The sequence below is a fragment of the Sporosarcina sp. USHLN248 genome (assembly GCF_037144575.1).
In the GTDB taxonomy this organism is placed as follows: Bacteria; Bacillota; Bacilli; order Bacillales_A; family Planococcaceae; genus Sporosarcina; species Sporosarcina contaminans.
On sequence record NZ_JBBCZC010000003.1, the window covers coordinates 1 to 57,671 of the forward strand.

Genomic DNA, 57,671 nt, shown 5'->3' on the forward strand with positions numbered 1-57,671 from the left:
ATCCGCGAGCTACTTTCAGTATTGAATGAGAAAAATACAAGAACAGGTGGCGAAAAACGATTCGTTTTTCGCCACCTGTTCTATTTTAGGGACTTATTGGACAGCCCCTTTTTTCTGTAAAGCACGGAATGAGTTATGGAATATGGGCAGTTACATGCGCAATTGATGTGGAAGTTCACCATGTAAAGAATACACAATAACACAAGCCTATCCCGTCATAACGTAGAAGCAACATGCTAAAAGCCTCTCTTTACCAAATTAAAAACAGATTCCACAATGGGAATCTGTTTCGGTTGGTTGATTTATTTAAACGCTTATGAATGTACGCCACTAATTCGCTTGGCGCCGATATAGCGTTGGCCCCAGTAGTATGGATCGTTTAGTTTATCGACACGGACACCTTTTGACGTGGATGCATGGGCGAATTCGCCATTTCCAATATAGATGCCGACGTGTGACACGCCTTTTCCTGTTGTGTTGAAGAATACAAGATCTCCAACTGCAAGGTCTTCTTTATTTACAGCTGTGCCTGACGCGTACATTCCTGAAGATGTGCGCGCTAATTGGATACCATGTTCGTTAAAGACGTAGTTCACGTATCCAGAGCAGTCGAAACCTGCTTTTGTCGTTCCGCCATAGACATATTTAATGCCTGTTAAGCTTGTGGCAGTTTCCGAGATTGCAGCTGATTTTGATGATGCTTCAGCTTGTCCTACAAAAGGAATAAAGAGTAATATTAGTGTCATTGCAAAAAATGCAAAAGACTTTTGCATGCGTCCTATGATTCTCATGTTTTCCCCCAAAAAGTATTATTTATCTGAAAAACCATCTGCAACTACCTTACCATGCAATATGACAAACTTATATTACAGTTGTGTAACATTCGGGTTACATTTTGTCTCATTTCAGCGTAAATGCTCTCTTTATCCCCTTTTCACACAAAAAAAGCCGATTGGAAGTCGACTATGACTTTCCAATCAGCCAAAATACTGCAATTTGTGAAATTAGTGTCTGCTGATTTATAAATTTTGAAGAATGTACCATTAAGCTTTAAGGTCCGTAAGATCTGTAATGACTGTCACATCAGGGTGATTCAGTATATATGTGATTGTCCATTCAGAATCAACTTTTCCTTCAAGCAATTTTTCAATGGCAGGGCGTTTCTTTTCCCCGAATGCGAGCAAAATTAATTTTTTGGCGCTCATAATCGATGCGATGCCCATCGTCAATGCCGTTTCAGGAATTTTTTCGTCATTTTCAAAGTATTGGCTGTTAACGCCTAATGTTGAATCTGTCAATGAAGCGACATGCGTAACAGAATCAGCAGGAGTGCCCGGTTCATTGAATGCGATATGGCCGTTTTCTCCTACGCCTAAAAGCTGGATATCTAATTTGCTTGCTTGCAAAGCATCTTCATATCGTGCACATTCTGCCTCTAAATCTTCCGCCGTACCGTTAGGTATATTTGTTTCCTTGAACGGTTTTTTGCTGAATAGATGCTCTTTCATAAAATATGCATAGCTATTCGGATTTGAAGCAGACAAACCGACATATTCGTCTAAATTGAACGTCGTAACGCCAGAAAAATCAAGATCTGATTCGGTTAGCTCTTTATAGACAGGAATCATTGTACTTCCTGTAGCTAAGCCAATTACATGAAGTCTATTTTGTTCAAGCTCCTCTTTAATCATATTATAAACATATTTTGCGCCCTCTTCGGGTGTATTTACAGTAATCAATTTATAATTTTCCATTCTTTTCAACCGACTTTCTTTAAAAGATTTGTTAATACCAATTTAATTTTCCATAAACAGTATGTCAATAAATTTGTTGGCTTCATCTTAATGGTATTTTTTTGAAATATAGTTCCAAATTGAAGGACTGAGACTAGTACTGTTCAGCTGCTATGACACAGCCCTTTCTCCTTTCCCTTCCCTTTCCGGTTTTAAACGTACTCATCACTCCTACCAAATAACTATGTCGATATTTTGAAAACCTCTTGAACAAACTGTGAAATTACTAGTGAACTGCTAATCTATAGGGATTTCCCTAATTCTCTTATTTCACTGTGTGATTAAGATAAAAGTATCAAAACAATTTCTTAATTACTTATGGAGGTGTGAAAAGATGGCAAAAAAGAACTCGACACAGAAACCCTCACATGATCCGGATATTAATCTAAAAGGTACTTTTATCTCAGTCATGCTGTTAGGCGTTTTTATCTTGTTGTTATGGTTCGGATCGTACGCCCTGTTTTTATCAAGATGAACATGACATTCGTTAGGAGGAAAACCGATGCATTTGCATAAGTATGAAAAAATTTGGCTCATATTCGGAATGGGATCTCTTGCACTTTTCTTACTCATTATTGGATTTGCTGCATTTTGGAAAGGAACGCATCCTCAAAGCCATATTGAAACAATCGATCCACAGAACGTTGAAGCACATGAATCCTTTAAGCCTGAAAACTTAGGCCTTCGTGAAGTCGCGGATGGAAAATATACGGTCAATATCGTCGCGTCCGCTTTTAACTATGACTTCGGCGTCGACGAAGACGGCAAGTCCGTTAAGAAGATCCGCGTACCAAAAGGTTCTACTGTTTTATTCCAAATCACAACTAAGGACGTCATTCATGGCTTCCAAGTTGCAGGCACAAACGTAAATATGATGGTTGAGCCTGGGCATGTCAGCCGTCTGGAAACAGTCATGAAAAATGCAGGCGAATTTACTGTTGTCTGCAATGAATATTGCGGAATCGGCCATCATCAGATGTTCGCTACTGTGGAGGTGTATGAAGATTGAAGAATGCATTTAGCTTTACTAAAAAAGAATCACGTCTTTATATGTCATTCATGTATGTAACATTCGCTTCCCTTTTAGTTGGGGGGTTAATGGGTCTATTGCAAGTTCTCTCCCGTTCTGGCAAGTTCCAATTGCCTTTCGGAATTAACTATTATACCATTCTAACAGTCCATGGCGTTATTTTAGGGCTCGTATTGACAACTTTCTTCATTATTGGGTTTCAATTTGCTTTAATGGGAAAAACGGTAGGCATTACAGATAAGCAGCGCAAAGCAGGCTGGCTTTCTTTCTGGACGATGCTCATCGGTACAATTATAGCTGCGGTCACAATTTTAGTCGGTCAGGCGAACGTTTTGTATACATTTTATGCACCTTTACGAGCACATCCTGCTTTTTACATCGGGCTTGCTCTCGTTATTATCGGAAGCTGGATTGCAGTATTTACGAATTTCCGTCAGCTCTATTTATGGAAAAAGGCGCATAAGGGCGAAAAATCTCCTTTGCTTGCATTCATGGTCGTCATCAATATGGCGATGTGGTTCATTGCCTCTTTAGGAGTCGCAACATCTGTGTTGATTCAATTCATCCCGTGGTCACTGGGCTATGCGGCTACGATCAACGTCTTGTTAAGCCGTACATTGTTTTGGTATTTCGGTCACCCATTAGTTTATTTCTGGCTATTGCCTGCTTATATGGCATGGTATGCAATCATTCCGAAAATTATCGGCGGCAAACTGTTCAGTGACTCACTGGCAAGATTATCTTTCATCCTACTGCTGATGTTTTCGATTCCGGTTGGCTTTCATCACCAATTGACGGAGCCAGGGATTGATCCGACGTGGAAATTCATTCAAGTTGTATTAACATTCATGGTTGTCATTCCAACATTAATGACCGCATTCTCGATCTTTGCAACATTTGAAACGACAGGTCGCAGAAAAGGTCATAAAGGGCTTTTCGGATGGTTTAAGCATTTACCTTGGAAAGATGTCCGTTTCCTTGCGCCTTTCATCGGCATGATCGCATTTATCCCAGGAGGAGCAGGCGGTATTGTTAACGCCTCTCACCAAATGAATACGCTTATCCATAATACCATATGGGTTACGGGCCACTTTCATTTGACAGTCGCAACAACCGTACTACTAACGTATTTTGGGATCGCTTATTGGCTCGTGCCTCATTTAACCGGCAGACGTCTAACCCCGAAAATTAATAAGTTAGGAATCATTCAGACGATCATTTGGACGGTCGGTATGACAATTATGTCTACAGCAATGCATATCCAGGGATTATTGGGCGGGCCACGCCGTTCGAATTTTTCGAATTACGCAGGCGGCGAACAAGTTCAAACTTGGATCAGCTATCAAGTTGCACAAGCAGTTGGTGGAACAATTTTATTCATCGGTATCTTGCTTATGATTTACATCTTCATCCAACTTGCATTCTTCGCGCCTCGCGGTGTACAAGAATTCCCAATCGCCGAAGAAGAAGTCGATGCAGACCCGACTCCAAAAATCTTGGAAAACTGGTATTTATGGATCGGCATTACAATAGCGCTCATTTTGTTTGCCTATACGATTCCAGTGTTTGATATTATTAAGCACTCACCGCCTGGCTCATTGCCATTCGATTGGCCAATCGGTAGATAAAAAGATCATAAAAAGCGCTGTCCAGAAAGTCAGTAGATACGAATTTTCTGGACAGCCTTTTCCTTTTTTTTTTAAGTGGTCTCTCATCATTCGCGCTTTTTCCCCTTGCCGGAGTCACCGCCTCCTAATAAAACAAAGGGGAATCGGTCGTCTCATATATTTTCGCAAAGGGCATACGGAGTTCGAGAGCGTCACACTTACCCAACCTGTTGAAAGTAGCGGGAATGGCAAGCACTACTATCAAAAATGAACGATAACAATGAAGAGCAGTCAGAGAAAACATTTCACACTTCTCTGACTGCTTCATTTTATACTTTTAGTGGATAATGCTTTTGATTTTCGCCATGTTACTTCATCACTTACCTGAAACGTTAAAAGTATAGGCATTTGAATACCTTCTTATAAAAAGCTGTAGACATAACGAACTTTGTCTACAGCTTTCCCATATAATGATTTATTTAATTGTAGTTGTTTCCATTTGTACTGGCAAAAACAACTTGCCTATTTGATGATGATTTAAGAACTGACGATTGATTTCCTCGATAGGAACAGGCTTACTAAAATAAAAACCTTGCAGTTCTGTACATCCTAACTGCTTTAAAATATCCCACTGCTCTTTCGTTTCGACCCCTTCTCCGATCGTTTGCAAACCTAATAGCTCTGCCAAATGGATAATTGTTTGCACGATGCCAATGCTCTTTGTGTCTTTTCCAAGCCCATTTATAAATTGGCGGTCAATTTTTATTTGCTGAATCGGGAAATGCTGCAAATATATGAAGGCAGAATACCCTTTTCCAAAATCATCGATCGAAACAGCGTAGCCCATTTCAGTCAATAAATTAATACGGCTTGTCACTGCTTTCTGATCTTCCAATGCAACATTTTCTGTTATTTCCAGCACAAGTCTCTCTGGACTAATGCCTGAATCAATCATGCACTGATGTAAATAAAACGGAAAATTATGGTGAAGAAAATGACGCGGTGTAACGTTAACTGAAATGGTAAGTTTATCATAAGGAGGTGTATCCCACTTTTTCAACTGGGCAACCGCTTCTTGAATAACCCATTCTCCCATTGGAGTAATGAGCCCTGTCGATTCTGCAAGGTCAATAAAATCTCCTGGTAAAATGAGGCCGCGCTCTGGATGCTGCCAACGGATAAGTGCTTCAAAACCTGTCACTTCCCCTGTTCTGCAGTTTACTTGCGGCTGGTAAAACAATTTGAACTCATTAAAATCAAGTCCTCTCCGCAAATTCATTTCAGAAAGCATCGTTTCTTTTAAATACGTATGCATATCCGGTTCGTAAATGCCTCGACTCTTTCTATTGGAGGTTTTTTGCGCCGATTGCAAAGCCATTTTAGCGGATTGAATTCCATATTTTACATTCAAAGCATGATCGGGATAAATTGAAATGCCGTAACTGAAAGTCATATATACTTCCTGGCCGCAAATATACATCGGATGACGAAGCTCATTTGCAATGAAATCCATCATCTTTTTATTTTCCCAAAATTCTCCATCCATTTCAAAAAAGATAATGAAATGATCAAATGCCAATCTTGCAGTATGCGCTGGCAACGGAAATATTTTTTTCAAACGTTCTGCGGTAATTTTCAACATTTGATCGGCGCCTTCATGTCCCAATACACCTTGTACTTCTGAATATTGGTCCAAAATGAGGTACATGAAAATCCCGCGCTTCCCCTCATTCATACGCTTTAGCTGTTCATTTACTTTTTCTGTAAAAGCGTATTGATTATCGAGCCCTGTTAACGGATCACGATAAGCCAATGTATGCATATGCGCCTCTACTTCAAGACGTTCGACCCTATCAAAAATGAATGAAAGCATATCCGCTATAGATGCTAATAGGACACCGTCAAATGCGCTCCATTCCCGCTTTTCAATCGTTTCACAGCAAATCACTCCTCCAATTCCCTTGCTTAAAATAATGGATGCATCTAATAAAGAGTTATATTTGCCGTTTTCATATAAAGGGTGTTCTAATAATTCTTTCGTAGAAAAGTCTTCATTTATAGCGCCGATTTCCAAAATTCTAGTTGATTGAACGGCAGCGAAATAGGATGGTGCTTCATTTACTGTTAGTACTTGGCCAGCAGTGTAGTCAGATGTATTCTTGCAATAAATATTTTGTGCCGTTAAGTTAGTACGATCTTCATTGAAAAGCCAAATCCCAACACGATCACATTTCATAACTTTGCTAATGCGGATGCATAATTCCTCAATTACAGATAGAATAGACTCTCTTGTAATATTCAACTGCTTTGCATGAGAAAATACGAATTCCTGCATTTGCTTCATTTCATTCATTAGCAATTTGTTTTCTTTGCTCTGCCTCACCGGACGACACCGCCTTCCCGAAAGAAAGTTTTCCTTCCTTAATTTATCATCGACAATTTTCTATGTAATTTGAAGTATTGTACTCATTTTATCATAATTCTTTTAGCACATGGCCATTTTCTTTCAAAATTTGCGAAATAATTAAATATGATTTTCCGCCTATATATGTTACTAAAAATTGTAAGTTTTAAAATGATTTATACTATAGAATTATCATTATCTATGATAAAATGAATGAGTAATCACTCATAGAGTAGGAGGTCTATTAATGAATTTAGATAATATGAGCATAGCGGAAATTTGGACATTGATCGATACCACTTTAAATGGGAACCCGGGACCAATTCAAGGAATGAACACAACTTATTCCTTGAATTTATCAGGTGATGACGGAGGTTCATTCGGATTAATATTCAAAGATGGCAAAGCCGAAACCTTATCCGGTGAAATAGCGGATGCTGATTGTGCATTGACGATGAGCGTCAAAGACTTTAAAAAATTGCTTGCAGGAAAATTGAATTCAACTGGTGCTTTTATGATGGGCAAATTAAAGGTAAAAGGAAATATTGGCCTAGCTTTAAAATTGGAAAGTTTGTTGAAACAATATCAATTTTAATGACGGTAAGTCAGGATGGAATTAGTTCCGCCTGACTTACATTTTTTAATAAAGACCTTCCACTTCTTCTCTTTTCCACTACTTCTATTAATTAATATGAAAATCGTTTATCTACTCATGTCGAATTTTTCTGAACATCAAAGCAAAAGCACGTAATTTGTCTTGTATTGAAGTTTAATAGACAGTAAAATAGATTCATAGAGAATTGTCAAAGAGAGGGGATTTGGCGTGAAAAAGAAGGTTTTTTCAGTCATGGCTACAGCGGCACTCGCCACATTCATTGCAACTGGAACCGCAAAAGCAGCTAGTGAGTACGTGGTGAAACAGAACGACACGCTTTGGAAAATCGCTTCCCAACATAAGTTGACTGTAGATGAGCTAAAAGAACTCAATGGCCTGAAAACGGATGACATCAAAATCGACCAGAAGTTAATTGTCGATAAGAATGCTTCAACTAAACCGCCACAGTCATCTAAACAAACAATAAATAATTCGGACAAGCAGAACATCCACCAGAGCGTTTCAGTGCAAAAACAGACTTCTTCAACTAACTCATTCAAACCTGTTACAAAACCGGACAATCCGGTCAGTTTGTCTACATCTGCAGAAAAAGTTCTACAATCTGCAGCGGAAATATCCCTTCCTCTCATCGATACCCCTTACTTGTGGGCTGGAGTGACACCCGAAGGATTTGATTGCAGTGGCTTTATTTATTATGTATTTATAAACGCCGGACTCGATCTACCAAGACTTGATACAATCGGCATGTATACAAACTCGTTTACAGTGGACGAGCCAGTTCCTGGAGATCTTGTCTTCTTCGAAAATACATACCGCAGTGGGATTTCCCATGCAGGCATTTATTTAGGCGAAGGACAATTCATCCACGCTGGAACAAAGAAGGTGGAAATAGCTGCATTAGATGCAGTATATTGGAAAGATAAATTTGTCGGGTACAAACGCTTCAACCAATTGCAAACTTATAAATAATTATGATGGGGCTATCCAGAAAGTTAGTGAAAACTTTCTGGATAGCCCCTCTTTTGTATGCAGAATGTTATAGAGCAATTCGCCGTATATATAGTACTACATATAATTTTAAAGAAAAGCTTCCTTATTTCACAAAAATAGATTAGTATAGTCATGTGTCTTTACACTTATCTTGATGGTCGTTAAGGGGGAACCCCTTTCGATAAATATGAGAAAAAGGAGCAATAAAATGAAAAAGAACAGTATGTGGTCATTGCGGTTCTCAACAGCTGCCTTAGTTTTGATACCGGCCGCCATCGGCATTAACTTTATCGGTAAGCTGTTTGCAGAGTTGCTGAAGTTGCCGCTTTGGATTGACTCAATTGGAACTGTCCTGTCCAGCATGCTTGCAGGTCCAATTATCGGAGCAATTGTCGGAGTTGTAAATAATGTCATATACGGCTTTACAACAAGCCCTATCTCTTTCGTCTATGCAATTACATCCGCGGTTATCGGCCTTGTTGCCGGAATCATGGCGTATAAAGGTTGGATTTCGAATATCGGCAAAGCACTCGTCTTAGGCTTTATCGTAGGATTGATTGCCGCCACGATTTCAACACCGCTTAATATGATGTTTTGGGAAGGTACGACGGGAAATATTTGGGGAGATGCTCTTTTCGCGACAATGTTATCCAAAGACATGCCTCTATGGTTCGCTTCTTTTGCTGACAGCATCGTCGTAGATGTCCCTGACAAAATGTTGACCGTTCTCATTAGCTTCTTAGTCTTTAAAGGACTTCCGAAAAACGTGAAAAACATGTATGACAATCATCAAGAAATCGAACGGCTGTAAATTGCTATCGAAAACTTTGCGAAGCAGGGAGGCTACGTGATGAATCAAATGACACTGTACGTAGAAAAGGAGTCATTCATCCATAGAATCGATCCTTTGACGAAGCTTTTATTTGCTTTCATTTCCATATTAATCACATATTTAACAGCTGACCGCCTCTTCGTATTTTGCATACTTTTATTTACTGTTGCATTGTTGCTTGCCGGCAAAGTGTTCAAATACATTTTGCCGGTAATCGGCGTCAGTTTCCTGCTTATTTTATCGATTATTCTTGTCCAAGGTTTTTTTCATCCCGATCGGGCAACGATTCTATTTGCTATCGGTCCGTTCCCTATTTACAAAGAAGGCTTCTCAATCGCCTTGCTTATTACATTGCGGGTCGTTAACATGATTTCTGCGTTTGGCGTAGTTATTTTGACGACAAAACCGGATGATTTAGTTGAATCGCTCGTTCAGAAAGGACTATCACACCGTTTTGGCTATGTTCTACTATCCGTTTTGCAAATCATTCCGCAAATGATTGCATTGACTGGAAAGATTACCGATGCGCAACGTGCGCGCGGCTTGGAAACAGAAGGAAGTCTATGGATTCGATTCAAATCCTTCATTCCACTAATCGGGCCCGTTGTACTCAACTCTTTGAATGAAACAAGAGAACGTTCGATTGCGCTTGAAATTCGCAGATTCAATTCAAAAGGGCAACGGACATCTTTATATGAAAGAGAGCCGTATAAATATAGATGGATCATTAGAGCGGGATTATTATCAGCATTGTTCGCTGTCATCGTTTGGAGGGTCGGTTCATGAGCTTATTGCGTGTTGAAAATCTTACATACAAATATCCGGGCGTTGAAAAAGCTGCATTGGATGGCATATCCTTCACAGTTAACAAAGGTGAATTTATTGGCATTGCCGGGCAAAACACAGCTGGCAAAACTACACTATGTTATGCCATTAGCGGCCTCGTCCCCCATTTTTTTAAAGGAGGCTACGGCGGTGATGTTTATGTCGATGGAATGGATGTGTTGTCGCATGACATTAGCGACATTACAGCAAAGGTCGGACTCGTATTCGAAAATCCATTTTCACAAATGACAGGAGCCAAGTTCACTGTCTATGATGAAATCGCGTTTGGACTCGAAAATAGCGGCGTTTCTCGCAAAGAAATGCATGAAAGAATACAAGAAAGTATGAAGCTCTTGGATATCGAATCGTTAAAAGAACAAAATCCCTTTGCGCTTTCCGGTGGACAATTGCAACGTGTCGCCATTGCCAGTGTCATTGCAATGAGGCCTGACATTCTATTATTGGATGAACCTACCTCCCAATTAGATCCGTATGGAGCGGAAGAAGTATTTAAAGTTGTGGAAAGTTTAACTGCACAAGGGATGACAATCCTAATGGCTGAACAGAAAATGGAAAAGTTGGCTGCCTATTCCGATCGGATTTTATTACTTCATGAAGGAAAATTAATTCAAGACGGTTCCCCAGCTCAAGTTTTCTCAAGGGACGATATTACAGCGTATGGCGTTGAACCTCCTGTATTTACAAAAGTGGCAAGAAAACTTGACAAGCACAATAAACGAACCAGACTCTACCCAATCTCCGCAACAGACATAAAAACGGTTGGTCTACAAAATGTGCAAATCATCGAACAGGAGACATCCAATCTATGTGCCGACTTCACCCCAGAAATTAGAATAAATGGGCTGAAATTTGGCTATGACAAGAAAAATCAGATCTTCACCGAATTGAATATGTCATTGAGCGGAAAGCCCATTGCAATCATCGGTCAAAACGGTGCAGGAAAAACAACTTTCGTCAAATTATTGAAAGCATTATTAAGACCAGACGCTGGCACCATTCATATTGACGGAGTTGACACGTCCACAACATCAGCAGCGAAGTTGGCAAGCAGCATCGGACTCATCTTCCAAAATCCAAACGACCAAATATTTAAAAATAAAGTAATTGACGAGGTCATGTTTGGCCCATTAAATATCGGAATGCCGAAGGAAAAGGCATATGAAAAAGCGAAAGAAATGCTTGAACTCGTCGGCCTATTTAATAAAGCAGAATCGAATCCATATGACCTCAGTCTTGCCGATCGAAAAATGATCGCCTTGGCATCCGTCCTTGCTATGGATACAAAAATCGTCCTTTTCGACGAACCTACAATGGGGCAAGACTATGCAGGCAAAATGAAAATAAAAGAAATCATCCATTCTTTATATCAACAGGGCAAACTCGTCATCTGCATATTGCATGATATGGATTTCGTCGCAAATGCATTTGAACAGACAATTATTATGAGCGATGGCGAAATATTGTATGAAGGACCGACACGTAAAGCATTCGCACAAAAAGAAGTCTTGCAAAAGGCAAAAGTTGAACAGCCGTATATAACCCGCCTCATGCAAGATTTAGGATACGAAGGCATTGTGCTTAGTGAGGAAGAGATCCACGTATTGCAACATCGAAACTTTTGAGCTGCAGGAACGCATAAGTTGCTGTGCAAAACGCGTACATGCTGACAGGAATGCATAATCGTTACGCAAATGCATATAAGCTGACAAGAACGCATTTGTCGCTGCGCAAACTCAGAAATGACGAAAGGAACACATAAAGCAATACGAAAACTCAGAAACGCCAAAAGAAACGCATAATGCGCTTCGCGAACGCATAAACGACGTAAGAAACGCATAAAACGCTTTGCAAACGCATAAACGACGAAAGGAACGCATAATGCGCTTCGCAAACGCATAAATGACGAAAGGAACACATAAAGCGATACAAAAGCTCAGAAACGCCAATAGAAACGCATAAAGCGCTACGCAAACTCAGAAACAACGAAAGAAACGCATAAAGCGATATGAAAACTCAGAAATGCCGTAAGGAACGCATTAGTCGCTTTGCAAACGCATAAACGATGATAGAACCGCATAAAGCAATACGAAAACTCATAAATGCCGTAAGAATCGCATAAAACGCTTCGCAAACGCATAAACGATGATAGAACCGCATAAAGCAATACGAAAACTCATAAATGCCGTAAGAAACGCATAAAGCGCTTCGCAAACGCATAAACGACGATAGAAACGCATAAAGCGATACAAAAACTCATAAATGCCGTAAGGAACGCATTAGTCGCTTTGCAAACGCATTAGTCCCAGCAAACACGCATATTAGCCGAGAAACTAAACATAAATCGAGACTAAAGCTCAATCAATCGACAAACAGTCTTATTTCCTTATACTCTCAACTAATTATTAAATCCTAAGTTCTCCAAATTGAAATAGTAACGAATTTCGATATAGTTTTTTTGCATGTTCTTTAATGATTTTCTGCTTTCAAGAGTCGTGTTCCATCTCTTAGATACGAATTCATTGGAATTTATATGTATTTCTGCGAGGTGTTTTGCGCGTTGGTCACGACTTTTATAGAGAAGGAAGAGCTTTTTGTGTATTATCTCACAATTATGCGCTCTTACCTGATTTTATGCGTTTCTACATAATCATTATGAGTACCTATACCGATTTATGCGTTTCTACATAATCATTATGAGTACCTACACCGATTTATGCGTTTCTACAAATCATTATGAGTACCTATACCGATTTATGCGTTTCTACATAATCATTATGAGTGCCTATACCGATTTATGCGTTTCTACATAATCATTATGAGTGCCTATACCGATTTATGCGTTTCTACATAATCGTTATGAGTACCAATACCGATTTATGCGTTTCTACAAATCATTATGAGTACCTATACCGATTTATACGTTTCTACGTAATCATTATGAGTGCCTATACCGATTTATGCGTTTCTACATAATCATTATGAGTACCTATACCGATTTATACGTTTCTACATAATCATTATGAGTGCCTATACCGATTTATGCGTTTCTACATAATCATTATGAGTACCTATACCGATTTATGCGTTTCAATCCGTCACTATGCGTTTTCATAGGAGTTTAAGCGGGCTTGCGATGTATTTATGCGTGTTAAAAACAATTTATGCGTTTATCAAACGAGTCTCATCTTTAATGTAAAAAAAGCCGCTCAGTAAAAACTGACCGGCATGCCAACTGATTTATCTTGCGGAATAGCCGCCATCGATGACAAGTTCTGCGCCTGTAATGTAGGAAGCTTCGTCCGATGCAAGGAACAGGACTGCATTTGCGATATCTTCAGGCTGGCCGAGGCGTTGCAATGGCGTCATGCGGATAAGCGCTTGTACAACTTCCTTCGAATCTTCAAGGGATTTAGTCATCGGCGTTTCAACAACCCCTGGGAATACAGTATTTACACGAACTCCATATTGGCCAAAATCGGCTGCAGCGGCTCTTGAAATTGCACGAACAGACCCTTTAGATGCGGAATATGGATTGACCCCCATGCCAATCATCGCTGTGTAAGAAGAAATGTTAACGATGGCACCTTTTTTCGCCTCTTTCATATACGAAACAGCGTGCTTCATTCCTAAGAAAGTACCGAACCCATTGATGTCGGACAGTTTGCGCCAATCCTCTATCGTAATTGCATCCATTGATTTTTCAGTAGAGATTCCTGCATTGTTCACTAACACATCTACTTTACCAAGCTTCTCGACCGCTGTTTTCATTGCAGCTGCCCATTCTTCATCTGAAGTTACATTCAATTTAACAGGGATGACATTTTCATATGAGCCCCATTTTTCATTCAACGCATCTTCATTTATGTCCGCTGCTACGACTTGAGCTCCTTCAGCTGTGAAAAGATGTACCATTTTCTCTCCCATGCCAGAAGCTCCACCTGTAATGAACACTACTTTATCTTTAAATCGATTCATGGAACTCGCTCCAATCTTATTTATTTTAACGTCTAAATAATACTTCTTTTGTCGCAAAAATTCAACGAAGTTGCCTTTGTACATAATGGGGTACCTTGCTGTAACCCCAATTGTTGCTTATACTATCGTATAGTATGTCGTTTTCAGAAAAATATAAGGAAGTGATCTACGTTGATAAAAGATCCTCGTTTCTTTCATTATAATGCCGCTACGTTTCGTCAGGATTTGCTTGCCGGGATTACGGTCGGTATTGTGGCCATTCCTCTTGGGATGGCTTTTGCAATTGCATCGGGCGTCAAACCCGAGTATGGCTTGTACACGACAATAATTGCGGGGTTTTTAGTGGCATTATTCGGAGGTTCACGATTTCAAATTGCTGGGCCGACAGGTGCTTTCATCCCGATCCTATTGGCAATTGTTTTGCAGTACGGCTATGAAGATTTATTGATAGCAGGGTTTTTAGCAGGGATTTTCCTAATCATTATGAGTTTCATAGGGATCAGCAATCTTATTCATTTCGTTCCTAAATCGGTTACGATTGGATTTACAGCAGGGATTGCCGTCATTATTTTCACAGGTCAGCTTGGTAACTTTTTTGGTCTTTCGGGACTGCAGAATAAACAATTCTTCCATGAAAACATGATAGATGTAGCCAAAAACTTCCACACAGTTAACTTATATAGCATTTTGACTGCTGGAATCGGGCTTATACTCATTTTTTTATTGCCAAAAATTGCGCCACGCATTCCATTGTTGTTAGTGACACTCTTAGTCCCTACTATTCTTTCAGTGTTATTGTACCCCGGGAAAGTGGAAACCATCGGCTCGACATTTGGCGGCATACCTCGTTCGCTGCCTGACTTTCAATTGCCGCAAATTACGATGTCAAAATTACTGACATTATGGCAGCCCGCACTTATTATCGCTGCTTTGGGTGCAATTGAATCTTTACTTTCCGCAGTTGTCGCCGACAGCATGAAAGATGGCCCGAAGCATAATTCAAAGCGAGAATTATTCGGTCAAGGAATAGCAAATATTGTTACCCCTCTATTCGGAGGCATTCCTGCTACTGGTGCAATTGCCAGGACGGCTACAAATATTCGCTCCGGAGCTGCAAGTCCAGTATCAGGAATGATTCAAAGCATTTTCGTATTGCTTTTCCTATTGCTATTATCGCCATTTGCTTCCTATATCCCACTAGCTGCAATGGCCCCTATTCTAATGTTTGTTGCATGGAATATGAGTGCGCGAAAAACATTTGTCCATATTTTGTCTCTTCGTTCAGGGGACTCTATTGTATTGCTTACAACTTTCTTATTAACGATTTTTGTAAACGTAACTGTTGCAGTTCAAGTTGGCATATTATTAGCCGCATTGTCCTTCTTGAAGAAAATGAGTGGAAAACTTACGATTACCTCTCAAAAAACATCTACGGTGGAAGCCCATAAATTCGGTGATTCCGTTTCTAAGTTTATCGTAGAAGGACCTCTGTTTTTCGGGACAGCAAAGATTTTCGAAGATCATATTCCTGAAATTTTATCAACAACTACCAAAAAAGTAATATTGGATTTTCAGCATGTATCGGTAATAGATGCAACGGGAGAAGCAGCACTTTCTTCATTGTTGGATGAAATTACAAAGCAAAAGAGGCTTCTCATTATAAAGAAGTTACCAAAAGAGAAAATTTCTATGTTTAAAAAAAGTGGGTTATACGATCGCATCGGAAAAGAAAACTTTTTTATGTAATAAAGAATGCTTTAATTGTATAACTATTTTACTCCATAGGAATTGTCCTTTAAAATAACTCAGCCTGAACCGTTTTTCCGAAATTAAAAACCGGCGAAGAAATACATACTGTTCTTCGCCAGTTTCTTTGTCAAACCTATAATCTATCCTGCTACGACTTCTTTCATCGATTGATTTTCTTCTGGTCTGCTTCTTTGGATAGCCCATATGATGACGATGAGCAATATGCCGATCGTGCTCGAAAGCAATTCTGGAACGATAAGCAATATTCCCGCACCAAATAAGACAATCCTCTCCCACAATCTTGAATTTCTTATAAAATAGCCGATGACAGCGCTGCTTACACCGATCATACCGATAAACGCTGTAAGGATGCTGAGAAGAAGCTTTACTGGCGTTGCATCGACAAAAACAAGTATAGGATTGTAAATGAAAACATACGGAATAATAAAAGCGGCAATCGCCAATTTCACTGCGGTCATTCCGGTTTTGAATGGATTTGCTTTGGCAATTCCTGCTCCAGCATAGGCTGCCAAACAAACTGGTGGCGTAATATCTGCCACGATTCCAAAATAGAAAACAAACATATGTGCAGCCATAGGCGCAATGCCAAATTCATTTATAAGAGCAGGCGCAGCAATAGTTGCTGTTACAACATAGTTTGCGGTTGTCGGCAATCCCATCCCTAAGATGATACAAGCTACCATTGTGAAAAATAACGCTAAGATCAAATGCCCACTCGACAAAGCAATAATGCCTGAAGCAAATTTACCGCCTAAACCGGTCATACTGACGACACCCGCAATAATGCCGGCAGTCGCAACAGCTGAAATTACAGGTAATGCAACTCTTCCGCCTTGTTCCAATACATAGATGATTTTTCGTATATTGAACTCGGATTCTTTACGAACCAGCGCATTAAAGCACCAAATAAGAAAAGCTGACAAAATACCGAATAAAGCAGCTCTTTGCGGAGTAAATCCCGACATAATTGTTGCGATGATTACTAACAACGGGATAATCATATACCCGTCTCTAACAAAAATCTTTTTAAAGATCGGCAACTCTGATTTTGGCAAACCTAAGATCCGCAGTCGTTTTGCCTCAAAATGTGTTCCAATGAAAATCCCAGTGAAATATAAAATCGCCGGTACGACTGCCGCTAACATAATTGCAGCATAGCTGACACCTAAATATTCCATCATAATAAACGCAGCGGCTCCCATCATCGGAGGCATAATTTGCCCCCCTGTCGAAGCGGAGGCTTCGGTTGCTGCCGCAAATTCCGGCTTGAAGCCGGCTCTTTTCATCATTGGAATTGTAAAACTTCCAGTAGCAACTGTATTCCCGACCGAACTTCCTGAAACAGTCCCTTGCAAAGCGCTCGCTACAACCGCTGCTTTCGCAGTTCCGCCTGTATAGCGCCCAGTCAATGAAAATGCCAAGTTATTAAAAAACTTTCCGATCGGTGTGTTGACTAATAATACACCAAAAAACAAAAACAGAAAGATAAATTTTGCGGAAATTTGTACCGGCTTTCCAAAGACCCCGCTTTCCCGATACCATAAAGTCGTTGCTGTACGATCGAAAGAAAATCCTTCATGCGATAAAATTTTTGTCGGGACCAAATTCCCGAATATCGCGTATAAAATTGCGATACTTGCCACGATAACGATCGGAACACCGACTGTCCTTCTCGTCGCCTCCAATACAAGCAATATCCCTACTAGTGAAATGATTATATCTAAAGTGCTGTAGCCAGAAACTCTGCTTTGAAGAATCGAATCGAAAAAAAAGATTTTATGGTACGACACATACATCGCTGTAAAAGCAAGAAGGACATCATACCAAGGCACTTTTTTCTGCGTCTTCCTCCAAGCTTTTTTAGCAGGATAAAGAAGGAAGATAATGCCTAACGCTGTGCCAAGATGGATCGCCCCTTGCTGTTGGGAAGGCAAAACACTTGTAGCCCCAGTGTAGAGATGAAAGACAGTAAGGGCTACAGCAAGAAATGTAACGACATACGCCCATCTGCCAATTTGTATACGAAAATGGTTTTCTTTATCATACTTTTCTAAGATTTGTTGTGCATCGATCGCCTTTTGCTCTTTCATCATCCGCCTCCTTCTGCTTCACGATCTATTATTTCAAGTCATCAAAGCTATTAATTTTTGTCTTTTCACGAGTTACGATTTGGACGACTTCCGGATAAACGTGTCCGATAAACGCAGCATTTTGAACTGGGTTCCCTTCAAAATCCGCCTTTCCCGCGACTGCATTCAATGCCGGCACATGCACTGTCATGCCAATATCCATTTCTCCCTTTGAAATGGATGAAAGGTTTTCCACTGACGCCCCGGTTTCCATATTTGATACATTAATATCATCAATATACTTATTCCATAAATTCGCAATTTCCCCGCCCAATGGATAGTAAGTTCCGCCTTGGCTTCCAGTTCCCAATGTTAGTTCAGATTTTCTGTTTTCCTTTGTTGCACTGACTTCCGCAACTTCATTCGCAACCGTTAACCCTTGTTCTTCATAATACTTCTTCGCACCTGGATGGATAGGCAGCCCTTCCGCACCATTTAGTGCATTTTCCAATATCATTTGCTTCGCTTGTGAATGTGTATTTTCACTCGCTTTTTCAATCATGTATTTTGCAAGTTCATATCCCAAATCCTCATCGATCGTATCCGTATTGGCCATCATAATTGCATAAGCGGTCACCGTCTGAATATCTTCTGTCAAAAAGTCATAAGAATCCTTTGGTATAGTAAAATGCTTGTAACCTGATTCATCTTCAATTTTCTTAATTGCTTCATCCGATAAGCTAATCATTTTGACATCGCCAGCGGATGCTTGCAAGCTTTCGATACTCGCTGCAGGCAACCCAAGGATACCGATTGAAATATCGATATTGCCATCCTGAACACCATCCGCAGCATCTCCAAATCCTTCTTGAAATGCTTTGTAATCAGAATCCTCAATGCCATAAGCAGCCAAAATTACCTTTGATAAATTATTCGTCTCACTTGCAGGCGGTCCAATTGCAATATTTTTTTTGCCTCCCCCACCACATGCCGACAACATAAGCAGCAGGCCGACCAAAACAAACATGAGAATTCTTACGTTTTTCTTCTGCATTTTTATCCCCCTTTTTCATCTGTCCCTTTCTCGTAAGCGCTTACAAAACTGTGAGCAAGAGTTTCTCTGAAGAGGTTCGCACGCCGCGAAAAACGGAATCTTATAATTATTATAATAGTTTATGATTTTTAATCAACAATATTTACTCTATTCTGATACTTCTTTTCAGCACTAACCTTTGGATTGAATCGCTTTTGAGCTGTTTAAAATAAATTGTAGATCGCCTTACGTTATCATGTTTCCATGCTCTTTTTTTTTATTGGATCATTGAATCGTAGGAAGATCGAGTGAAAACGATATGTAAAATGGCAATAAAAAAACCCCGTCCATTTCGAACAGGATTTAAATTTCTCTGCTTTTAGTCTAAAAACGATGCTTTTTGCAAAGTTTCAGCAAGCACTTTCGCTCCGATGTATAATGCTTCACGATTAAATGCCATATGCGGATGATGCAAGCCAGGGCTTAGGTCTGCTCCAATTCCAAGCATTGTAGCCTTCAAATGCGGACGTTTTATCGTATAAAAATGAAAATCATCGCTGCCCGATGTAATAATCGCTGAAGATAGTGCTTCTTTACCTACTGTGGCAATGATGGCTTTCTCTGCTATATTAGCAGCCTCTTCTGAAACTTCTGCTGCAGGTGTATAATCTGTCCACTCAAATGTTATTTCTACACCGTGAAGCTCCCTGATTGTTTGTATGCCTTTTTCAATCTGCTCTCTTAATGATTCCAAAACGATGTTTGATTGTGCACGAATATCCATCGCAAATGTCGCTGTTCCCGGTATAATATTTACATTGTCACTACCAGCCATCACTTTCGTCAATTTAGCAGAATATGCTTCGTACGGAGAAAAATGCAACGATTTAACGAATTGTGAGATCGCGAAAATTGGATCAAGTGCATTCTTACCTTGATGCGGTCTTGCACCGTGGGCATCGACTCCAATTACTCTGCCTTCTAAGAAAATAGCCGCTCCGTGGTGAATAGCTGGAGATACTTTGCCAAACGGAATTTCTTCTTGAGGCCGTAAATGAATGCCAAACAGATGTGATACTCCGTCTACCGCTCCACGCTCAATCATAGCAAGCGCTCCGTTTCCTTTCTCTTCAGCCGGTTGGAAAATGAAGCGTATGCGGCTGCCCAAAGGTTTGTCCAATAAATAAGATAAAGCGCCTAATACCATTGACATGTTCGCATCATGCCCACAAGAATGATTTGCCCGGAACACACCATCTACCTCTTGCCAAAGTGCATCCATATCCGCTCGAACCGCTAATATGCGATCTCCTTCACCTATCTCGGCAATGACACCAGTTACATCATCGAATGTGTGATGGGCAACCTCCATCCCTTGCAATAATTGCGATATCTTCTTAGTCGTTTCATATTCTTTATAGCTTACTTCTGGATATGTATGAAAATGTTCGAACCATTCCTCGATTTGCTTTTTCACTGACAATTGTCTCACTCCATTCATTTCATTCGTCTGTAAATAAAGGATAGCTGAAATAAGCCAATAAAAAAAGCCGGGCAACCCGGCTTCAGCTTGTTGACAAACATTCGATACTATATTGGAGCCCGCATGCCTACACGAGTCATGTAGTCAGCGCGAATTGAAACTGTAAAAAGTTCCATATCCTTACTATCAATGCCCAATAATGATATCAAAGCACTTTATTCCTCGCATTTAGCCCACTTCATAAGCATGCTTTTTAAGACAACTTAGAAACATTCTGTGAACTTAAATCAATAACAACTATAACTTCCACTTCACTCGTGCGTAAATGACAAGCATGAGCAAGTTGAAAGCTGAACTGATGAACGTTCCGTACGCGATTGCTGTTGCCCCCATCGAGTCAACAAACAAGTAGATGATTGCGATATTGATGCCCAATACACTAATCAAGCTAAAAATGACCGGAAGCACGGAATTTCCTTTTGCATAATAAAAACGGGTAACGTACGTAGTTGCCGCTAAAAAGAACATGGACAGCGCAAATACTTGGAAGATCGGAACAGTTAACTGGATAGATTCTTCACCGAACTTGCTACTGCCGAATCCAAAAATGAGCCGGATAATCGGATCCGCAAAGAAATAGGCAACTGCCGTTGCGGGGCCTATTAAAGCAACAAGATATAGCATCCCTTTTTTATACAGCTTTTTAATCGTTTCATTGTCCCCTTCGCCTTCCTTCTTGCTCAACAAAGGGTAAATGACTGTCGTCACAGCTGTCATCATAATTGCTTGAGGGAAATTACTTAATTTGGATGCATAGTTGACTGCGGAAATGGCACCTTCAGACAAGCCTGCCGCCGCAATTCTATGGATAATTGCGTAAAACTGCATAGATGCTCCACCTAATAGGATAGGCAAAGCGATCGACCATACCCGCTTTACATCATCGGACTTTCCAAAAGAAGGTTTTAAAGAGAATGTAGTACCACGTTTAATGCCCCCATATAGAAAAACACCCATGAAAATAGCGGACAATAAAGCGCCAATCCCATAAGAAGCCGGTCCATACCAAGGAGTTAACAATACACCGATCACGACAAACGCAGCATTATAAACTAAGATGGCAAGGCTTGATAAATGAAAGCGGTCGTTCACATTCAACAAACCGCTCATCCATGTTGATAGGACAAGGATAACGGTTGAGGGCATCATCCAAAGAAACAGTTCGTACGTCATTGCAAATTGGTCGGGCTTTAACCCAGGAAACGTCAGTTTTAACAACGGACCTGCAAATATAACAGAAAGCACTGTAATGATTGATGCGGCAAGTAACACCGTAGTGAAAATTTTTCGGACATACAGCCCTTTTTCGGAAGAGGTTGAATGGTAAACCGAAATAAAAGCAGTCGTCAGCCCTCCGCCTACAACAAGATAAATGAAGTTCGGAATCGTGTATGCCGTTGCGATCGCATCGGCAGCAATGCTCGTCCCATATTGTCTACCGATAACAACTTCACGCAAAAAGCCGAACAGGCGGGCAACAATATTAATGACTGCTACTGCGCCAATAATTTTAATAAATTTATTCATACGATTTGTCCTGCCCTTTCGCCGCTGCATCGTATAGCGCAATCAACCGTTCCGCAATAACATCATAGGAATTGCTTTTTACACGGTGCTCAGCGGCTTCATTTGGCGAACTGTCAGCTGTCCGCAATGCCGTTAGCAATCCTTCCGCCAATGAAGAAGGATTGTGCGGTTCCACTAAAACTCCAGCTCCGTCACGAAGCAATGAAGATAGCCCTCCCACATTCGTAGCAACGACAGGTGTACCGACCGACATCGCTTCCAGCGCTACAAGCCCGAACCCTTCATGATGGGATGGCAAAACGAAAACATCCGCCGCCACCATCCACTCCGCTAGTTCTTGCTGTGGTTTAGGTTCCATATGGATCGTTTTATCCGGTCGACGTAAAGAATGTCGATTAAATTTCTCCATGAATCCTGCATCTTTCGAAGAACCAATCAAATAGAGAACAGCTTCGGGTTCTTCTTTACTAACAATGTCGAATGCTTCAATTAAATCCAATATCCCCTTCGCTTCAATCATATTTCCAATGTATAAGATACTTTTCTCTTTTACAGGTATCGATAATGAACGGCGGACTGCTTGCTTGGGCATTGGTGCGAATACAGAAGTATCTACTCCCATGCTCATTAGCTCCACTTTTTCAGGGGCTACTCCAAAGCGGTGAATGACGTCTTCCCGTAATTTCTCCCCGACCGTTATAACCGTATGGGCTTGTTGCAAAATGTTCTTCGTCATTTTCGCAATGCGCGCATTTTTCGCTGCCATTTTATCAAGGTCTCCTCCATGCACCGTCACAATATACGGAATGCCAAACCACTTTTTGGCCAACAGCGAAAGATAACCGGTAGGAAACGCGTAATGAGAATGAGTTAATGAAAGTTTCTTTTTATTTTTCATGACATATAGCATAGATCGTAAAAACCATGACAAATACTTTTTTATCGCAGCGACCTTCCCTTTTTTCGGATCGTCAATTGCTATAACATCGACATCTACATCGTGTTTTTTTAAAAGTTCTACTTGATTTTTAACAAAAATACCGTATGTCGGATGTTCTTTTGAAGGATACATATTACTGAAAACAGCTATTTTGCACAAGGGAATCATCCTATCTCTTTTCCTTACTTTACACATTGAACGATTATACCATAAATTATGTTGCATTCGGTTCTCATTATTGTTGAATCGTAATATATAAAGTGCGTTTATAAAATATATCTTCCATGTTACAGTTTTGTGAAAAAAGTAGCGGATGAAATAGGTAATATTCCATAGATTTTTGGAGAAAACGAAGGAATAATAGGAGATTTACATAAGGTAAGTGTCAAACCTTTAATATTTATCTTAAGTTGAACGTTGTTATGAAAGCGTTTATAGCAATATATGACTCTTGTAATGTTATTGTAATCTAACTGTAACCGAATTGAAGGTTTAGCTATGATACTATGTTCTCAGATAAAAGCACGCCCACTATAAACGTGCGAAAGGGGAATTTGGGAACCATAATGAAAAGACTGTTCATCGTTTTATTTGCTTGCCTTTTGATTTCAACAACTGTACCAGACATGGCCTCAGCGAATTCACCGACTTCGCTCGTTAGCACAGCAAAGAATTATATAGGAACTCCTTATTCCTATGGAGGATCAACCACATCCGGATTCGACTGCTCTGGATATACACAGTTCATCTTTAAAAAAGAAGGGATATCCATCCCAAGATCGACTGGTCAACAGTATGCAATGGGAACATCTGTTAAAAAAGGCGATCTAAAAACTGGTGACCTCGTTTTCTTTAACACTTCCGGAAATGGTGTGTCACACGTTGGTATTTATATCGGTTCAAACCGATTCATTCATTCATCGACAAGCAAAGGTGTCACGATCTCATCAATCAATGACCCTGCTTATTGGGGCAAACGCTATTTAGGTGCTCGTCGAGTTGCAAAATTCAACCACGAAAAAGTAGTTGCTTATGAGCCGACAACAGCATCTGAAGTTGAACCAAAATATGTAACACGTGCTGAAATCGCTGAAACACTTGTTAAAGAATTAGGTCTTGAGACAACTGAAACTACAATTACTTTCTCGGACGTTTCCAAAGAGCATCCGAATTATAATGCAATAATGGCAGTAGCAAATGCGGGCGTTTTCTCAGGTAACGATGGAAAGTTTAATCCAGAAGACTCTTTGACTCGCGCACAGTTAGCGAAAATAATCGTAGAAGCTTTCGGATTGGAAGGTTCTGCAAAGACATCTTATACCGACGTACCATCTGATCATTGGGCAACTGAATACATCGACATCCTTGCCTACAATCATGTAGCAAGCGGCTACGAAGATGGCTCGTTCGGACTTAACGATAAATTGACTGATAAGCAATTCCAAAAGATTATTGATCGTCTCAATCAATAATTGCAAACAGGGTGATCCGCGCGGAGTGGACATCCTGTTTTTTTATATTTTTCGCTATGAATCTATCAAGTTTCCTATAGATTTACATGCGTATTACTGATAAACTAAATCTACATCAAAAGTAAAATATAGGGAGGACAACATGAAACCAGTTAAATGGGCAACCGTTGCATTGTTGATTTTCGCACTCGTTTCCATCGCCCCGGTACATTCATCGGCAAAATTCCAGTTCTCGGACATATCACCCGACAAGGAATACTATGAACAAGTCCATTACATAGCAGATCTTGGTATTGTGAACAAAGTCGAAAAGTTTAATCCTGGCGATAATTTGACAAGAGCCCAAGCGGCAAAAATGCTTGTCATTGCCACAAAAAAAGACAAAATTCCGACACCAGCTGTACAATTTAAAGATTTGAAACCTAACACTGAGCAATACGAATATGCAAGCCGTGCTGTTGAATTAGGATTCTTTAAGAAAAACGCAGATGGCAGTTTCAAGCCGAATGAAAAAATTAAACGTGCAGAGATGGGTTACGCGCTTTCTGTCGCCTTTAATTTATCCGAAAAAATCACTGTTGATCGTCCTCTAATGTTAACAGACATGAAAAACAGTCCATATGCTGAGCAAATTAATGGCTTGTACTATGGTGGCGTTACACAAGGCGATGAAGGGAAATTTTTGCCGAATAACTATTTGACAAGATCTCAATTCGCGCTTTTTGTTGCAAGAGCATTGAACGATAAGTATAAATTACCTGTTAAATTGCCTGAACAAACATCCCATGCTTATTATGCAAAAGTAAAAACGGGCGGTGTCAATCTGAATGTCAGATCTCACCCTGCAGTTACCGGAGACATTGTCGGCAAGTTAAATGATGGTGATATTGTTGAAGTTATCGGACAAGCTGGTGATTGGCTGTTAATCCTATTAGATGGCAAGAACGGCTATATCCATAGTGATTACACTGTTGAAGTTAGTGTAAATCCTGGTGACGATGTAGCGACAGAAGAGCCTAATGAGCCTGAAGAGCCAACTCCTCCGACAGAGGTAGAGCCTCCTTCAAACAATTCAAAGCTTATTGGGAAAGTTACCGCTTCGTCTTTGAATGTACGTAAACAAGCAAATGCTACATCAGAAATCATTGACAAATTGAAGTTAGGCCAACAAGTGGACGTGCTCGCATTGAACGGCAACTGGGCAACGATTAAAACGAATGCCGGCACAGGCTATATTCACAAAAACTATATAAAACTAATCAATCAATCAGGCAATCCGTTAAAAGACCGTATCATCGTACTCGATGCCGGTCATGGCGGTAAAGATCCTGGTACTTCGAAAAGCGGCGTGACAGAAAAAGCGATCGTTCTTGATATATCCAAACGATTAGAACAGAAACTGAAAAACGCCGGTGCAAAAGTTCTCATGACTCGTTCCAATGATTCGTACTTAACATTGGAACAACGCACAGAGTTTGCAAAAAAGAACTATGTGGAAGCGTTCGTATCAATCCATGTGAACTCAGCAAGTTCAACTTCCGCTAAAGGAACAGAAGTGTATTATGATTCATCTTTGAACCCTAACGCAGCGGAAAGTAAAGCATTGGCGCAAAAGATTCAAAACAATATTGTCAAACAAGCAAACATGGCAGACCGTGGCGTACGCGACCAACGTTTTTATGTCATTAGAAATAATAACGTTGCATCTGTCCTGATTGAATTAGGTTTCATTACGAATTCAGAGGACTTTAAAAAACTGTCAAGTTCTCAATACGCTGAAATTTACGCTGAAGCGATCTATCAAGGACTTGTACAATACTATTCAGCTCCATAATAAATTATGCCGGAAAGAAGATATCTTCTTTCCGGTTTTTGTTATAAAACTTCTTTGTTGCTTCCTTCTAAATTCCCCCATCATTCTACTTAATAATTCATAGCATACCGCTAAATTTTCCAAAAATTCATTTGTTCTTTAAATACGAAAATGGTACACTAACATAGAATACGCTTACATCATTATTCTTTATTAAAGCTATTTGTAGAATAGTGATAATAACCGAGTAAAGGAAGGTGCACAATGTCAAAGAAATATGTGAAAGGTGTTGCAGCATCCATGCTTTTGTTCAGCATGGCAGGTATTACGCCGGCTGCCGTATCTGCAGAGGAAGCAGCGAAATCCTCCGATTTTTCGCTGACAGTGTTCCATACGAATGACACTCATGCTCACTTGGAGAACATTGCACAATTTTCCGCCCTTTTAAAAGAAAAGCGCGCGGCAACGCCTAATAATGTCCTCTTACATGCTGGAGACGTCTTCTCAGGAACATTATATTTCAATGAATTTTTAGGACAAGCCGACCTAAAATTTCTAAACTATTTGGGCTACGATGCCATGACATTCGGCAACCACGAATTTGACCTCGGCCTTTCCAATGATGGCCATAAAGCACTATCGGATTTCGTTAAAGGAGCTAATTTCCCATTTGTCGCTGCAAACCTCGACTTTTCTAAGGATAGCAATTTCAATGGTCTTCAGAAGCGAGAAGTGACAGCTGAGCCGGAAAACGGCAAAATTTATAACGGAATTGTCAAAGAAGTCGATGGAGAGAAAATCGGTATTTTTGGATTGACGACCGAAGAAACAGTTGCCATTTCAAGCCCAGAAAAAATTACTTTTTCAAACTATATTACAGAGGCAAAAGCAGCTGTAGAAGCTTTTGAAGAATTAGGCATCAACAAAATCATTGCAGTAACTCATATCGGCTTCGATGATAATTCAGCGATTGATAACGACCAGGAGTTGGCGAAAAACGTTCCGGGAATTGATATTATCGTTGGCGGCCACACACATTCCAAATTAGAACAACCGGTAGTTTTCAATGAAGACAAAGAACCGACAATCATCGTACAAGCTGATCAATACCACAATTTCTTAGGACAATTGGATGTTACATTCGATGAAAACGGTGTTATAAAAGAATATAACGGTGTTCTCCATGAAGTCGATCCAGAAGGAGAAAAAGATGCTGAAGCGGCGGATTTAATTAAACCTTATGCCGATCAAGTTGCAAGCACAATGGAAAAGCCTACTGGGGGCGTAGCGGATGTCTTCCTTAGCGGCTTGCGCGACTTAGGCGGGGTTCGTGCTGGTGAAACAAACTTGGGGAACATTATTACAGACGGTATGCTATCAAAAGCAAAAGAAATCGACCCTGAAGTATCAATCGCATTCCAAAATGGCGGCGGTATCCGTGCTTCCATCAATCAAGGCGATATTACATACGGAGATGTGCTAACCGTGTTGCCTTTCGGAAATAACCTTGCCATTATAGAATTGAGTGGTGCAGAGCTAAAAGAGACGTTCGAGCACTCCGTTAAAGAATATCCGAAAGAAAGCGGCGGATTCCTTCACGTAGCTGGCATGCAAGTTATCTTTGACGGTAAAGCCGAAGTTGGAAAGCGAGTTGTTTCGCTTAAAATCAACGGCGAAGAAGTGGAAGATGGCAAAATGTATAAAGCTGCGACAAATGTCTTCACTGCCAGAGGAGGAGACGGTTTCGAAGCATTAGGCAAAGCCTATGAAGAAGGACGAGCAAGCGAACCTGGTTTCAGTGATTGGGAAAATCTTGCGGACCATTTGAAATCAATCGGACATATTACACAAGGAATTGAAGGAAGGATCCTTGCAACTGTTCCATATAAAGACGTTTCTTTAGATAGCTGGGCGTATCCTTACATCTCTGATTTATATTATCGTGACATTCTATCTGACGGATCGGCATTCCATCCAGGCAAAGATATAACACGAGCAGAAATGGTGAATTGGATTGTAAAAGCTTTGAAAATGGATGCGAAAGGAGCAGCGCCTTTCACTGATCTAGACGGCCTATCTGCAGATGTCAAAGCAAATATTGCAGCTGCTTATGAAAATGGTATTGTCAAAGGAAACGACGGCAAGTTCGCACCAAACGAAAAAGTGACGCGTGCACAATTTGCTTTAATACTTGAACGTGCGTTTGAACAATATACTGGTGAAGCATATGAAGCTGCTGAAAAAGCGCCGTACTCTGATTATGGCAACTATGCAGATGATGCAGTAAATGCAATCTCCATGCTGCATGAACTTGGCATCGCAACTGGCTTTGAAGGTAAATTCATGCCAGATCAATTTACAACGAACCAACAGGCCGCTAAAATTGTTTCCAACTTCATCTATAATACAAAGCAAGTGAAAAAAGCGGAGTAATTTTAAAAAGGCCATCAAAGCAAACAACATTTGCAATGATGGCTTTTTTTTATTTTTCCGCCTTTAATCCGACATGACGTTCAACCCACGACTCATTGTAGATTGCTCGCTTCCCTGCCTCCCGCAAAGGTACAACGGAATAGCGATGGCTTTTATCCCGTACGACTGCGGTCGGGTAAAAAGTTGAAGTACCAACTTCAATGAAACACTTCCCTGCATATTCTGTTCTATGAATCTCCACTTTTGCAATTCCACCTATGTTCGTTGAGTCGAATTGCTGTGCAGAGTAAAAATTGCCCAATGAATAAAATACGGATGTGTGTCCGATCTGTTCATGCTTTTGTAAAACATGTGGGTGGTGCCCAAAAATTATATCGGCTCCAGCATTGGAAAGCTCTTTAGCCAATTCTTTTTGAAAATCCGTAGGTATTAGTGCATATTCATCTCCCCAATGAATTGACACGGCAATTATATCTACTTTCCCTTCCATATTGTCAATGTCCGTCATGATATTGTTTTTATTAATGAGTGAAACGAGATACTCTTTTCCATCTGGAATTGCCATGCCATTTAAGCCATATGTGTAGGACAGTACGCCAATACGGATACCAGATACTTCAACGATTCGCTGCTGTGCTCTGTCCTCTTCCGTAGCGTATGCGCCAACATATGGCATATGATATTCATTCATATGCTGTAATGCGTTCGTCAAACCTTTTTCGCCTTGATCTAATATATGATTATTCGCGAGGGATATCATATCGACACCTGACGCTTTCAAGTCGCGAATAATATGTTTTGGGCTGTTGAACCGTGGATAACCCGATAACCCTAATTCTTTCCCACCAGGCAATGACTCTTGGTTTGCCAATAAAAAATCGATCTCCGTCAGTTTCTCTTTCACTCGTTCAAAAGCAACGCCATAAGAATCATATGTAAATAATGGATTATGCAAAAGAACATCACCGATCATGCCTACCGTAATGGTTGTTTCATCCGCCTGAATAGTGTACTCGATCGGCTTGGCATATAGAGGTTTAAAATCTTTGGGCATAGCAATCGACTCTTCAGAATAGGAACAGCCCCCTACTGCCATCATAAGTAAAGAAAACAAACTAATTAATCGGACCATTCAACTATCTCCAGTCATCTTAATCTATGAATCTCATTTTATTATACGAAACCCGATCGCTCTATGGAAGGAAGAATGGAAAAACCTTCAAATCATCAAGTATGACGTTTGAAGGTTTTAACTGTTATGCAATTAATACAATGGCATGAACTATCCGCGTCTCGTTTCTGTAGATTTCGTAGCTTGTTTCATTTGCTTTTTTGCATTTTGCTCCGGTTCAAAATCTGGGAATTTTGCTTCAGGCATGCCTGTAAATCTGTTTTCTTCTTGTTGTTTAGATTGTAAAAACAGATCTTTTTTTTCTTTCATTTATTTGAACAGCTCCCTTAAAGTCATCTTGTCTTATAGATACCCAAAGAGACTGTATTTAATCTACATAAATTTAAACCTAAATAGGTCTCAGACTGTAGACAATAATTCTTTTCGTTTTGTCTACAGTCTTTTAAAGGTTTGTAGTCACGAGATAGGAATTTGGTACAGCTATGTTTGATAATGTACACCACAGTTTTGTTTCGTTAATAATACCCTCTATAGTAACTGATTGTAATATATGATAGAGCCAACAATGCTTGTCACGTGAAGATTTAACTACTTGACATCCATGGTATGCGAGTGTTTGTTAACAAGCTCCGTGTCATACTCTAAAATGGCTTAATTCTTTTTGTAAATCCTCAGATAGCTTCGCTAAAATTTGCGCACTTTCCGAAATTTCATGGTTCGTAGCGAGTTGCTCTTCAGTAGCCGCGCTTGTATCACTAGCAGCCATTGCTCCTTTTGTACTCAATTCACGAACTTCATTCGCTCCTTTTGTCACTTCATCCGACATCGCTTGTATTTCCTCAATAGCTGCGGAAACCGTTTCGATTTTTTCAACTACATCTCCTACTGCTTCCTGTATTTCCGAAAATACTTGCTTGGATTGGTCGGTTGCTTCGATTCCTGAATCTACGATTACTCGGTTTGAAGAAATCGATTGCACAGCCCTTTTGGACGCGTCCTGAATTTGATTGACCATTTTTCCGATATCAGCTGCCGACGTCTTCGACTGTTCCGCCAAATGACGGACTTCCTCCGCAACAACTGCAAATCCTTTCCCATATTCTCCCGCCCTTGCAGCCTCAATCGCAGCATTTAAGGATAAAAGATTCGTCTGTTCTGCTATGTCCGTTATTAGACCAGTAATTTTTTGGATTTCCTCTGAATGCTTTTCCATTTCTTCCATAATGGTTGATGATTCATTTATGGTCGTATGAATCGTCGTCATTTGTTCTGAAACTTGAGCAATTTTTTCAGAACCTTTCACTACCAATTGATTGACCGTATCGGCAGATGTCAGCATTTGTTCATTGTTCAATGCTATTTCAGTGACACCGATTGTTAGATCATTCATCGAAGTAGCTGACTGCTCAGAAATTTGCCTTTGATGTTCGCTCGTAGATAATTGTAATTCTGCCGTTTTTGCAACCATCTCAGAAGATGCTAAGCTTTCCTCTGAACTTGCAGATAGCTCTTCGGCTTGTGCTGCCAATTGTAGAGTTGAGCCATTAATGCGCCTTATCATATTGGCAACGTCTGCGCCCATTTTATTAAAAGCGGCAGCCATTTCACCGATCTCGTCTTTACTTTTCACAGACAGCGGATCAATGGTAAAATCCCCTTCCGCAATGGCGTTCAATCCCCCAGTAACAATTTTTACCGGTCTGGAAATACTGCGGCTAATAACTGTTGAAATAATTAGTCCACTTATGACAGCCACCAAAATTAATAGACCGTCAAATAAAACAACGTTCGTCATCAACTTCTGAATATCCTTGCGTGTTTGTTCAACGATCTTATACTGCACTTCTTTCATCATTTCTGCGCGATCTAAAACGATGTTTTCGACATTGCTTGAAGATTTTCCAATACTGATTGCAATATCGTCTTTCCCTGAAATTGTATTCGTAACAATCGTATTTTGAAGTTCTGTGAACGCTTTCATTGATTCTTGCAAAGCTTCAAAATGCGTTCTCATAACATCCCCGTCTGCTACGCTTTCCAATTCCCCTAACAGCTCTTCTGACCATTCCAAGTTCTCCGTTCTTTTGTCAAGAAAGCTATCATCCTTATAGAGCATATATCCGCGTATATTACTTTGAATTTCCTTTTGGCTTAAAATAAAGTCGTCAATAATATTAATTTTAACCATTTCATCGTTAAGCAGATGCTCGTACTTATTGTTCAGATGAATTGTCATCCATAAGCTTAAACCGCCAACAACTATTAACAATAAAAGAATAACGCCAAAACCACTCCACATTTTTTTCGTTACAGACTTTCTCATGACCCCTTCAACCCCATCCTATGTAGCTTTTATGTCTTTTCTCACAATACAATTTTTATAAATCATCATACTATTTACTCATTATAGCATTACCTACTAACTATTCAATAGGTGATCATGTAGGATGAGGAAAATCGATTCCATTTTGCTGTAAATCTATGTTTGGGGTCAAGTTTTCATCATTCCAAAAGAAAAAACCAGTGAAGAAACAGTCCCCTGTATACCTTCACTGGTTTTATTCATCGGCACTATACAACAAGTGATGAAGTTATTACTTCAACTCAATGCTGAATTTCGCAAATCCATCTTCGGCAGGGCCAATATATTGAATTGCACTTCCTTCTGGAATGAACTTCTCGGCCTTTCCTGAAGTGATGAATATCAAGCTATGAGAGCCTTCGATTGCAGACAACTTCCAGTTTCCGTCTGCAGATGGATCAATTGTTTCTTGCTCAATCATATAATCCATAATCGCTTCCCGGTTTTCATATGCATATTCAATTGTATCAATCGCATTTCTCACACCAGGGAAGTTTCCGCTCGCACGGTAATTGTTTGTAACAACAATGAACTTTTGACCCATATCAATTGCTTTTCCATCATATTGAAGATTCACGATACGGCTCGCATCCGCATTGATCGTTTCGCCTGCTGCATCATATTTCGCAGGTTGCGTCACGTCAATCTCATATGTGATGCCATCGATTACGTCAAAATTGTACGTTCGGAATTCATCGTTTACTAAGTTTTGCTCTTCAGCAGAAGATGGGTCGATTTGGTTGAATTGTCCTGCAGACATTTCGAGCCACTCTTTCAAATCTGCTCCTGTCAGCACTAGCGCAGCAACCGTATTATCGTAAACATACAGGTCTGCTACGTTTTTAATCGCAATCTCGCCAGCAGGGATTTCAGTATAATAGCTTGCACCATTGCGTCCTCCTGCTTTAAATGGTGCCCCAGCAGATAATACTGGCAAATCAGCATACTGAGTACCGGCTATTTCTTTTTCAACAAACCATTTTTGTGCATTTGTCACAATTTGAATCGATGGATCATCTTGTACAAGAGCAAAATAGCTTGTAATTTCAGCAGTTGTTTTGCCAACTGGGCTTCTTACGTAGTCAATCGTTCCTTCATGTGCATCTTTAACGGCTGCAATCACTTTTTCGGACGCTTTATTAGAATCCTTGTCAATTTCTCGTACAGAACCAGTTCCTTCTATAACCTTCCAGCCCGTTTCATCTTGTTCCAAAATCAAGTCAATAACACCTAAATGGCTTCCGAATTTACCTGGCATGACGACAGGCGTACCATTCACTGTACCAGCTTCTGAGTCTACATTTTTTAAATCTCCATAATCTCCAGGGAAAACGGAATGATTATGGCCTGTAAGTATTGCATCCACACCGTCAAGCTGTGAAATTTGGTACGTTACATCGTCTTCTTTTTCCGTATGCACTTCATCACCCATTCCAGAATGCGCAAGGACAACGATAATATCTGCGCCTGCTTGCTTCATTTCAGGAATGAACTTCTCTACTGTATGCGCTGCATCTTCCGCTGTCACTTTTCCTTCCAATAAAGCACGATCCCAGCGCATAATACCGGGTGCTACAACGCCAATAACGCCCACTTTTAATTCATGGGAAGCACCATTGCCATCCTTCACATCGCGATCTAAAATTACATATGGCGTGTATCGGTTTTCACCAGTCTTGGCATCATAGACATTCGCATTGACAATCGGGAATGGCGAACCTTCCAACACCCTATCCAAATAATCTAATCCAAAGTTAAATTCATGGTTGCCCAATGTACTGGCATCAAAATCAACAGATTGAAGTGCCGATAGTGCAGGGTGTATCTCGCCCTTTTCTAATGGATCCACAGACACTTTATAGGCGCCAAGCGGAGTCCCTTGAATCAAATCTCCATTATCAAATAACAAGCTATTCGGATTTTCTGCCCTTGCTTCATCAATTAACAGAGCAGTTTTCGCAAGTCCAAATTCCTGCGTTTCTTTATCTTGATAATAATCGTAGTTTACAAAGTTCGTATGCAAATCGCTCGTCCCTAAGATTCGAAGCGCAACAGTAACGGTATCGTCCGCCTGTTCCTCCGTCGGCTTTTGATATACATCTAACAGACGGTTAATAATTTTGTTCATTTGCCTTTTTGAAACGACTTGCTGAGGTTTTACAGTGCCATCTTCATAACCTTTTAACAATCCCAAACCAACACTTTTAGATAGCTCAGCTACCTCGTTCGTTATAAATTGGTCCCGATCTTTAAATTTGTTTAGCAATGCAACATCAAAGTGCTCGTCTGTTGCAATTGCCCGTGAAGCGATCAGAAATGCGTGTTCGCGAGTCAATTTTTCATCAGGCTTGAATTCAGTTGCAGTCGATCCTTTTATTAGTCCATGCTGCAACGCCGCTTCCACGATTGGCGCCAATTTTTCATCAACGTCTGTGAACGGCTGTGTGCTACCGTCTCCAATCTCATAGCTTAATGCCTCGACAATCGCTTTGATAAACTCGCCACGTGTAACGTCTTGTGCATTCGCAGCGCTTGCGTTCGCTGTGTAAGAAAGGCCACCGCTAAGGATCAGCGCTACCATGACAATCCACATAGCTACTTTTTTAAGTAAAGACATGCTTTCAACCCCTTAAATAATTTTAAAAAATGCACGATTATGAAAAATAGTTCTATCAATCTGCCAGCCTATAGACGATTAGATGTCTAACTCTTTATTATAGTAAATGCATTCGGGCAGTATCACTTCGTGAAATGATGGTAGGCCCATTCACGAACGAGTGAATGGGAAATACATTCGAATTAGTAGATAACTGCCGAGTATCGATTTTTACTTGCGTGGGATGACCCTTTCTGGCGCAATGATCTGTTTTACTGGTGCGAGATGAACTCTTCTGGCGCATTGATCCGTTTTACTGGCGCAAGAAGCATTAGTTTTAGCACAGACCCGACTTCACTGCACAAAAACACAACGGTTTAATCCTCCATACTTTACAAGTGAAAATACAGATGAAGAAACGAGTACTGTTTCCTCATCTGTTTCGAAGCTATTGACGTTAAATGAAATTATTCTTTCGTTTTGTTGGCAATTTCCATCGCTCGATTTGTTCCTTCTGCTGCTTTATCCAACACTTCTTGAGGATCTTTGCCTTGGTATAGCTCTTCCAATGCAGTGACGATCTGTTGTCTTGATTCCGGAAAGACGGAGATGAGCGCGCCTTGAGTCGCTAAACCTGGAATAGTGTCTTGTAGCTGGTCAACAGTCACTTTGTACTGTGGATACTCAGCCCATTTCTCTTTAACAATTTCTTCGTCATATGCTTTCGGGTTAATAGCGAAATAGCCTGTATCCAAATGCCATTTTGCCTGCACTTCAGGTGTTGTCAAGTACTTCATAAATTCCCAAGCGGCTTCTTGCTCTTCTTCTGCAATTCCTTTAGACATCCAAAGAGAGGCCCCACCGATAACAACTCCATTGCGTTGTACTTCATCAGCGTGTGGAATGTATGCGACACCTACTTCAAATGGTGCATTATTGATAGCGCCAGCAACTCCAGCCGATGAATCCATATACATGGCGACTTTTCCTGTTGCGAATGCAGACCGGATATCGTCCCAATTCGTACCAAAGTTTCCGAATGTGCCTGCTTTATTCATCGTGTCCAAAAATCTGAAAACATTCAAGCCTTCAGGACCGTTGAAAAGTGCTTCAGTTGCATCACCCGACCGTCCATTGTCTTCATTGACATATAAGCCTCCTTGCGTTGCGACCAATTGCTCAAAAAACCAGCCGTACGTCAGCATAGAGAAACCATACATTTCATCCGTTTTTAACTTTGCAGCTGCATCGATCACTTCGGAGAAGGTTTCAGGCGCTTTCTCAGGATCCAATCCAGCTTCTTTAAACGCATCTTTATTGTAAATCATAACTGGAGTTGAAGAATTGAACGGCATTGAATACAATTTTCCATCTACGCGGTAATAGTTCAAAATATTTTCTTCAAGCTGCGACAAGTCATAATTATCCTTATCGATGAAAGACTGCATCGGCTCAATATAGCCACTGTCAATCATATACTTCGTCCCTACTTCGAAAACTTGTGTAATGGCTGGTGCATCTTTCGTGCCCCCAACGCCGCGCAATTTCGTCAATGATTCTTCATAAGAACCTTGGAATTCTGCGTTCACTTGATATTTGTCTTGTGATTCATTGAAGCCTTTAACAATTTCATCGATTGATTCTTGTCCGGAACCAGACATCGCATGCCAAAACTCGATCGTCACTTTATCCTCGCCGCTGCCATTTTCCGAACTGCTGCTTGATTCTCCGTTCGAATTCGATGAACTTGAGCTACTATTGTTGCTACTATCGCTATTCGTGCAAGCAGACAAAACGGTAAGCGTGAAGACGAATAAGAAAAATAAACCGAGACGAAATGTCTTTTTCACTTTCATAGCACCCCTTTTATGAGTAATTGTTTTATTACTTCAGCGCTCCTTGAGAAAGCCCTTTTTGCAGCTGCTTCTGTCCGATGAATAAAAGAAGCAGCGTCGGTATGATGACTACGATTACACCAGCCATGACCACCCCCCATTCGGTTGCAATTTCTTGTGATTGCAATTGCTTCAATCCGATTTGGACTGTGCGTACGGATTGGTTCGTCGTAATGAGCAGCGGCCATAAATACATATTCCAAGTCGTCAAAAAGCCATAAGCTCCTAAAGTAACTAAACTTGTTTTCGATATAGGCAGGACGACTTTCCAGAAAAACTTGAATCTGCTCAGGCCGGCAATTTGCGATGCCTCATGCAATTCTTTCGGGATTGTTAAAAAATGTTGGCGCAACAGAAAGGTTCCAAATGCCAGCGCGAAGAATGGCAATGTCAACCCTTGGTATGTGTTAAACCAATCCAATTTGCGGATTGTAAAGACGTTCGGTATCATTGTCGCTTCCCAAGGAATCATCATCGTTGAGATGAATAGAAAGAAAATAAAATCCCTTCCTTTGAATTTAAAAAAGACAAATGCATAAGCGGCCAAACTGCAAACGACCAATTGTCCGACCATAACACTTAACGAGACTATGAAACTATTCAACAAATAATTAAGCAAAGGAAGCCTTGAAAACACCTTTATATAATTATCAAAGTTAAACGATTCCGGGAAGAACTTCCCTTGGATGATTTCAGGCCCTGTCATAAAAGAAATCATAAACGCATAAGCGACTGGAAAAAAAACGAATGCAGATGTCACAATGAGCAAAAAATAAAGCCATATTTTTTGTGGAAGGCTTGTTCTCATTGGTAATGCACCTTCCTCTCACCTAACTTAAATTGCAAAATGGTGACGATGAGGATAATAATGAATAAAATGACTGCCTGTGCACTTGCTGTTCCAAATTGATAGTTGATGAATGCCTCCCGATAAATGGAATAAACGATCAAATTCGTCGATTGGGAAGGTCCGCCTTGCGTTAAAATATCGATTTGTCCGAAAGTCTGAAAAGCATTGATCAATGAAATCGTAATGATGAAAAACAGAGTTGGTGACAGCATCGGCAAAGTGATTCGCCTTAGCCGATAGAAATAGCCCGCCCCATCTATTTTGGCACTTTCATAAAGGTGTTCGTCGATGTTTTGCAAGCCGCCAAGCAATATAAGAAACGAAAAACCGATGTTCATCCAGATCGTTGAGATCGAAACGGATAACAATGCCCATTCTGGATCCAACAACCATTGAATTTGAGGCAAATTGAAAACGCCCAACAGCCGATTGAACATCCCAATGCTTGGATTGAACATGAAAAGCCAAATAACCGATGAAGCGGCGACGGAAATACCCATCGTCGATGAATACATTGTCCGAAAAAACCCAATCCCTTTCAGCTTCTCATTCGCCAATAGGGCAAAAAAGAGCGCTAGGATGATGCCGATCGGAACGGTATACAAAACGAATAAAACAGTCGCCTTCATACTGTTCCGAAATTCCGAAGACCCCATTAAATATTCATAGTTCTCAAATCCGACGTTAATCGCCGCATTTCCTGCTTGATCTGTCAAGAAAAAGCTTAAATAGATTGTCCGGAACATCGGGTAAAACACAAAAACTGAAAAGAGGATGACAGACGGCAAGAGATAGAGGATAGCGGTTCTACCATCGATTGACCTTCTCCAAAAGCACTTCCAAAAAGTCATGGCGACACCCCGCTTTGTGATACGTAATGGCTATGGTCAACCGCTTTTTTCATAAGTTGCCCGCTTTCCCTATCGAAAATTGAAAACGAATCATAGCTTATCCTCACCGGCAATTGATCGCCAATTTCGATATGCCATTGCCCGCTCCATTTCGCCATCCATTCGGACTCTCCCATTTGGAAAGAGAACACGGTTTCATTTCCTAATATTTCAACATTCGTTACTTCAACTTCAAATTGTTCTTTTATATCATCGTTGCTCGTAACTGGTTGCAAGTGCTCAGGTCTCACACCGACCGTAATGTTTTGCCCTTCTCCTAACTCCAAATCGTCTGTTTGTACACTCACTTTTATTTGATTTGCAACGTTCAATTCATTTGTCTTCTTATCAAAGGTAGCAGGTGCTAGATTCATAGGCGGTGAACCGATGAACGTTGCCACGAACGGATTGGCAGGGTAATTGTAAATGTCGATTGGCTTGCCTACCTGTTGAATTTTTCCTTCATGGAGAATCATGATCCTATCTCCCATTGTCATTGCTTCTACTTGATCATGGGTTACATAAATCATCGTAATGCCCAATTTTCGCTGCAGTCTCCTTATTTCGGAACGCATATGGGCTCGCAATTTCGCATCCAAATTAGATAACGGTTCGTCCATAAGGCAAATAGGCGTTTCACTCACGATAGCACGCGCCAAGGCTACCCGTTGTCGCTGCCCTCCGGAAAGTTCCCTCGGCTTGCGTCCCAAGTATTCAGTAAGACCTAACATTTCAGCAACTTCTTTCGCTTTTGCACGTTGCTCCTCTTTTTTCATGCGCTTAACGTCTAACCCAAACGTAATATTTTGCTGTACTGTCAAATGAGGATAAAGTGCATAGTTTTGAAAGACCATCGATAAATCTCTTCGGCTCGCCGGCAAATCATTGGCAACACGATCACCAATTTTCAGCGTACCTTCTGTAATTTCTTCAAGACCAGCAATCATTCGAAGCATCGTACTTTTCCCACAGCCCGAAGGACCAACGAGTACGAAAAATTCTCCTGGCTCAATCGTTACATTAATAGAAGAAATAACATTTACTTGTTTATCGTATGATTTAGATACATTGATCAGTTCCACTTTTTTCATGCATCAAATTCCTTTCCATTTCACATTGTCTGCTTGAAAATAAAGAACAATTCATCCAGCTTTAGAACCTTATTTTCATACTACATGCGAATGCTATGTAAAATTGCGATGTGAAAACTTTGTTTTCCTTGCTATTTTCTATTAATCTCTATAGAGTCAAATCACCACCCTTTTTAATTCTTGAAATTTTCTAAATAGGGTTCGTAAACAGACTTCGATAAAAGGTAGCTTAATTCCTTCCTTTTCGTGAAATCTTTACATTCTCTTAATCAAGTTACTTTCGAATAGGGTCTCAGTCACGCAAGAACCCATTCCGCCTTTCATTTATACAATGAAGCATTCATCTAAAAATAAAGATTTCTGGTAAAACGAGTAAAAATGGAGTGAAACAAATGAAAAAATGGGCCATTGCAATCTTTCTTTTTATGGCTGGTTGTTCAGCACAAACCGACCGTGCTCCATTGCCTGATGATTTTTTAGTCATTGCACACCGCGGTGCATCTGCCTATGCTCCAGAGCACTCCTTATATGCATATGAATTGGCGTTGCAAATGAATGCAGATTATATTGAACTTGATTTGCATATGACAAAAGATGAGGAGCTTGTCGTAATTCATGATGGATATTTGCCCACAGATTCGGGTGAACAGGCAGTAGGTAAGCTCTCTTTCAATGAAGTACAGCAGATAGATCTATATGAAAAGGAGTTTATGGAAAAGCACCCGGTTTCATTGCCAAAAGAAGAGGATTTATTGCGCATTGTCAGTCTAAAAGAGGTGTTGCTCCATTTCGGCGAGGATGCGAAATATTATATTGAATTAAAGACGCCTTCATCCTACAAAGGAATGGAAGAAGAGGTCGTTCACCAATTGACGGAAAGCGGTTTATTGCCAAATAAAGATAGTGAGGCAAATGTGATCATCCAATCCTTTGACAAAGAGTCATTGCTGAAAATTCATCAGCTGGATGAATCCATCCCACTTATACAACTGTATTCCTACGAAAAAGGAAGCATTCCGAAAAAAGAAATAAGAGCATTGAGCAAATACGCATCAGGTGTTGGAGTACCCGCAGACTTTGTCACGGAGGAGTTCGTCCGTTCCTTGCATGATGCGGGCCTTCATGTACACCCGTTCACGGTGAATGACGCCGAAGAAGCCCAGCGACTGATAGAGCTTGGCGTTAATGGCATTTTTACAGACGACCCCGCCATATTCTTGAAAAAATAAAATGAGCCCAATTATCTCAGTCCGATAATTGGGCTTATCTATTATGCTGTAACAGCCGCCATTTCTAAATGGAACCGTTCCAATGCTTGTTTAATATTAGCAGTATATCCGATTTCATTCAATGTATTGCCGATTTCTTCAATTGCCATTTGCAACATTCCTTCCGTCGTATTGCCCATATGGCCGATTCGGAATGCTTTTCCCGATAGATGTGACAAAGCGCCGGCAACAATGATCCCTTTTTTAGATAATGAAGCTCGGAATTGACGATCATCAACGCCTTCCGGATACAGAATGCAACTCAAAGTCGATGCAGCGACATCTTCATTTGCGAGCGGCGTCATGCCATATTCTCTAAGTGCGCCGCGTACCGCCCTTCCGTATGCGGTGTGGCGGGCATATCTTTCCTCAAGCCCTTCAGATAAAACAAGTTTCATGCCCTCTTCATAGGCATAGATCAAATTGACGGGCGGTGTTGCGAAATAGTTGGCTGGATTTTGCATAATCGGCATCCAGTTGTAAATATCACAATAATAAGCAGGAATTTTACCTAATTGTTCCCGTGCATTCAGTGCTGTTTTATTGAAAGCAACAATTGCTAACCCTGGAGGCACTCCAATCGCCTTTTGCGATCCTGTTAAAACGACGTCGATCCGAGCATTTTGCGCACCGTAACCTTTGCTCATATCTTCTTCCATCGCTGCAGTCGCACATACACCATCTAAAATGGCGAGCGCACCATGTTTTTTCACAATCGGCACAAGAACGTCTAAATCCGCCGCTACTCCAGTTGACGTATCTGCATGAGTGATCGTCACCGCCTTATATGTATGCTCCTTCAGTTTCTTTTCTACGTCTTCAGCACGTACTTGCTGGCCCCATTCTGCCTGCAGCACATCAACTTCAATTCCAAAAGCTTCACATAATGTAATGAAGCGATCACCGAAATAGCCATGGCTAATAACCAATAGCCGCTCACCTGCACCAACTGTGTTCACGATAGCCATTTCCATTCCAATCGTGCCAGAGCCCGCAATGACAAACACTTCACCATCCGTCTTCAGCAATTCACGCGTCTGCTTGATTGAATTCTTGTAAATTTCTACAAATCTTTGATCGGTATGTCCTCTCGTTTCACTTGCCATCGCATCATAAATCGAATCGACGACAGGAGTCGGTCCAGGAATTAATAACAATTCTTCATTTTTCATATTGCAGCAACCCCTTTTTTCTTTGTTATACTATCTTTCGAGAAAGCTTCCCAGAAGTCCTCTTATTTTTCTGATAAAATAAAATTGACGAAGATGTGATCTCATCTTCGTCTGTTCTATAAATTTTTGAGTCGTATTCAATACTGTGACCTTACATTTCCTTTATTTATCTAAGACCTATGTTACTCTATATCTTCATTCTGTCTATCCGGCTTCTCTGTTGTTAGCTGTCCAACTTGATCCGTCAATGTGTCCAGATGCATTTCTAAAGCTTCCAACACTTTCACTTTCCCCTCAATCATTTGCTCATACGCAATTGCTTGATCAACGATTTGTTGCAATTGGACGTCTAATTTATGCATCGTCCTCTTTATTTCTGAAGTGAAAGCTTTTTTTTCGCACTCCATTAGTTGATGTTCCAAGTCTTCCACCATGTTTCTCATGCGACTATTTTCTAACTCCCATTCGGCATTTTGTTTTTGAAGTTCTACAAGTGCCTTTCTCATTTTCAGATGTTCCTCATTTTTATTTTTTAATTCCTGCAGCAAACTTTCATCGCGGATAGACATCTGTTCGATCTGTTTTTGTAATGCTCCGTTCATGAGTTTTAAGGAATTATTATTATTCAATAGTTTTTTAATTGAAGCGATTTTCTTTTCTTTATCTCGTTCGTTTGTTATGTAGATGAGTCGATTAACGCTCTTCAACTCTTTAGTTTCCTTTTTCAGCCGATACAGCTGCCACTTCAATTCTTTTCGTTCCATTTTAAGCTTTCCATTTTCCCTTTCAAGCTCCAAGCGCATGATATAATCGTATTCTATTTCTTTTTCATACAATTCTCTTTTATATTTTGCTATTTCCGATCTCAATGAAAGGATAATTTGCTGCAATTGGATCGGATCGTTATTTTTCATTGGTTCATCATTCATCATGACACCTCTTTCACACAATTACTATTTTGCTTTCAATTGTGCTATCAGATGCTCAAAGTTTTGTTTATTCTCTTCCGCCATTTCATCTAATTCATTGCATAATGATTGATAGTATTCTATCGGTTCTATGGCGGTCGTTTTTTTCTCATTCAGCATGAAATAGCTTAACAACATATTTAGCGAACCTTTTTCCAAAAATAGATAGCTATTGTTTTCTTCTTTCACCTCGTTTAATTGCTTGGCCATAAAATCCTGCAATATCTTTTTCACAGAAATGTCCGAGCCATTTTCATTGCTATTTGTCAATTTTATCCTCCTGTTTTGGAATACTGCCGTTCAAATTAATCGGGTTTAACACTCTGCTTCCTTTTTCATTTTGATCGCAATACACAACTCCAATAATGCTTCCAGCATAGTCTGAAGCAGGAGACCATTTCACTTGAAAATTGGTAAATGCAATGGATTCATTTGGCTGGATGCTATTCTGTTCAATCGGTCTCAGCCATATCTCATTTGGGCTTCTATCGTTGTTGAACCGTTCCCAGCTGTTAGGAATTTTTAAAGTGCTATTATTACCTTCTACAACGTATCTCCCAGAGAATTCAAAAAGTGAATCTGGCGGCATTTGGATACAAATCGATGGATTCGTGATTTGCTCGCTTCCTAAGTTCAATAAATGAAAAGATGCTAAGCAAAGGCATTCTCCACCTTCCGCATGATCAATTCTGAAAGCATGTGTGAAATAGCAGACCATATTATATGCATTGCCCTTTGCTATTCCAGCAATCAACGTTTCTATTTCACTTATATACGCTTTTGTTTGCACCCGAAGCTCTTTCAACTTACGCTCTACTGCTTCCTTGCCCAAATCATCCCTCTTTTCCAAAAAAATAAAGAGAGGAGCCTTATCCCTCTCTTTAACCATATGTTTGCGCATGCCCTACTATTAATGAATTATTGGCAGCCGCCAGTAAAATCCGGAAAAACTGCCGGACATTGCAGCGGACGGATCGGTGCAGGGCATGATGTCGGCAATTCTGGTCTCGGTTCGCAGAAGTTTGCAACGAACTCGACTGTGACCGGGAACGTTGATTGGATGCTTTGGCAAGTTGCTACAGAAATTGTTAAAGCTGAAAAAGTAATCGTTCCAGCACCCGGTGTAAGAATACCAGTTGTGCAAACGAAGCAATCCAAATCTGTATACGTAACATCTACGCTCGTATTATCTGGAGCACATAGTGTAACTTGTTCGCAACGTGTAACCGGAATTACTGCACTTGTAAAGACGACTCCACCCGGTAATGTGACAATGAGCGTGACATCAAAGTTCTTTTGGATTGTAAGCTGTTGAAGCATGACATTTGTGCCATCGAAGCAAAATGGACGATTTTCACGTGATAAAATGACAACTGGATTATCCGCTGCAGGAGTTACTTCGCAAGTGACAACAGCGCCAGTAAAATCAGTTGTAGCTGTTACGCCTGTGAAAGGGATTGCCCCAGTCGGTGAAATATCAAAATTGTTTTCTTTAACAATCCAGTCATACACCTTATCTACGTTAATACAGATTACTTCTTCTTGCTGCACTAGCTTATTTTCTTTCATGTTTGTAGACACCTCCAATTTTTTCTGTCAACCGTATCATATGTAACAATACACGCATTGCATAGGCAAGAATCGCTTGACAGAACTGTTCTTTCGTCCATTTTTTTATACTGTTATTTGCCAAATGGTCTATAAACTGATGTCACGTAATGAAATTTTTTTTAATAGAATAGTAGTGTATACAAAGGAGTGAATCGCAATGAAGAACAACCATGAAACGAATCAACTGCAAACCGATGATATCGAATCTCTCAAAGAGAAGATCGAAGGCTATAAAAACTTGCTAATAGCCTTAAAATCGGATAAAACAACAATCGAACCTCCAATCGGATTTCACGATCTCACAGCGCTTCAAGAACAAATCGCTAACTTGGAGGAGGTCATAAAGCAAACGACTGACAAGCAACATACCATCTCAGAGGAATACGATAAGCTCATGAAGCATGTTGCAATGCAATTTCGCTTTTTAAATAGAACGATAGAAGAAATGGATCAAGAGATTGCTTCTGTAAAGGAGAAGCTCATAATTGAAAAAGCGAATAAACGCAAAAGCATAGCTTCACCTTTACCGATCAATTTTTCCGTTTCTGCTCCCCCTTCCTATCACGTCCTTCGAAATCTTATCAATCAAGCAAATGATCCACAAGAAGCAACATCTGGTCAGCACAACAGTCTTTCACGCCATCAGCCTCAAATTAATGAATTTCCAACAAAACAGAACTTCCCATCTACAAGCAAATTGCCTGAACATTTTCACCGAAATATGAATAAAAGATCAACATTTCATTATAAAAACTCAAATTCATCCGTTCCAATTCCGTTTAATGAAAACATAGATGGCATCATCCCCCGTTCTTCACTAGACCAAGATCATTTGGAAATCAAAGTAGAGACGGAGGCAAAAGTGGAAAAAGAACCGTCACCAAGCATAGAACAACTCGAGCCGCCTATTCAACAAAGTGAAAATAAAGAAATGACTGTTCCAGTCCCAGTTCCGGCGCCAATGCCAACATTTGAAAGTCAAGCGCAAGAAGATAATCCTGACGATAAGGAGAAAAAAGGGGGATTCTCTATCCGAAATTGGTTCAAAAGAAAAAACGAATGAAAGTAGTGGATGCTTCCTTATAATGAAGTTAACAACTTGGCATGGGGCCTTCGCGGGGATGAGTCCCATGCCAGGAAACCCAGCCAATTGGACTGGCTTGTTCCGACAAGGCTATCATGCCCGCTACTCCAAGTAAAGTTGTGCTTAGTGTGTTTCATGCGAATCTATACCCAATTTTGTCTTCGTTTGATCAAGTTTCTTTAAAAGGATCAGCGTTGATTGGAGTGCAGGCGCCGACTCCTGCGGGAAAAGCAAATGTTTTTCTGCGAGTAAAAGCGAAGCGTTAGGAGGATGAGCCTTGAGACACTACAGAGAGCGCGGCGGACGAGGAGTCTCAAGCCATGCCGCGGAAGCTTCCGACTGAAACGGAAATCAACTTAGCGGTATTGCGATTTCAATTTTATGAATAGTTTCTATTAAAAACAGGCAAAAGGAAATTACAGAAGATTAAGGACTTGACTGCAGAAGACGCAGAAATACGGAGAATCGAACTCTTTGTTGTTCGATTCGCTGTTCATTTTAAAAAATGCGAGCTATTGTTAGCGAATTGGTCGCTACACTTAAATTGAGAGTAGTTCTAATTTTGAAGAAAGGTTTGGGACAATCACCTATCCTCACTATAAATCATGATGAAAAACCAATAAAAGCAATAGTTGCTAGCCCGTCAGAACAGTAAACATTTGAATAAGCTATTGGAGAAAGGAGGTGTAAATATGCTGTTAAGTAATTATCGAGATCGGGGATGTGCCGGATGCAGCGGAAGAAAAGGTGGGAACAGAATCGCACAAGTTGGAGAAGGATGTGCACCAGTTATGGGTGAACCAAATCCTTGCGGTATTTTAGGTCCATTCCGTGCAGTTGATGCAGCGTGCCTACCAATTGTACCTCCTGCAGCTGCTACTGGTTCCATTATTCCATTCTCCTCTGGTATAACAGATGTTGTTTTGACTTCGCTTGCTGGAGGTTTAGTAGGAACGACTTCCCTCGTTGGATTCGGTACAGCTGTTCCCGGCGTAACGCTATTAGGGAATACAATTGACACGACTGCACTTCTCACTACTGAGGCATTCTCTGTTCCTCGGGCAGGAAATATTACTTCTATCTCTGCATCATTAAGAATTTTGGCTGCTGTTACTTTATTAGGTACAGTCACTGTCCATGCAACTGTTTTCAGAGCACCTGCTGGAAGCAATACATTTACAGCAACAGCCGCAACTGTCGATTTAACACCTACATTGACGGGCCTAATTGCGATTGGAGACTTAGTGAGCGGTACAACAACAGTTCCACCAGTTCCAGTTGCTGCTGGAGACCGTCTATTGATGGTTTACTCAATTACAGCAACAGGTCTTGGCGATTTGGCTGCAACTGTCACTGGTGCTGCAAGCGCTGGTATTACAATCGAATAATTCGAACACCTCCCATTTCAATAAATAAAATATATTCCTTTGTCGGTGAGAGAGTTCCATCCCTTCCTCTCGCCGTCTTTTTTTACCAACCATTCACCCTCTTTCCTTATATGTATGCGAAAGACCCTATTCTCGAAACAAAACATGCGGCGTATTCCCCAATAAGGAATAGGCCGCATGTTTTCATTCTTTATATTTTCCAATACAGCGCTCGCATTCATAAAGAAGAGATTCGACTTTCTCTATGATTTCGCAACCACACTCTTGGCAATACTTTTTCGATTCACTTTGTTGGTTATTCATCATTTCCATTTGAATCTCCTCCAGTTCATTGTAATTGTTCATATGCAGGCAATGTTAGAAACTCCTCAAACTCATCAGACAGTGTCAGATCTGCAAAAAGCTGTGCAGCTTCATTAAACTTCCCTCTTTGAAAATTCCTCTCTCCAATAGACTGCTTCAGCTTTTCCATCTCGTCGTCAAAGATTTGTTTGAAAAGATCAACTGTAATCTTTCTTCCATCTTCAAATTTACCTTCCGGATGTCGGATCCATTGCCATACTTGCGAACGTGAAATTTCTGCTGTAGCCGCATCTTCCATTAAATTATTGATTGGCGCAGCCCCGTTGCCACTGAGCCAAGAAGCAATATATTGCACTCCAACACTACAGTTCATCCTCAAGCCCTTTTCTGTAATCGTACCAGTCGGCACTTGAAGTAAGTCTTCTTCAGTCACGCGGACATCTTCCCGCTTACGGTGAACTTGATTTGGCGTCTGCATATGCTCATCGAACTCTGCAAGCGCTACTGATACTAGCCCTGGATGCGCAACCCACGTGCCATCATGGCCATCCATTACCTCTCTCCGCTTATCATCCGCTACTTTCCTGAAAGCTTCATCATTTGCCTCAGGATTGTTACGGATCGGAATTTGTGCTGCCATCCCTCCCATCGCAAAAGCATTTCGCTTATGGCATGTTTGAACGCATAGTTGGGTATAAGCACGCATGAACGGCGAAGTCATTGTCACCTGTTCTCGATCTGGCAAAATAACATTTGGGTCATTTCGCAGCCTTTTCAAGAAACTGAAAATATAATCCCATCTGCCGCAATTCAACCCTGCCGCATGCTCACGTAATTCATATAAAATCTCATCCATTTCAAAAGCAGCCGTAATCGTTTCAATTAAAATCGTCGCTCGAATCGTCCCTCTTGGAATGCCTAACCTTTCCTGCGCAAAAAGAAATACATCATTCCAAAAGCGCGCTTCCAAATGACTTTCAAGCTTTGGCAAGTAGAAATATGGACCAGTTCCTCGGTCGATCAATTCCTGTGCATTATGGAAAAAGTAAAGCCCGAAATCGAACAGCCCACCCGCCATTGGCTCTCCGTCTATTTGAATATGCTTTTCATCTAAATGCAGCCCGCGTGTCCTGACGATTAATACCGCTGTCCTATCATTCAACTTGTACGTCTTGCCATTTGAAGCCTGTTCAAACTCAATCGTCCGGCGTACTGCATCTTTTAAATTCACCTGGCCATCAATCATATTGGACCATGTCGGTGAAGTCGCGTCTTCAAAATCCGCCATGAACGCTTTTGCTCCAGAATTTAACGCGTTAATGATCATTTTCCGATCTACTGGCCCGGTAATTTCTACGCGCCGATCTTGTAAATCTGCCGGAGCCGGGGCAACTGTCCAATCACTTTCGCGAATAGGTTTTGTCTCTTCCAAAAAACATAGTTTCTCTCCTCGATCAAGACGCTCTTGCCGCTGTATCCGCTCTTCCATCAATTGCAATCTTCTGCCATTAAATTGTTCATGCAAACTATATAGAAACTCCAATGCTTCCGGCGTTAATATCTCCTCTGTCCCAGCCGTCAGCTCACCAACAATCTCTAAATTGAATCGCATTTGTTGAGTAGTCAGTTGAATCATCCTTTCTTTTTTTAACTTTCCTTTATGACATCGCAGCTTGCAGGATGCCTTCTTAGCATAAAGCTGTGAATAACACATAATAGCTTACAAAATCTAATTTCAAGCATAACCTTTTTTTTGCGTGAGCTTAACTGCCTCATTCCAAGGATAAAGCTCCCAATAGACGCAGAAGCTGCTACTTCTACGCATAAATCCCTCACAACACACATAACTGTTTACAGCAACTCATAGATGCTTGCTAAAGCGCTTATAAAGCCGCCCCACATGCATTCCCTCCTAAGATGCGCATAACCTGCTTTAGGTTCACACATTCTTCCTCGTTGCAACACTTGCTCCCCTTATAGAGAGGCTTCCCGCCACTAACCGGCCTGCCCCGCGCGGACCGGTTCATGGCGGGAAACCTCCCCATTACTAAACGGGGAGCATTTCCGATTACCGCCAATCAAACGAATTGTGCGACTTCCGTCGAACCTTTCATAGCTGTTGTAGATGAAGTGCCGCCAGAAATCACTTGTGCAACTTCATCAAAATAGCCTGTGCCGACTTCACGCTGATGGCGCGTTGCCGTATAGCCTTTCGATTCATTTGCAAATTCCGCTTCTTGTAGTTTTGAATAAGCAGCCATGCCATGATCTTTATAGCCATATGCAAGCTCGAACATGCTATGATTCAATGAGTGGAAGCCCGCAAGCGTAACAAATTGGAATTTATAGCCCATCTTTCCTAACTCACGCTGAAATTCAGCGATCGTTTCATCATCCAAGTTTGCTTTCCAGTTGAAGGAAGGTGAACAATTGTAAGCCAACATTTTCCCTGGATACTTTTCGTGAATCGCCTCAGCAAAACGCTTCGCTTCCTCTAAATCAGGCGTTGATGTTTCACACCAAATCAAATCGGCATATGGTGCGTAAGCAAGACCGCGAGCAATTGCCTGGTCAATTCCTGCTCTCGTACGGAAAAATCCTTCTGGAGTTCGCTCTCCCGTAATGAATTCTTGATCTCTTGGATCAATATCACTTGTGATCAAATCTGCTGCGTCTGCGTCTGTCCGTGCAATGATGATTGTTGGCACATCCAATACATCCGCTGCCAAACGAGCTGAAATCAAGTTGCGCACTGCATTTTGTGTAGGGAGCAACACTTTACCGCCAAGATGGCCACATTTTTTCTCAGACGCCAATTGATCTTCAAAATGAACGGCTGCAGCACCTGCTTCAATCATCGCTTTCATTAATTCAAAAACGTTTAATGGACCTCCAAAACCTGCTTCGGCATCTGCAACGATTGGAGCGAACCAATCAAACCCATCATTTCTTCCTTCTGCATGATCAATTTGGTCTGCCCGTTGCAATGCTTGATTAATGCGCTTTACAACAGAAGGCACGCTATTCACTGGATACAAGCTTTGATCCGGATACATTTGTCCCGCTAAGTTCGCATCTGCTGCAACTTGCCAACCGCTTAAATAAATGGCTTTCAATCCCGCTTTTACTTGCTGCACCGCCTGATTCCCTGTCAAAGCCCCTAACGCATTGACAAAGTCTTCTTCATGTAGTGATTTCCATAACCGATTTGCCCCGCGTTTTGCTAATGTTTGCTCGATCACAACAGAGCCTTGCAATTTAATAACTTCTTCTGCGGAATACCCACGTTCAATCCCTTTCCATCTTTCATCCTCCTGCCACTTCTTTTCTAATAATGCCGCCTGCTCTGTACGCGTTGTCATTTCGTCCACACCTTTCTATTGTTTTGTTCAACTGATTGTGTAAATGATACTTTATTACTGTTCCATAACAGTCGAACTTGTTATACATTACTATATAACAGAATATTTTAATTGTCTGTGCATTCCGATAAAAAGCAGTTTTTATCGGATGAATAGCAAAATAGCAAGACGAAATGGTTTTTTAATAGGGAAGCAAACTGAAGGAGGCATATGAATGTCGATCGAAAATGTGGAAGTCGAAAGAGGGTTTTTACAGCAGTACACTTGTCTGTTGGAAGATTGGATACCAAAGGATGCTTCAATGGCCATCGCACTCGACAATCATTACGTGTACTACATGTCAGGTTTGCATGATATTCAATTGAAGGAAGGCCAGCCAATAAAAAAAGGCAGCATCGCCGATACAGTGCTGCAAACAAGAAAAAAAGTCGATTTAATTGTAGATCGTACGTTGTTTGGAAAACCGTATTATGGCATTGGCTATCCAATCGAAATACGTGGGAAAGCAGGCGCACTTATCATTATTTTGCCGCCTAATTATCATGTCTTGAAAAATGAACCAATCCGTATGCTTACAGGCAAGCTACATGATGAATGGTATCCTGTACCACTTGAGCAAATTACTCATATCGAAAGCTATCAAAAAAAGACGTTCTTTTATACGGAAGGAGAACAATACACCACGAACTGCACCCTCAAAGAACTTCATCTGAAATTGCCAAGCTCTTTCTTGCGAATTCACCGTTCTTATATTATTAATCTTTCTTGCATCGATAAAATTTCACGTGACTTCTCCTCCAACCTGCTTATGAAAATGAAGGATGGAGCAGAGCTGCCGATTAGCCAAACGTACTTGAACGATGTGAAAAGCACTCTATGTTTTTAATGAAAAAGGCCGTAGATCGGATGATTTTCACCCTTTCTACGGCATGTGTCAATTAAGATTCAGCGATTTCGCCTGTTAATTGCAAAGTCGCCTTTTCAGATTCACTATATAGTTTCTTGGACAGCTCTTCTGTCTCTAACACTGTCGATTGCCAATTTAACTTCATTTCACCAAACGCTTCTGCAAAAAATTCGTTGTTCTCATGCAGCTGTTCCATCGGTACATTGAATGCCGACAATCCAACATGATCCATGAAGTCCTTCACTTTGTGGTGATAAGAGATTGCGATAATTGGCGTTGAAGTGCATAAAGATAAAATCAATGAATGCAATCTCGTTCCAATTACAACATCTTGCTTCTCTACGACATCCAAAATATCTTCCGGCAAAAGATTTTCATCGATGATCATCGTCTTATCACGATGCTGCATCAACCGCTGAATGTCCTTCGTTACATTGGCATCTTGCGGAAACTTCGTCGCAAAAAATGTAATCTCCACATCTTCGTTTTCTTCAGCAAGTGCATCTAAGTTTCGTGCCATTCCTTCAATATAATTTTGGTACAGTTCCTCGTTCCCTTCCGGCCAGTAATCTTTATTGTAATAAGGAACAGCTGTAACACCAATTTTCTTTGGCTTGTCTGACTTCTGTGGCGTGTTCTCCCTTCTTAAATAAAAAGCGGGATCTCCGAAAACACGAATATTTTTTTCTATGCCAAGACTGTAGAGCAATGCAGCAGATTCAGGATCACGAACGGAAACATAATTTGCTTTCATACTCATTTGGCGAATGAACCATTTACCTAATTTAGTATGTAACGGACCAGCTCCACATGCATAAATCGCATAAGGTACATTGGAACGTTGCGCCATCATCGCATACGATCCATACAAAGGCGCCTCTCTTTTATAGAGATCCATTAAGATACCACCGCCACCGATGATGAGCATATCAAATGTTTGTACAATTTTCTTATTCATTTTATACGTCTTTAAAAATGTCGTTGCTGGATTTCCTGTTCTGTAGTATAGCGGATAACTTTCAACACCATATCGTTTTGATGTCTGTTCCGGGTTATTGCTGAAAACGGTAATTTGGTTCGTATCAATATGCAAAGTAGAGGTAACTTGCTTAATTAAACCTAAGAGAATTGCTTCATCCCCATTATTATTATTTCCATAGTTACCGACAATTCCTATTTTCATTTCCCAACTTCCTTCTCCAAAATAATACTTATAGTATAACATGTTACAATATGCGACAACCATCCATACACTGCTCCGAATGATCACAGGTTGGAATAAGGCGATTGCTAGTAGAGAAATCCCTTTTTCACAAGCAGTTGTCCGGCTGGTTCAGGTAGTTTAAAGCTATATTGAGCAGTTGTACGCATACTTAAGCGGATCATTTGAGAGTTCATTAAATAAAAAAGATGAAGAAACAACTGCTGTCTCTCCATCTTTTCTTCTATTACTTATTGTTAATGCTTCTATATAGGAAAGCACTGAATTGGGCACGATTTACCGGTTTGTTCGGTTCAAAATTGCCTTTTTCATTTCCTGTTGTAATGCCATGATTTGCTAAAATATGCACTTGCTTGTATGCCCAATGATCTGAAGGAACGTCTTTGAATTTTTTTGCAGATTCTCCTTTTAGATCATAAGCTTTTACAAGAATTGCCGCCATTTGAGCACGTGTTAATTGGCCGGTAGGATCGAATGTGCCGTCCCCTTTGCCGCCTACTAAGTTTGCACTGGCGATTGCATTGATTTCATTGTAATAGCGATGGGATTTCGGTACATCACTGAATTTCTGACCGCTGTTAACGGAAGTGTCCAAATTGAATACACGGCTTAAAATCACAGCAGCATGTTCTCTTGACAATGTTTGGCCAGGATTGAATTTACCGTCAATATCACCTTTAATATAGCCTAAATCTTTCAAGAAGCGGATTTCATTATAATAAGCATGATCCGCCGGAATGTCCGTGAATGCCGGAGTTCCATCAGACAATTCTATCGGCAATGAAGTAGTTTTATTGCCTAACGTCACATTGATCGAACCTTTACCTAAAACAGATGAAGCTTTGAAAGTACCCGATTGTGTAATCGTTCCAATATTTCCTGTAACACTCCACTTCAATTGTTCTGGAGAATAAATGATCGGTTTTCCTTGTGCATCTGTTGCATTCGCTTTAAATGTCACGGATGCGTTCGGTTTAATCGATGTCGTTGGAGGTTGGATCGTTAACTTCGCAGGAGCCTCTACAACTGTGATCGGGAACGATTGTTTCGCTCCTCCATAATGAATCGTAACGCGGTCCGTACCTGCCGCCACTGCCTTGAATGACGCTCCTGAGCCGGTCACTTTGCCGTTTTCAGAAGTGACAGAGATGAGTGATGTATCCACTTTCAATGGGTTGTAAGATGAATCCAAAACATAGTTCACTGTCAATGGAACACTTGCACCTACCAACATATCACCAACTTGTCCACGTGAGACACTTATGTGAGCTGGATCGCCTAACGGAGCAGTACTAATCGCTTCAATAATTGCGGATACTTTACGCTGGCTTGAATCAGTTGTACGATTTCCAAGAACAACCGTATTGCTACCATACTTTCTTAATCCCATAGTCGTAGAACCGCCACCGTCGAAGTTGATGGCACGATCATATCCTTGGGAAGCCAAATAGTTAGCGAATTGGGTTAGCGTCATGCCGTTGCTGTATCCTTTTTTGCTATCTACTGTCACCAAATCTACTTTTTTCTTATCTTTGCTGATTGCTACAGCTGTACGAGCTGTCATCGCTTTTGCGCGCCAATTGTTTGTGTTCATTGTTATATGCGGTTTACCATCTTTCAAAAGCATTGGTCCACTCGCTAACATGAAAGAAGAATCTTTCCACTTATCATCGATCGTAATTGAGAGTGACACGGCATCGCCAACATTGATCCCTTTCAAACGTTCCAATGCTTTTTCACCGTGTGCAGAAATGACGAACCCCGTTGAAGGAATCTCCACTTTCTCCTTTGAACCGTAACCACGTACTTTTACAACGTTGCCTTTAAGCTGTTGTCCGTAATATGTAGACGTAATTGGAGATTTTGTATCGACGACAATTTCAATGCCGAATTCGTTCGACCCTGTCGTTTTCGATATATGTTGTGGTGTGAAGACGATTGTTTCCCCTGCTTGACGTTCACGGTTAAGTCCTGTCATTTTATAATCATTGCCATTGGCATTAATGCGTACATCAAAATTAAACTCATCGATTTCAGCTCGCCCGTCTTTCATTACACCAAAAGCAATTGGTTTGCTAACATAGTAATCTGGTGAACTTGAAATAACACCGCCATTGATGATTTCGTTTCCTTGGGAAATTAAATACATCGGCAAGCCTGATTTCATGTCAAAGAAAGATGCATTCACAGCGCCGACCACCCGATGGCCATCTTTGGAATCCCGATTTGCTAACGTTGTCGTTGCTTCCCTCTTTGCGAGTGGAGAAGGCAATCCTACTGATAGCTGCGTATGAGGATCATTCAAATTGACACTCAGATGATTAATATGATTTGTTCCTGAATGCGTATAATGAGAATACGTTACACCTGAAGATACCGGGTAACTTTCAACCGTATTTGTTTTTGCCGAAACACCTGTTGGGACAGTTAACAGCAGTGAGAAAGCGACAGCAGTCATAGCAACTTTTTTACCGATTTTTCTCACTGATTCTACTTGCTTATTGATAAGTCGACACCTTCCTTTCTATGAATCAATGTTTAGCTTAACAGAGGTGTCGAAAAATTACCATCATACATAAGAAGGAAATAATATATTTATATAAATTGAGCAATAGAAAAAGCGAAGGAAATGAAGCTTCCTTCGCTTTTTACACTTCTTTACAAATTTTTCATTTTGAACTTTGTATATTGCCCTGTCATAGAGGCGAATGTGCCGAACAGGATGAAATAGAACATCGTATAAAACTTCAGTTCCCAAATATTGTAATAAAATCCTGAGAATCCGGTTGCGAACCAGAGCGCAATCATAAATTTACCGAACGTTGTTTTCCGTTCTTTCCAGAAAATCGCCAACATGCATAGTAGGAAAGCGGCAAATAAGATGACGCCGATAACGCCGGTCTCGGTAATGATTTGAATATATTGGTTGTCCGAGTAGAAGTATTTTCCGCCGTAAATATCGGATCGAATGCCGTAATGGTCATAAATCGGCGAACCATACGACAACGTTGCCGAGCCCCCGAATGAACCAAATCCTGATCCAGCAACCGGATATACTTTAAAGATTTCAAACCCTTTTTTAATATAGAAAAAGCGTCCGCTCTCAGACATAAGTGCTAAATTCTTCTCATCAAACGTTTCACCAAACCGACCACCGATACTGCCTGGTTCTTCAGTCGGAGTTTGGAATCCAAGTGACGCTAAAAACTTAACGCTGAGATTCACCGGATAGTAAATGAGCAATATAGCCGCAATTCCAGCTATCACTAACCTCTTCAACATTTTCCAATTTTTTGTAAGCACGATAAAAATCGCACCGAATACAATTGCAGAGATCCACGTTCCTCGCGAGTACGTCAAAATAAACACACCTGTGAACAGCACTAAGTTAATATTCAAAAACCATTTATACTTTTCACCTTTGTAGATCGACTGCAGAAAGAGGATTGACATAATGCCAAAAAACAATAGCAATGCGAGAGAGTTCGGATTTCCAGGTAGCCCGTAGATCCGAACAGCATTCGTCGCAGACAATGTCTTATATTTCCAAACATCTGGCAACAGCCATTGCCTCATCGAGAGTTTTTCAATGAGCCCATGAATGGATGAAATCATGCCAGTTATAACGGTCACCCATGCAATTTGCTTCAGCCAGCCTTCCGGCAAGAACATTCTTGAAATGACATAATAAAGAAGGTACATAATCAAGAACGTCCTTACTTGGAACAGCACGGCTGCAGGTAGCACTCCGTGATATAAGCCACTAATAGAACCTGCGATCATAAGGGCAAAAAATGCCCATTCAAACCATTTGAAATGAAATAACGTTTTCCAGTCTTTCCTGCTTGAAAGCACAATTTTGATAAATGCAATGAAAGTGATTAAATCTCCGATTAGTTTCACACCGGAATTCACTTCCACTAACAAAGGCCGTATGCTGACATAGATGATTAGGAAGAGCAAGCTATGCTGCGTTCTAAAAAACGCAAATGCTGCGAAAACCAATGATGTGATGACAAGTGTTATTTTTGTCGGCAAAAACAATGATACGATGACAACCAATAAGGAAATCAATAAAAGCAGTGTATCTTTTTCTTTCAATTTACTAAGAATTGTAGTCATTCAAAACGTTTCCCTTTCCACGACTAAAAGCCATTTTTAAGTTCGGTAGACCCTCTGACATTATAGCATCTTATACGACGTTGCGGAGGACTGTTTAGTTTCATTTTCAAAAAAACTGTTTCTCTTTCAATATGCCCACCGAGTGTCAATTTAATTATACCTCCTCCACCAAATGAATTCTTGAACCATTTTCTAAAACTTTTCAATTGAACAATCTCTTTTTCTCGTAAATGGGTTATTATTCTATAAAGAATCTGTTACTATCATAGAAGATAGATAAAAGGAGGTTTTCAGTTGAAAAAACTACTATCTTTCGCTTTAGTCTTGATCCTTATGTCCACCTCTCTTTTCCAAGGCACTGCCCAAGCAGCTACCGGTGTCAAAGGACATCAAATGGAAACAGAATTGACGTATTGGATTCAAAAGAATGTCATTTTGACGGATAGCAAGTTCAATCCGGACAAAGCAGTGACACGTGGAGAGTTTGCATCGTATTTAACTCGAGCGCTCCAACTGCCTGATTCAACAAAATATACATTCAAAGATTTGAAACCAAATTCAAGACTAACAATCGAAATCCAAAATGCTGCCGGTGCCGGTATTTTAGGCGGATATCCTGATGGCACCTTCAAGCCTGATCAAAAAATCACTCGTCAACAAATGGCCGGGATGATTTATAAAGCGTTCAGATATATGGATTTACCGGTTCAAAAATCAAGTTTGAATTTTAAAGATAATCATTTGATTTCACCGAA

At 40.6% G+C, this 57,671-nt stretch carries 45 protein-coding genes (1 of these 45 running past the window's edge); 17 read left to right on the forward strand and 28 right to left on the reverse strand.

Annotation, left to right across the window (positions count from 1 at the left end; all coding sequences use genetic code 11):
• Window positions 1-314: 314 nt before the first annotated feature.
• Window positions 315-791, reverse strand: coding sequence for a C40 family peptidase (locus WFH04_RS01740; RefSeq protein ID WP_336822330.1), 477 nt, complete (start codon window positions 789-791; stop codon window positions 315-317).
• Window positions 792-1,043: 252 nt separating this feature from the next.
• Window positions 1,044-1,754, reverse strand: coding sequence for a glucosamine-6-phosphate deaminase (locus WFH04_RS01745; RefSeq protein ID WP_336822331.1), 711 nt, complete (start codon window positions 1,752-1,754; stop codon window positions 1,044-1,046).
• Window positions 1,755-2,127: 373 nt separating this feature from the next.
• Here WFH04_RS01745 and WFH04_RS01750 point away from each other — a divergent pair, with 373 nt between their 5' ends.
• Genes WFH04_RS01750 through WFH04_RS01760 form a run of 3 tightly spaced genes read left to right on the forward strand, consistent with a single transcriptional unit; the run spans window position 2,128 to window position 4,451 of the window.
• Window positions 2,128-2,268: a cytochrome c oxidase subunit 2A gene (locus WFH04_RS01750; protein ID WP_336822332.1), complete on the forward strand. Its 141-nt coding sequence runs from the start codon at window positions 2,128-2,130 to the stop codon at window positions 2,266-2,268.
• A gap of 27 nt (window positions 2,269-2,295) precedes the next feature.
• Entirely contained in the window at window positions 2,296-2,802 is a 507-nt protein-coding gene (locus WFH04_RS01755) for a cytochrome c oxidase subunit II (RefSeq protein WP_336822333.1), read from the forward strand.
• A gap of 41 nt (window positions 2,803-2,843) precedes the next feature.
• Window positions 2,844-4,451: a b(o/a)3-type cytochrome-c oxidase subunit 1 gene (locus WFH04_RS01760; RefSeq protein ID WP_336822440.1), complete on the forward strand. Its 1,608-nt coding sequence runs from the start codon at window positions 2,844-2,846 to the stop codon at window positions 4,449-4,451.
• 454 nt (window positions 4,452-4,905) lie between these two features.
• On the opposite strand, the gene WFH04_RS01765 is transcribed toward WFH04_RS01760, so the two are convergent.
• Window positions 4,906-6,813 (reverse strand): sensor domain-containing phosphodiesterase, encoded by a 1,908-nt coding sequence (locus WFH04_RS01765; protein ID WP_336822334.1) that lies wholly within the window; start codon window positions 6,811-6,813, stop codon window positions 4,906-4,908.
• 268 nt (window positions 6,814-7,081) lie between these two features.
• Between WFH04_RS01765 and WFH04_RS01770 the strand changes: the two genes are divergently transcribed.
• The 5 genes from WFH04_RS01770 (at window position 7,082) to WFH04_RS01790 (ending at window position 11,740) form a co-directional block, all read left to right on the forward strand.
• Window positions 7,082-7,429 (forward strand): SCP2 sterol-binding domain-containing protein, encoded by a 348-nt coding sequence (locus WFH04_RS01770; RefSeq protein ID WP_336822335.1) that lies wholly within the window; start codon window positions 7,082-7,084, stop codon window positions 7,427-7,429.
• A 228-nt stretch (window positions 7,430-7,657) separates the two neighbouring features.
• Window positions 7,658-8,419, forward strand: a complete 762-nt coding sequence (locus tag WFH04_RS01775; RefSeq protein ID WP_336822336.1) for a C40 family peptidase — start codon at window positions 7,658-7,660, stop codon at window positions 8,417-8,419.
• 229 nt (window positions 8,420-8,648) lie between these two features.
• Window positions 8,649-9,251 (forward strand): ECF transporter S component, encoded by a 603-nt coding sequence (locus WFH04_RS01780; protein ID WP_336822337.1) that lies wholly within the window; start codon window positions 8,649-8,651, stop codon window positions 9,249-9,251.
• Between the two features lie 39 nt (window positions 9,252-9,290).
• Window positions 9,291-10,058: an energy-coupling factor transporter transmembrane component T family protein gene (locus WFH04_RS01785; RefSeq protein ID WP_336822338.1), complete on the forward strand. Its 768-nt coding sequence runs from the start codon at window positions 9,291-9,293 to the stop codon at window positions 10,056-10,058.
• On the forward strand, window positions 10,055-11,740 hold the full coding sequence (locus WFH04_RS01790) for an ABC transporter ATP-binding protein (RefSeq protein WP_336822339.1): 1,686 nt from the start codon (window positions 10,055-10,057) through the stop codon (window positions 11,738-11,740). The genes WFH04_RS01785 and WFH04_RS01790 overlap by 4 nt, the downstream gene beginning before the upstream one ends.
• A 1,615-nt stretch (window positions 11,741-13,355) precedes the next feature.
• Here WFH04_RS01790 and WFH04_RS01795 read toward each other — a convergent pair.
• A complete protein-coding gene (locus tag WFH04_RS01795; protein ID WP_336822340.1) occupies window positions 13,356-14,093 on the reverse strand; it encodes an SDR family NAD(P)-dependent oxidoreductase in 738 nt (245 codons plus the stop codon).
• Between the two features lie 171 nt (window positions 14,094-14,264).
• On the opposite strand from WFH04_RS01795, the gene WFH04_RS01800 reads away from it, so the two are divergent.
• A complete protein-coding gene (locus WFH04_RS01800) occupies window positions 14,265-15,839 on the forward strand; it encodes a SulP family inorganic anion transporter (RefSeq protein WP_336822341.1) in 1,575 nt (524 codons plus the stop codon).
• A 143-nt stretch (window positions 15,840-15,982) separates the two neighbouring features.
• Here the strand turns inward: WFH04_RS01800 and WFH04_RS01805 are convergent, their stop codons facing one another.
• The 5 genes from WFH04_RS01805 to WFH04_RS01825 form a co-directional block, all read right to left on the reverse strand.
• A complete protein-coding gene (locus tag WFH04_RS01805) occupies window positions 15,983-17,953 on the reverse strand; it encodes a TRAP transporter permease (RefSeq protein WP_336822342.1) in 1,971 nt (656 codons plus the stop codon).
• A 28-nt stretch (window positions 17,954-17,981) separates the two neighbouring features.
• Window positions 17,982-18,986 carry a TAXI family TRAP transporter solute-binding subunit gene (locus WFH04_RS01810; RefSeq protein WP_336822343.1) on the reverse strand — a complete coding sequence of 335 codons (1,005 nt, stop codon included), beginning with the start codon at window positions 18,984-18,986 and terminating at the stop codon, window positions 17,982-17,984.
• 358 nt (window positions 18,987-19,344) lie between these two features.
• Window positions 19,345-20,448, reverse strand: coding sequence for an amidohydrolase (locus WFH04_RS01815; RefSeq protein WP_336822344.1), 1,104 nt, complete (start codon window positions 20,446-20,448; stop codon window positions 19,345-19,347).
• Between the two features lie 297 nt (window positions 20,449-20,745).
• Window positions 20,746-22,035: a murein biosynthesis integral membrane protein MurJ gene (murJ, locus tag WFH04_RS01820; RefSeq protein ID WP_336822345.1), complete on the reverse strand. Its 1,290-nt coding sequence runs from the start codon at window positions 22,033-22,035 to the stop codon at window positions 20,746-20,748.
• On the reverse strand, window positions 22,028-23,134 hold the full coding sequence (locus WFH04_RS01825; RefSeq protein ID WP_336822346.1) for a glycosyltransferase: 1,107 nt from the start codon (window positions 23,132-23,134) through the stop codon (window positions 22,028-22,030). The genes murJ and WFH04_RS01825 overlap by 8 nt, the downstream gene beginning before the upstream one ends.
• A 407-nt stretch (window positions 23,135-23,541) precedes the next feature.
• Here WFH04_RS01825 and WFH04_RS01830 point away from each other — a divergent pair, with 407 nt between their 5' ends.
• From WFH04_RS01830 to WFH04_RS01840, 3 genes are all read left to right on the forward strand, one after another.
• Window positions 23,542-24,447: a C40 family peptidase gene (locus tag WFH04_RS01830; RefSeq protein WP_336822347.1), complete on the forward strand. Its 906-nt coding sequence runs from the start codon at window positions 23,542-23,544 to the stop codon at window positions 24,445-24,447.
• Window positions 24,448-24,589: 142 nt separating this feature from the next.
• A complete protein-coding gene (locus WFH04_RS01835) occupies window positions 24,590-26,281 on the forward strand; it encodes an N-acetylmuramoyl-L-alanine amidase (protein ID WP_336822348.1) in 1,692 nt (563 codons plus the stop codon).
• Between the two features lie 243 nt (window positions 26,282-26,524).
• Entirely contained in the window at window positions 26,525-28,693 is a 2,169-nt protein-coding gene (locus WFH04_RS01840; protein WP_336822349.1) for a 5'-nucleotidase C-terminal domain-containing protein, read from the forward strand.
• Window positions 28,694-28,742: 49 nt separating this feature from the next.
• Here WFH04_RS01840 and WFH04_RS01845 read toward each other — a convergent pair whose 3' ends face one another.
• The 8 genes from WFH04_RS01845 to WFH04_RS01880 form a co-directional block, all read right to left on the reverse strand.
• Window positions 28,743-29,825 (reverse strand): CapA family protein, encoded by a 1,083-nt coding sequence (locus tag WFH04_RS01845; protein ID WP_336822350.1) that lies wholly within the window; start codon window positions 29,823-29,825, stop codon window positions 28,743-28,745.
• A gap of 150 nt (window positions 29,826-29,975) precedes the next feature.
• The gene (locus WFH04_RS01850) at window positions 29,976-30,134 is read right to left on the reverse strand and encodes a hypothetical protein (RefSeq protein WP_336822351.1); all 159 of its coding nucleotides are present in this window, start codon (window positions 30,132-30,134) and stop codon (window positions 29,976-29,978) included.
• Between the two features lie 325 nt (window positions 30,135-30,459).
• The gene (locus WFH04_RS01855) at window positions 30,460-32,148 is read right to left on the reverse strand and encodes a methyl-accepting chemotaxis protein (RefSeq protein WP_336822352.1); all 1,689 of its coding nucleotides are present in this window, start codon (window positions 32,146-32,148) and stop codon (window positions 30,460-30,462) included.
• Between the two features lie 271 nt (window positions 32,149-32,419).
• On the reverse strand, window positions 32,420-34,804 hold the full coding sequence (locus tag WFH04_RS01860; RefSeq protein WP_336822353.1) for a bifunctional 2',3'-cyclic-nucleotide 2'-phosphodiesterase/3'-nucleotidase: 2,385 nt from the start codon (window positions 34,802-34,804) through the stop codon (window positions 32,420-32,422).
• Between the two features lie 446 nt (window positions 34,805-35,250).
• The gene (locus WFH04_RS01865) at window positions 35,251-36,633 is read right to left on the reverse strand and encodes an ABC transporter substrate-binding protein (protein WP_336822354.1); all 1,383 of its coding nucleotides are present in this window, start codon (window positions 36,631-36,633) and stop codon (window positions 35,251-35,253) included.
• 34 nt (window positions 36,634-36,667) lie between these two features.
• Window positions 36,668-37,486 carry a carbohydrate ABC transporter permease gene (locus tag WFH04_RS01870; RefSeq protein WP_336822355.1) on the reverse strand — a complete coding sequence of 273 codons (819 nt, stop codon included), beginning with the start codon at window positions 37,484-37,486 and terminating at the stop codon, window positions 36,668-36,670.
• On the reverse strand, window positions 37,483-38,379 hold the full coding sequence (locus tag WFH04_RS01875; RefSeq protein WP_336822356.1) for a carbohydrate ABC transporter permease: 897 nt from the start codon (window positions 38,377-38,379) through the stop codon (window positions 37,483-37,485). The genes WFH04_RS01870 and WFH04_RS01875 overlap by 4 nt, the downstream gene beginning before the upstream one ends.
• A complete protein-coding gene (locus tag WFH04_RS01880) occupies window positions 38,376-39,509 on the reverse strand; it encodes an ABC transporter ATP-binding protein (protein WP_336822357.1) in 1,134 nt (377 codons plus the stop codon). The genes WFH04_RS01875 and WFH04_RS01880 overlap by 4 nt, the downstream gene beginning before the upstream one ends.
• A gap of 392 nt (window positions 39,510-39,901) precedes the next feature.
• Here WFH04_RS01880 and WFH04_RS01885 point away from each other — a divergent pair, with 392 nt between their 5' ends.
• Window positions 39,902-40,738: a glycerophosphodiester phosphodiesterase gene (locus WFH04_RS01885; protein WP_336822358.1), complete on the forward strand. Its 837-nt coding sequence runs from the start codon at window positions 39,902-39,904 to the stop codon at window positions 40,736-40,738.
• Window positions 40,739-40,779: 41 nt separating this feature from the next.
• On the opposite strand, the gene WFH04_RS01890 is transcribed toward WFH04_RS01885, so the two are convergent.
• The 5 genes from WFH04_RS01890 to WFH04_RS01910 all read right to left on the reverse strand — a co-directional run bounded on the left by WFH04_RS01890 (window position 40,780) and on the right by WFH04_RS01910 (window position 44,486).
• Entirely contained in the window at window positions 40,780-41,949 is a 1,170-nt protein-coding gene (locus WFH04_RS01890) for a pyridoxal-phosphate-dependent aminotransferase family protein (RefSeq protein ID WP_336822359.1), read from the reverse strand.
• Between the two features lie 182 nt (window positions 41,950-42,131).
• The gene (locus WFH04_RS01895; RefSeq protein WP_336822360.1) at window positions 42,132-42,878 is read right to left on the reverse strand and encodes a hypothetical protein; all 747 of its coding nucleotides are present in this window, start codon (window positions 42,876-42,878) and stop codon (window positions 42,132-42,134) included.
• Window positions 42,879-42,902: 24 nt separating this feature from the next.
• The gene (locus WFH04_RS01900) at window positions 42,903-43,187 is read right to left on the reverse strand and encodes a hypothetical protein (RefSeq protein ID WP_336822361.1); all 285 of its coding nucleotides are present in this window, start codon (window positions 43,185-43,187) and stop codon (window positions 42,903-42,905) included.
• The gene (locus WFH04_RS01905) at window positions 43,177-43,749 is read right to left on the reverse strand and encodes a hypothetical protein (protein ID WP_336822362.1); all 573 of its coding nucleotides are present in this window, start codon (window positions 43,747-43,749) and stop codon (window positions 43,177-43,179) included. Before WFH04_RS01905 ends, WFH04_RS01900 begins: the two co-directional genes overlap by 11 nt.
• A gap of 86 nt (window positions 43,750-43,835) precedes the next feature.
• Window positions 43,836-44,486 carry a BMQ_0737 family morphogenetic spore coat protein gene (locus WFH04_RS01910; RefSeq protein WP_336822363.1) on the reverse strand — a complete coding sequence of 217 codons (651 nt, stop codon included), beginning with the start codon at window positions 44,484-44,486 and terminating at the stop codon, window positions 43,836-43,838.
• A gap of 199 nt (window positions 44,487-44,685) precedes the next feature.
• On the opposite strand from WFH04_RS01910, the gene WFH04_RS01915 reads away from it, so the two are divergent.
• Together WFH04_RS01915 and WFH04_RS01920 are read left to right on the forward strand one after the other, a co-directional pair.
• A complete protein-coding gene (locus WFH04_RS01915; protein WP_336822364.1) occupies window positions 44,686-45,591 on the forward strand; it encodes a hypothetical protein in 906 nt (301 codons plus the stop codon).
• 713 nt (window positions 45,592-46,304) lie between these two features.
• Window positions 46,305-47,000, forward strand: coding sequence for an exosporium glycoprotein BclB-related protein (locus tag WFH04_RS01920; RefSeq protein ID WP_336822365.1), 696 nt, complete (start codon window positions 46,305-46,307; stop codon window positions 46,998-47,000).
• A gap of 183 nt (window positions 47,001-47,183) precedes the next feature.
• Here the strand turns inward: WFH04_RS01920 and WFH04_RS01925 are convergent, their stop codons facing one another.
• The 3 genes from WFH04_RS01925 to aceA form a co-directional block, all read right to left on the reverse strand.
• Window positions 47,184-47,312 (reverse strand): YhfH family protein, encoded by a 129-nt coding sequence (locus tag WFH04_RS01925; RefSeq protein ID WP_336822366.1) that lies wholly within the window; start codon window positions 47,310-47,312, stop codon window positions 47,184-47,186.
• Window positions 47,313-47,328: 16 nt separating this feature from the next.
• The gene (gene aceB, locus WFH04_RS01930; RefSeq protein ID WP_336822367.1) at window positions 47,329-48,939 is read right to left on the reverse strand and encodes a malate synthase A; all 1,611 of its coding nucleotides are present in this window, start codon (window positions 48,937-48,939) and stop codon (window positions 47,329-47,331) included.
• Window positions 48,940-49,381: 442 nt separating this feature from the next.
• Window positions 49,382-50,665 (reverse strand): isocitrate lyase, encoded by a 1,284-nt coding sequence (gene aceA, locus WFH04_RS01935; protein ID WP_336822368.1) that lies wholly within the window; start codon window positions 50,663-50,665, stop codon window positions 49,382-49,384.
• Between the two features lie 214 nt (window positions 50,666-50,879).
• Here aceA and WFH04_RS01940 point away from each other — a divergent pair, with 214 nt between their 5' ends.
• On the forward strand, window positions 50,880-51,551 hold the full coding sequence (locus WFH04_RS01940) for a LytTR family DNA-binding domain-containing protein (RefSeq protein WP_336822369.1): 672 nt from the start codon (window positions 50,880-50,882) through the stop codon (window positions 51,549-51,551).
• 52 nt (window positions 51,552-51,603) lie between these two features.
• Here WFH04_RS01940 and WFH04_RS01945 read toward each other — a convergent pair whose 3' ends face one another.
• The 3 genes from WFH04_RS01945 to WFH04_RS01955 all read right to left on the reverse strand — a co-directional run bounded on the left by WFH04_RS01945 (window position 51,604) and on the right by WFH04_RS01955 (window position 56,916).
• Window positions 51,604-52,755 carry a polysaccharide pyruvyl transferase family protein gene (locus WFH04_RS01945; protein ID WP_336822370.1) on the reverse strand — a complete coding sequence of 384 codons (1,152 nt, stop codon included), beginning with the start codon at window positions 52,753-52,755 and terminating at the stop codon, window positions 51,604-51,606.
• Window positions 52,756-53,020: 265 nt separating this feature from the next.
• Complete coding sequence (locus WFH04_RS01950; protein ID WP_336822371.1) at window positions 53,021-55,279, reverse strand: S-layer homology domain-containing protein; 2,259 nt, start codon at window positions 55,277-55,279, stop codon at window positions 53,021-53,023.
• A 173-nt stretch (window positions 55,280-55,452) separates the two neighbouring features.
• On the reverse strand, window positions 55,453-56,916 hold the full coding sequence (locus WFH04_RS01955; RefSeq protein WP_336822372.1) for an O-antigen ligase family protein: 1,464 nt from the start codon (window positions 56,914-56,916) through the stop codon (window positions 55,453-55,455).
• 294 nt (window positions 56,917-57,210) lie between these two features.
• Between WFH04_RS01955 and WFH04_RS01960 the strand changes: the two genes are divergently transcribed.
• Window positions 57,211-57,671, forward strand: partial view of an S-layer homology domain-containing protein gene (locus WFH04_RS01960; RefSeq protein ID WP_336822373.1) — the beginning only. 1,540 nt of this gene lie beyond the right edge of the window; 461 of the gene's 2,001 nt are visible here — the first part of the coding sequence; its start codon is at window positions 57,211-57,213; its stop codon lies beyond the right edge, outside the window.

Excerpts from the sequence above, each read along its gene's own strand:
- WFH04_RS01740 (WP_336822330.1), bottom strand. The coding sequence starts at position 791 with ATGAGAATCATAGGACGCATGCAAAAGTCTTTTGCATTTTTTGCAATG.
- WFH04_RS01745 (WP_336822331.1), bottom strand. The coding sequence starts at position 1,754 with ATGGAAAATTATAAATTGATTACTGTAAATACACCCGAAGAGGGCGCA.
- WFH04_RS01750 (WP_336822332.1), top strand. The coding sequence starts at position 2,128 with ATGGCAAAAAAGAACTCGACACAGAAACCCTCACATGATCCGGATATT.
- WFH04_RS01755 (WP_336822333.1), top strand. The coding sequence starts at position 2,296 with ATGCATTTGCATAAGTATGAAAAAATTTGGCTCATATTCGGAATGGGA.
- WFH04_RS01760 (WP_336822440.1), top strand. The coding sequence starts at position 2,844 with ATGTCATTCATGTATGTAACATTCGCTTCCCTTTTAGTTGGGGGGTTA.
- WFH04_RS01770 (WP_336822335.1), top strand. The coding sequence starts at position 7,082 with ATGAATTTAGATAATATGAGCATAGCGGAAATTTGGACATTGATCGAT.
- WFH04_RS01780 (WP_336822337.1), top strand. The coding sequence starts at position 8,649 with ATGAAAAAGAACAGTATGTGGTCATTGCGGTTCTCAACAGCTGCCTTA.
- WFH04_RS01785 (WP_336822338.1), top strand. The coding sequence starts at position 9,291 with ATGAATCAAATGACACTGTACGTAGAAAAGGAGTCATTCATCCATAGA.
- WFH04_RS01790 (WP_336822339.1), top strand. The coding sequence starts at position 10,055 with ATGAGCTTATTGCGTGTTGAAAATCTTACATACAAATATCCGGGCGTT.
- WFH04_RS01795 (WP_336822340.1), bottom strand. The coding sequence starts at position 14,093 with ATGAATCGATTTAAAGATAAAGTAGTGTTCATTACAGGTGGAGCTTCT.
- WFH04_RS01805 (WP_336822342.1), bottom strand. The coding sequence starts at position 17,953 with ATGAAAGAGCAAAAGGCGATCGATGCACAACAAATCTTAGAAAAGTAT.
- WFH04_RS01810 (WP_336822343.1), bottom strand. The coding sequence starts at position 18,986 with ATGCAGAAGAAAAACGTAAGAATTCTCATGTTTGTTTTGGTCGGCCTG.
- murJ (WP_336822345.1), bottom strand. The coding sequence starts at position 22,035 with ATGAATAAATTTATTAAAATTATTGGCGCAGTAGCAGTCATTAATATT.
- WFH04_RS01830 (WP_336822347.1), top strand. The coding sequence starts at position 23,542 with ATGAAAAGACTGTTCATCGTTTTATTTGCTTGCCTTTTGATTTCAACA.
- WFH04_RS01835 (WP_336822348.1), top strand. The coding sequence starts at position 24,590 with ATGAAACCAGTTAAATGGGCAACCGTTGCATTGTTGATTTTCGCACTC.
- WFH04_RS01840 (WP_336822349.1), top strand. The coding sequence starts at position 26,525 with ATGTCAAAGAAATATGTGAAAGGTGTTGCAGCATCCATGCTTTTGTTC.
- WFH04_RS01845 (WP_336822350.1), bottom strand. The coding sequence starts at position 29,825 with ATGGTCCGATTAATTAGTTTGTTTTCTTTACTTATGATGGCAGTAGGG.
- WFH04_RS01850 (WP_336822351.1), bottom strand. The coding sequence starts at position 30,134 with ATGAAAGAAAAAAAAGATCTGTTTTTACAATCTAAACAACAAGAAGAA.
- WFH04_RS01855 (WP_336822352.1), bottom strand. The coding sequence starts at position 32,148 with ATGAGAAAGTCTGTAACGAAAAAAATGTGGAGTGGTTTTGGCGTTATT.
- WFH04_RS01860 (WP_336822353.1), bottom strand. The coding sequence starts at position 34,804 with ATGTCTTTACTTAAAAAAGTAGCTATGTGGATTGTCATGGTAGCGCTG.
- WFH04_RS01870 (WP_336822355.1), bottom strand. The coding sequence starts at position 37,486 with ATGAGAACAAGCCTTCCACAAAAAATATGGCTTTATTTTTTGCTCATT.
- WFH04_RS01875 (WP_336822356.1), bottom strand. The coding sequence starts at position 38,379 with ATGACTTTTTGGAAGTGCTTTTGGAGAAGGTCAATCGATGGTAGAACC.
- WFH04_RS01880 (WP_336822357.1), bottom strand. The coding sequence starts at position 39,509 with ATGAAAAAAGTGGAACTGATCAATGTATCTAAATCATACGATAAACAA.
- WFH04_RS01885 (WP_336822358.1), top strand. The coding sequence starts at position 39,902 with ATGAAAAAATGGGCCATTGCAATCTTTCTTTTTATGGCTGGTTGTTCA.
- WFH04_RS01890 (WP_336822359.1), bottom strand. The coding sequence starts at position 41,949 with ATGAAAAATGAAGAATTGTTATTAATTCCTGGACCGACTCCTGTCGTC.
- WFH04_RS01895 (WP_336822360.1), bottom strand. The coding sequence starts at position 42,878 with ATGAATGATGAACCAATGAAAAATAACGATCCGATCCAATTGCAGCAA.
- WFH04_RS01910 (WP_336822363.1), bottom strand. The coding sequence starts at position 44,486 with ATGAAAGAAAATAAGCTAGTGCAGCAAGAAGAAGTAATCTGTATTAAC.
- WFH04_RS01915 (WP_336822364.1), top strand. The coding sequence starts at position 44,686 with ATGAAGAACAACCATGAAACGAATCAACTGCAAACCGATGATATCGAA.
- WFH04_RS01920 (WP_336822365.1), top strand. The coding sequence starts at position 46,305 with ATGCTGTTAAGTAATTATCGAGATCGGGGATGTGCCGGATGCAGCGGA.
- WFH04_RS01925 (WP_336822366.1), bottom strand. The coding sequence starts at position 47,312 with ATGGAAATGATGAATAACCAACAAAGTGAATCGAAAAAGTATTGCCAA.
- aceB (WP_336822367.1), bottom strand. The coding sequence starts at position 48,939 with ATGATTCAACTGACTACTCAACAAATGCGATTCAATTTAGAGATTGTT.
- aceA (WP_336822368.1), bottom strand. The coding sequence starts at position 50,665 with ATGACAACGCGTACAGAGCAGGCGGCATTATTAGAAAAGAAGTGGCAG.
- WFH04_RS01940 (WP_336822369.1), top strand. The coding sequence starts at position 50,880 with ATGTCGATCGAAAATGTGGAAGTCGAAAGAGGGTTTTTACAGCAGTAC.
- WFH04_RS01945 (WP_336822370.1), bottom strand. The coding sequence starts at position 52,755 with ATGAAAATAGGAATTGTCGGTAACTATGGAAATAATAATAATGGGGAT.
- WFH04_RS01955 (WP_336822372.1), bottom strand. The coding sequence starts at position 56,916 with ATGACTACAATTCTTAGTAAATTGAAAGAAAAAGATACACTGCTTTTA.